Here is a 57,065-nt window from a genome sequence, read left to right as displayed (position 1 = left end):
CCAGGCGCGTTTGACGCCGGCAACTCGCTGCTGGTGCAGCATCCGGAAGTGAAACACTGGCTCATCGTCGGCATGAACGACAACACAGTGCTGGGCGGCGTGCGCGCCACCGAAGGCCAGGGCTTTAAGGCGGCGGACGTGATCGGCATCGGCATCAACGGCGTCGACGCCATCAGCGAACTGTCGAAAGACAAAGCGACCGGCTTCTACGGCTCGCTGCTGCCCAGCCCTGACGTCCACGGCTACAAGAGCAGCCAGATGCTCTATGAGTGGGTGAGCAAAGGGGCGGAGCCGCCGAAATTCACCGAAGTCACCGACGTCGTGCTGATTACCCGCGACAACTTCAAAACCGAACTGGCGAAGAAAGGGTTGATGTAAACCCGCGTACCGTGCCGTCGCCTGCGCGACGGCACCTTTACGGTAAACCAGAGGAGTTACCATGAATAGCGAGCCAACCTTTCTGTCGTTTCATGGCATCAGCAAGACCTTTCCCGGCGTTAAAGCGCTGCAGGATATCTCGTTTGACTGTCGCGGCGGCGAAGTACACGCCCTGATGGGCGAGAACGGCGCGGGCAAATCGACGCTGCTGAAAATTCTCAGCGGCAGCTATCAGCCCAGCGGCGGTGAAATCCGCATCAAAGGCGAGCCGGTCAGTTTTCAGCACACCAGCGAGGCGCTGGATGCTGGCGTCGCCATTATCTATCAGGAGCTGCATCTGGTGCCGGAGATGAGCGTGGCGGAGAACATCTACCTCGGTCAGATCCCGCACAAGCGCGGCCTGGTGAACCGCAAGCTGCTGCGCTACGAAGCGGGGCTGCAGCTGAAAAATCTCGGCATGGATATCGATCCCGATATGCCGCTGAAATATCTCTCTCTCGGCCAGTGGCAGATGGTGGAGATCGCCAAGGCGCTGGCGCGCAACGCGCGCATCATCGCGTTTGACGAACCAACCAGCTCGCTGTCGGCGCGCGAAATCGAGAACCTGTTCCGCGTTATCCGCCAGCTGCGCGCAGAGGGCCGGGTAGTGCTCTACGTGTCGCACCGCATGGAAGAGATCTTTGCGCTCAGCGACGCTATTACCGTCTTTAAAGATGGCCGCTACGTGCGCACCTTTACCGATATGGCCAATACCCATCATGACGATCTGGTGCAGGCGATGGTGGGACGCAACCTCGGCGATATCTACGGCTATACGCCGCGTCCGCACGGGCCGGTGCGGCTGGTGCTGGAGAAGGTCGAGGCGAAAGGGGTGCGCGAGCCCATCTCGCTTGAGGTGCGCGCCGGTGAAATCGTCGGCCTGTTTGGGCTGGTGGGTGCCGGACGCAGCGAGCTGATGAAGGGCATCTTCGGCGCGACCCGGCTGCGCGGCGGGCGCATTCTGCTGGATGGCGAGGTGCTGAAGCTGCGCGAGCCAATCGACGCTATTCGTGCCGGCGTGATGCTCTGCCCGGAAGACCGCAAAGCCGAGGGGATCATTCCTGTTCACTCGGTGCGCGACAACATCAATATCAGCGCGCGCCGTCATAATCTGACCGCCGGCTGCCTGATTAAAAATCAGTGGGAGACCCGCAACGCCGACAGCCATATCCGCTCGCTCAATATTAAAACGCCTCACGCCGAGCAGCTGATCATGAACCTCTCGGGCGGCAACCAGCAGAAGGCGATTCTCGGCCGCTGGCTGTCGGAAGAGATGAAGGTGATCCTGCTGGACGAGCCGACGCGCGGCATCGACGTCGGCGCGAAACATGAGATCTACAACCTGATCTATCAGCTGGCGAGCAAAGGCATTGCGGTGCTGTTCGCCTCCAGCGACCTGCCGGAAGTGATGGGCCTGGCCGACCGCATCGTGGTGATGCGCGAAGGCGCTATCGCCGGCGAACTGCTGCATGACGCCGCCACGGAGCAGCAGACGCTGAGCCTGGCGATGCCTAAAACCACCCAAGCGGCCGCCGTGGCCTGACAGAGGAAAAAATTATGTCTTCATCCACAACTTCAGGTACGCCGCCGGTGCAGCAGCGCAGCGGCATGCGCTTTGGGCGTATCTGGGATAACTTCGGCATGCTGGTGGTGTTTGCGCTGCTGTTTGTCGCCTGCGCCGTGTTCGTGCCTAACTTCGGCTCCTTTATTAATATGAAAGGGCTGGGCCTGGCGATGTCGATGTCGGGAATGGTGGCGTGCGGCATGCTGTTCTGCCTCGCTTCCGGCGATTTCGACCTGTCGGTCGCCTCGGTGATCGCCTGCGCGGGGGTGGTTACTGCGGTGGTGATCAATATGACCGAGAGCCTGTGGATCGGCGTCTTTGCCGGCCTGCTGATCGGCGTCGCCACCGGCTTTATTAACGGCTTTGTGATTGCGCGCCTGAAAATCAACGCCCTGATCACCACGCTGGCGACGATGCAAATCGTGCGCGGCCTGGCCTATATCTTCTCCGACGGCAAGGCGGTCGGCATCGAAGATGAGCGCTTCTTTACCCTCGGCTTCGCCAACTGGCTCGGCGTGCCCGCGCCGATCTGGCTCACTATCGCCACCATGCTGATTTTCGGCTTCCTGCTTAACAAAACCACCTTTGGCCGCAACACGCTGGCGATCGGCGGCAACGAAGAGGCGGCGCGGCTGGCGGGTGTGCCGGTGGTGCGCACCCGCATCATCATCTTTATTCTCTCCGGCCTGGTGTCGGCGGCGGCGGGCATTATTCTCGCCTCGCGCATGACCAGCGGCCAGCCGATGACGTCGCTGGGCTACGAGCTGGTGGTGATCTCCGCCTGCGTGCTGGGCGGCGTCTCGCTGAAGGGCGGCATCGGCAAAATCTCCTACGTGGTTGCAGGCGTCCTGATCCTCGGCACCGTAGAGAATGCGATGAATTTACTGAATATCTCGCCATTCTCACAGTACGTAGTGCGTGGTCTGATACTGTTAGCTGCGGTGATTTTCGACCGCTATAAACAAAAGCATAAAGCCTGACGGCACAAAGACGCGGCGCTCTGGCGCCGCGCGCGGCTTAATCCTGACTGAGTGAGGACGTTATGTACCACCGTGAATCCACAGCGGCGCAGCAAAATCCTCTGTTGCCCGGTTATCCCTTCAACGCCTGGCTGGTGGCCGGGCTGACGCCAATCACGGCCGACGGGCCGCTCGATTTCTTTATTGACCGCCCGCACGGCATGAAAGGCTTTATTCTCAACCTCACTATTAAAGGCAAAGGCCGCGTATTCGACGGTGAAAACGGCTTTGACTGCCTGCCGGGCGATATGCTGCTGTTCCAGCCGAAAACGCCGCACTACTACGGGCGCGCCTCCGACAGCCCGGAATGGCATCACCGCTGGGTCTACTTCCGTCCGCGCGCCTACTGGAACGACTGGCTGCAGTGGCAGGACGCGCGCGAAGGCGTCGGGCGGCTCCATCTCAACGAAACGCTGCGCGCCGAGTTCGACCGGCTGTTCGCCAGCATCGAGCAGACCCATAACTCCGGCCGCCGTTTCGCCGAGGAGCTGGCGATGAACCTGCTGGAGCGCCTGCTGCTGCGCGCGGTAGAGGAGGATCCGCGCAGCCATCAGCAGGTGCGCGATCCGCGCATTATCGAAGCCTGCCAGTACGTCACCAACCATCTCGCCAGTGAAGTCAAAATTGAAGAGGTGGCGCGCCACGTCTGCCTGTCGCCGTCGCGGCTGGCCCACCTGTTCCGCGAGCAGATGGGCGTTAACCTGCTGCGCTGGCGCGAGGACCAGCGCGTGATCCGCGCCAAGCTGCTGCTGCAAACCACGCAGGAGCCGATCGCCAGCGTCGGGCGCGAAGTGGGTTACGACGACCAGCTCTACTTCTCACGCGTGTTCCGCAAGCGGGTCGGCGTCAGCCCCAGCGATTTTCGTCGTCGCAATCAGGATGCGCAGGATAGCCTGCTTGCCGAAACGCCCTGGCCGATGGCGCAGCGTGCTATATCCTGATTTTTCGGGAGAATCCTGCTTGTTCTAACCGATGCTATGGTCTTAAATCAGTCGGGTATACGAATAAGAGGAGTAATAATGAGCGATAAACTTCGTGTTGGATTGATGGGATACGGCTTTGCGAGCAAGACGTTTCACGCGCCGCTGATTGCGGGCACGCCGGACGTCGAGCTGGCCGCTATCTCCAGTAGCGACGAAGCGAAAGTGCACGCCGACTGGCCGCAGGTAAAAGTGGTGGCCGATCCTCAGGCGCTGTTAGAGGACCCGTCGCTGCAGCTGATCGTGATCCCGACGCCCAACGATACCCACTTTCCGCTGGCCAAGGCGGCGCTAAACGCCGGTAAGCATGTGGTGGTGGATAAACCCTTTACCGTGACGTTGTCACAGGCGCGCGAGCTGGAGGCGCTGGCGAAGGCTAAAGGCCTGCTGCTCTCGGTGTTCCACAACCGCCGCTGGGACAGCGACTTCCTGACGCTTAAGCAGCTGCTGAATGAGGGCTCGCTGGGTGAGGTGCGCTATTTTGAATCGCACTTCGACCGTTTCCGCCCGGAAGTCCGTCAGCGCTGGCGCGAGATGAAAGGCGCCGGCAGCGGCATCTGGTACGATCTGGGGCCGCACCTGCTCGATCAGGCGCTGCAGCTGTTTGGCGCGCCGGTGGCCATTAACGTCGATATGGCGGAGATGCGCCCAGGGGCGCAGACCACCGACTACTTCCACGCCACGCTGACCTATCCGCAGCGCCGCGTGGTGCTGCACGCCAGCATGCTGGTGGCGGCGGAGTCACCGCGTTACGTGGTGCACGGCCTGCGCGGCAGCTACGTGAAATATGGTCTCGACCCGCAGGAGGATCGGCTGAAGGCGGGCGATTTTCCGCCGGGCGAAGAGTGGGGCTACGATATGCGCGACGGCGTCCTGACGCTGGCCGACGGCGAAGGGGTCAAGGAAGAGACGCTGATGACGCAGCCGGGCAACTATCCCGCCTACTATGCGGCAGTGCGCGACGCGATTAGCGGACGCGGCAGCAACCCGGTGACGGCGGAAGAGGCGATTCAGGTGATGGAGCTGATCGAGCTGGGGCTGCAGTCGGCAGAGAAGCGCCAGACGCTCTCGCTGAAGTAACCGGCAAAGGCTAACGGCGCTGTTCACGCCGTTGCCCGATCTCAGCCCGCTGGAAACGTAAAACGCGGATAACCGGGCCAAAGAGTAAAGCGCTGGCCCGGCGACGGGGCACCTCAGAGATGAGGTGCCTTGTCAGCACATTACTTACTCACAAAGGCCGCATCCGCGGCCTTTTTTACGCCTGCACTTTATTGCGGATAGCGGTTTTCTCGGCGTCGCTCAGGAAGGCGATGGTCAGGCCATTCTCCTGCGCCTGGCGGATCTGCGCGGCGCTCAGCCCGGCAGCGGGCGCGGCGTGCTGATACTCGTGCGCCAGCTCAATACCCTGAACCGCCGGATCGTCGGTGTTTAGCGTCGCCAGGATGCCGTGCTCCAGAAACTGCTTCAGCGGGTGGTGCGCCAGCGAGGAGACGGTGCTGGTCTGGATATTGGAGGTCAGGCAGGACTCGATGCCGATGCGGTGCTCGGCGAGAAAGTCCATCAGCGCGCGATCTTCAATCGCTTTCACGCCGTGGCCGATGCGCTCGGCGCCCAGCTCGCGGATCGCCTGCCAGATGCTCTCCGGCCCGGCCGCTTCGCCCGCATGCACCGTCACGCGGAAGCCGGCGTCGCGCGCCCGGGTAAAGTGGCTCAGAAACTCGCTGCCGGGAAAGCCCAGCTCGTCGCCCGCCAGATCGACAGCGGTGATGTGATCGCGGTGCGCCAGCAACCCTTCCAGCTCGCGCAGGCAGGCTTCGTCGCCGAAGGTGCGGCTCATAATGCCGATCAGGCGCACGTCGACGTTATATTTCTGGCAGCCCGCCTTAATCCCGTCGATAACCGCTTCCACCACGCCCGCCACCGGCAGGTTATGGTTCATCGCCATATAGCCCGGCGAAAAGCGCAGTTCGGCGTAGTGAATGCCGGCGCGCGCCGCATCTTCAACGTTCTCCAGCGCGATGCGGCGGCAGGCGTCGAGATCGCCCAGCACTTTGACGCCCCAGTCGAGCTTATTCAGGAAGCTCACCAGATCGGGCTGGTTCTCCACGACCTGAACGTGGGGACGCAGCGCTTCCAGCGTGGTGGCGGGCAGGGCGAGGTTAAACTGGCGGCCTAAATCCAGAATGGTTTGCGCGCGGATGTTGCCGTCAAGATGGCGATGGATATCGGTAACGGGAAGGCTGGAATCGAACATGCTGCACTCTCTGACAGGAATAAAAGTGCAGACCATTATAGAAACATCTTGCGCAACATAGCGAGTCCTTTGCGCAACCCACGCCGCAATTGCTGGGATAGTAAGCGAAAGGGCGGCGATTCACCGCCCGATGTCAGACGCCGAGCGCGTGCAGCGCCGCGATCAGGCGGCTGACGCCTTCCTCCAGCTTGCTGCGCGGACAGCCGGCGTTAAGGCGCAAATAGCCACGGCCCGCTTCGCCGTAGGTGGAGCCGGGCATCATCGCCACTTTCTGCTGATGGATAAGCTGTTGCTGCAGCGCCGCCTCGTCGATGCCGAGCGGGTTGAGATCGATCCACGCCAGGTAGGTCGCCTGCGGCGGCTGCAAGCTCAGCTGCGGGAAGGCGCCGTTAAGACGCTCCGCTATCCACTGCATATTCGCCTGCAAATAGCGGCGCAGCGCGTCGAGCCAGGGCGCGCCGTGGCGATAGGCGGCGATATGCGCCGCGACGGCGAGAACCGCAGGGGAAGAGAGGCCGTCCGCCGCCTTTATCTGCCGCAAAAACGCCTGGCGATCCCCGGCATCGGGAATAATCCCCCATGCGCCGGTTAACGCCGGCACGTTAAAGCTCTTTGATGCCGAGGTGAACAGCGCCCAGTCGCTGCGCGCCACCTCGCTCCAGGGCAAATGCACAACATCCGGCATAACCATATCCATATGGATCTCATCGCTGATAACGCGCACCTGATAGCGCGCGCAGAGCGCCGCCATCTGCGTCAACTCCTGGCGCGTCCAGACCTTGCCGGTGGGATTGTGCGGGCTGCAGAGCAGCATCACTTTGCAGCCGGGGCGAGCCAGCTGCTGCGCCAGCGCCTGCATATCACAGCGCCAGCCGTGGCTGTCGCGCTGCAGCGGCTGCGTCAGGACACGCCGTTGACTGGCAGTCAACAAGGCATAAAAGGCGTCATAGGCGGGCGTATGGATCAGCACTTCGTCGCCCGGATCGCTCCAGAGCCGCACCATCTGCGCCACCATATAGATCACCGAAGGCGCGTAAACCAGCGCGCGCGCATCCAGCGTGGCGTTAAATCGCGTCTGCATCCAGTTGCCGACCGCCGAGAGAAAGTCGTTATGCTGCCAGCGGCTGTAGCCAAACACACCGTGGTCGAGCCGCTGCTGCAGCGCCGCGCGGATAGCGGGCGCGACGGCGAAATCCATATCGGAAATCGTGAAGGGCAGCAGATCCGGCACGCCGAAGCGGTCGGCGACAAAATCCCACTGGGTGCAGTAGCTGCCGCGTCGGTCGATGGGCTGGTCAAAGTTAAAATGATCGCTCATATTCGTTACACCGTCACATTCATCAGCGACGCTAGCTCTTCCTTAACCGACTGCACCTGCGGCCCAATCACCACCTGCAGCGTGACCGGGCTGAGATGCACCACGCCGATGGCGCCGTTGGCCTTCAGCGCGGCGTCGCTTACTTTGCTCATATCGACGATACGCAGGCGCAGGCGGGTCAGACAGTTATCCAGCGAGGTAATATTCTCTACGCCGCCCAGCGCGTCGAGGATAGCGGGCGCGTTATAGCCCGACTTGCCTGCTCCGGCGCGGCTGACCTGCTGCTCGACGCCGCTCTCTTTTTCACGCCCGGGCGTAGCGATATTAAAGCGGGTGATGGCAAAGCGGAACAGCGCATAGTAGCCCGCAAACCACAGCGCGGCGGCGACCGGCACCCAGTACCATTTGGTGGCGAGGCCGTGCAGGATGCCAAACACTACAAAGTCGATAATGTTGCCGTCGGTATTGCCGATGGTCACCCCCAGCACCGCCATCAGCGTGAAGCCCAGCCCGGTGAGCAGCGCGTGCAGCAGATAGAGCGCCGGCGCGACAAACAGAAACAGAAACTCGATCGGCTCGGTGGTGCCGCCAACCACACAGGCCACCACCCCGGAAATCAGCAGCCCCTTGATTTTGTGGCGATTCTCCGGCCGCGCGCAGTGGTAGATGGCGAGCGCCGCGCCGGGCAGGCCGCCGAGGAAGGCGGGCATTTTGCCCTGCGAGAGAAAACGGGTGGCGCTTTCCGAGAAGCCTTTCACTTCCGGGCAGGCAAGCTGCGCCTGGAAAATGGTCAGCGCGCCGCTGACGCTTTTGCCGCACACCTCCAGGGTGCCGCCCGCGTCGGTAAAGCGAATAATCGCCACCAGAATATGCTGCAAACCAAACGGTAGCAGCAGGCGTTCGCCGGTGCCGAACAGCATCGGGCCAAGGTCGCCCGCGCCGTTAATCATCCAGCCAAGGGCCGCGATGCCGCGCGCGAAAAATGGCCAGATCAGCGGCACTACCAGGCCGAGCAGGCCGGTGACCAGCAGGGTGATAATGGGAACAAAGCGCGTACCGCCGAAAAAGGCGAGCGCGTCCGGCAGCCGGATAGTGTGGAAGCGCTCATGCAGCCAGAACACCACCACACCCGTGATTACTGCGCCGAGGATGCCGGTGTCGATCGCCTGGATGCCCAGCACCGACTGCACGTTGTTCGCCTTCAGCAGCGCCGCGTCGCCGCTGGGCAAGATGCCTTTAACGGTGAGCCAGAAGTTGGTGCTGAGGTTCATTACCGTGTAGCCGACAAAACCGGCGAAGGCCGCGACCCCTTTATTTTCGCGCGCCATGCCGAGCGGTATGGCGATGGCGAACATTACCGGCAGAAAGCGAAAGGCGAAGGCGCCGGTAGTCGCCATCCAGACAAACAGATGCTGCAGCAGGGGCTGGTCCAGCAGCGGGATCAGCGTCAGCACGTCGCGGCTGCTGAGCGAACTGCCGATGCCGAGCATAATGCCGCAAAAGGAAAGCAGGGCGACGGGCAGCATAAAGGTCTTGCCGAGGCTCTGAAAAAACTCCCAGAGCGTCAGACGCGGAAGTGAAGCGGACATATTTTCTCCTGAAAAGAAAGCGGGCAGCGGTTAGGTGAAATTCAGGATAAAACGTTTTACCACCAAGTTTTGGGCGGCCTGTCACAATCCAGGTGAGCGCCGAGAGGTTAAGTTTTTTCGGCAGGTTTAACGTTTTACCTATATGATGGAGCCACGTAATAGCTCTCCCCAGGCGCGCACTATGACGCAGCAAAAAATTACCATTAACGACGTCGCCCAGGCGGCTGGCGTCTCTGTTACCACCGTTTCGCTGGTGCTCTCCGGCAAAGGCCGCATCTCGCCCGCCACGGTGGCGCGGGTTAACGAGGCGATCGAACAGTCCGGCTATGTGCGTAACCGAACGGCGGCCGCGCTGCGCGGCGGCACCAGTGGGGTGATCGGATTGATCGTCAGGGATCTGAGTCAGCGCTTTTATGCTGAAATGACCGCCGGGCTTAGCGAGGCGCTGGAGGCGCAGGATAAGATGCTGGTGCTGACCCAGAGCGGCGCGCAGGGGCAGCATCTGACGCGCTGTTTCGAGTCGCTGGTGGCGCAGGGCGTCGACGGCGTGGTGCTGGGCGGCGATGCGGGCAACGGCGCAGCGCTGGCGGCGCGCGCCGCCGAGCTCGGCCTGCCGCTGATTTGCGCCTCACGCGCCAGCTATCTGGAGGGGAGTGACAGCCTGCGGCCAGACAACGCGCTGGGCGCGCGCATGGCAACGGAGTATCTGATCCGCCAGGGGCATCAGCATATCGCCTGGCTGGGCGGCAGCGGTGCCTCGCTGACGCGCGCCGAGCGTATCGGCGGCTACTGCGCCACCCTGCTGCAGTACGGCTTACCCTTTAAGCCGGAGTGGATTATTGAATGCGAAGAGAATCAGAAGGCGGCAGCCGACGCCACCGCGCAGCTGCTGCAGCGCCATCCGCGCCTGACGGCCATTATCGCCGCCAACCCCGCCACCGCGCTGGGCAGCTACTTCGCGCTGCTGCGCAGCGGGCGCACGCTGGGTCAGGGCGCGGTTGACAGCTACTACGCGCAGCAGATAGCGCTGGTGGGCTTTAGCGACGAGCCGCAGGCGAACCTGAGCGATCCGCCGCTTACCTTCGTCTGCAGCCCGGCGCGCGAGATGGGCCGCGCCGCGGCGGCGCGCATTCTGCTGCGGCTCAGCGCGCCGGAGACCGCCAGCCAGCATATGATTTTGACGCCGAGCCTTATCGGCGGTGACAGGAAATAAAAAAGCGACCCGCAGGTCGCTTTTGTTCTCGTTTCGCGCAGGCTTACTGCGGCATACCTTCGCTGGTGGGCAGGCCGAGCATATAGCGCGACATAAACTGCTCCAGCGTCATGGTGTTGCCGTTCATGTTCACCTGGCCGCCGGCGCTGTACTGCAGGCTGGTAACGATATTGTTGTCCTGCTGCTGGGTGAGACGGAACATCTGGCCCATCGCCGCCAGGCCTTTCACCTGCTGATCCGCCAGCTTCTGCGCGTCGTCGCCGGTGTAGCCTTCAGCCAGGCCAACGTTGCGCATCACTTCGGTCGCCATCGGCATATTGATCACCAGTTTAGCCGATAAGCTCTTCAGCACGCGGTCCACTATGCCGGCCAGGTTTTGCGGCTCGCCGGTCACGGTGGCGGGATCGTTGAAGTTGGCGGTGAGGTTAAAGGTGCTTTCGCCTTTGCTGTTTTTCCAGCTCAGCGGCGCAATGCTTACCATCGGCGCGCCTTTCAGCAGCGTCGGCAGATTGTTCATCAGAATGGTGTTTACGCCCGCCTGATAGCGAATCGGATCGCTGGCGAGGCCCGGCTGATTCAGCAGATCCTGCATCTGCGCCTGGTAGTTGTCGGAGAACGTTTTCACCGCCTGGGCGTCAAACTGCGCCAGCTTCATGCTGAGCTTCGCTTCGCCGAAATCGTTGTTCTGCAGGTGGACGTTATCGACGCGATAGTCGATATCGCCGCTGATTTTGCCCGCTTTGTTGTCAAACGATGAGGTGCCGTTGAGCTTTTGCAGCGTCAGGGCATCTTTGCCGTTAACGCTGGCGTTAAATTTTTCCAGCGCCACTTTTTGATCGCCGATGCGCACGCCTTCCGGCGTCAGATGCGTATTACCGCTGAGCTTCACGCCGTTGGCGGTAAACAGCACCGGCATGCCCAGCTCGTTTTTGCTGGTGATGGCGATGCTGTCGATATCGCTATCTATCGACACTTTATCGCCTTTGCTGTCCGCGCTGACGTTCAGCGTGCCGCCGTTGGTCGCCACGCGCTGGCCGGTCTGCGCATTCTGGTAATTAACCGGCAAAAAGTGCAGGGCGGTATCGGTCGCGCCGCTGTAGCCGACGCGGGTGTCCGCATTTATCGGCGACTTATTGTCGGTCAGGGCGAACAGATTTTTCAGCGCCTCGGTGTTTTCCAGCTCGGTGTGTACCGACGCCATGCTCGGGATCAGCGTAAAGCGGCGCAGCTGGGCGAACGGGAAGGGACCGTGATCGATAGTTTCGTTAAAGACGATGCTCTGCCCTGGCTTCAGGAAAGCGTTATCTTCGGTTTGCGAGTTTGCCTGCAGTACCAGCTTCGCTGAACTGCTGAACACGCCGCGCTGGTAATTCTGATAGCTGAGCTTCAGGCGGCTGTCCGGCGCGTATGCGTTAAGCTGGGTATTGGCGTTCTGCACCAGTTCATCCATATGGCTTTCCAGCTGCTTACCGGTAAACCATGCCGCGCCGGTCCAGATTACGCCCAGGGCGATAATCACACCTACGGCAACGTTGGTCTTTTTCATTGCTGAGTCGTCCTTATCCTTGTGTCCGCTTACGCCGCTGTCCGACGTCCGGCGAGGGAAGAAAAACGCCCGCAGGCGTTTTTCGCTAATAGATTGAAATAATAGCAGTTAGGGTCAGTTCCGTCAGCCAGATCAGCGCAATGCGTTAAAAACGCGCGCCAGGCGGCCGCTGCCGGTGGCTTTTAGCGCGCCGTCGCTGGCGGGCACAAAGCAGGACTCTCCCGGCTGCAGATGCAGCTGCTGCTGGCCCAGCGTCAGGGTCGCTTCGCCTTCAATGCAGAACAGGATCGCCGCGCTCTCCTGCGTGAGCGTCTGCGGTTCGCCGTCCAGCGCGTGAATGGCGAAGGCGAAATCCTCTACCGGAATGGGGAAATTCAGCGCGCGCTGCTGGCGCTGCGGCTGGGTAAGCAGCTGCGACGCCGGCTTTGGCTCAAACTTCACATTGGCGAGCAGCTCGGGAATATCGATATATTTCGGCGTCAGGCCGGCGCGCAGCACGTTGTCGGAATTGGCCATCACCTCCAGCGCCACGCCGTTGAGATAGGCGTGCGGCGTCTCGGCGTAAAGGAGCATCGCTTCGCCCGGCTGCAGCATAATCACGTTCAGCAGCAGCGGCGAAAAAAGTCCGCTGTCGTCCGGATAGTCCGCCGCAATCGCCTTAATGGTCTGCCACGGCTGGCCGTCGCGCGCGTTGAGCGCGGCTTTCAGCACGCCGAGCGCCAGCGACTTTGCGTCTCCCTGCAGCGACAGCAGGGTGGTGAACAGCGTCGCCAGATTCGCGCTGTCAGGATGCTGCAAAAAGTGGGCGATCTGCGGATGCGCGCCAGCGACCGGCTGCAGCAGCGAGGCGATCTCCGGCAGCTCGCGGAAGCCGTTCATCGCCTGAAAAGGGGTCAGCGCATAAACCAGCTCCGGCTTGTGGTTGGCGTCTTTATAGTTGCGCTCCGCCGCGTTAAGCGGAATGCCCGCCGCATTCTCGCGCGCGAAACCCTCTTCTGCCGCGCTTTTGCTGGGATGAACCTGAATCGACAGCGGGCGATCGGCGCACAGCACCTTAAACAGAAAGGGCAGTTCGCCAAAGCGTTTCGCCACCGCATAGCCCAGCATCTCCTCGGGCGCGGCGGCGATGACCTCGCGCAGGGAACAGGGCTCGCCCCCTACCTCAACCTGTGAAGGACTTTTAGGATGCGCCCCCATCCACAGCTCCGCCATCGGCGCGCCGGCAGGGTTGGCGATGCCGTAGAGATCCGTTAAGGCGGTTTTGCTGCCCCACGCGTAATTTTGCAGCGAATTGACCATCTTTTGCATGATTAACCCTTTAATCACGGGAAGTTATTGCGCCTATTAAAGCAGAAAATGGTTCGGATAATACATATGAAGTGCAAACAGCGCTTATGGCTCGCATAATGTTAAATTCTTGTATGTAAGATTTCTGCGCGTCCGGCGTGCTTCCCGCGTCGGGCGACCAATCACCACAACCTGTGCTAAAGGAGACGTAGACATGGCAGCCACGCGCATTGAAAAAGATTCAATGGGGCCCATTGATGTACCCGCAGACAAGTTATGGGGCGCGCAAACGCAGCGCTCGCTGGAACACTTCCGTATCTCGACAGAAAAAATGCCCACCGAGCTGGTCTATGCGCTGGCGCAGACCAAGCGCGCCGCCGCGACCGTTAACCGCGACCTCGGCCTGCTGCCTGCTGAACGTGCCGATGCGATTGTCAAAGCCGCCGACGAGGTGCTGGCCGATCGCCACAGCGGCGAATTCCCGCTGGCGATCTGGCAAACCGGCTCCGGCACCCAGACCAATATGAATATGAACGAGGTGCTGGCCAACCGCGCCAGCGAGATCCTCGGCGGCGAACGCGGCATGTCGCGCCTGGTGCATCCCAACGACGACGTCAACAGAAGCCAGAGCTCTAACGATGTGTTCCCGACCGCAATGCATGTCGCGGCGGTTATCGCGCTGCGTGAAAAGCTGATCCCGCAGATTGAAACGCTGAAAAAAACGCTGAGCGAGAAGTCCAGCGCCTTTAAAGATATCGTCAAGATTGGCCGTACCCATCTGCAGGATGCGACGCCGCTGACCCTGGGCCAGGAGATCTCCGGCTGGGTGGCGATGCTGGAGCATAATCTCCGCCATATTGAGCAGAGTATTCCTCACGTCGCTGAACTGGCGCTGGGCGGCACCGCCGTTGGCACCGGGCTGAATACCCATCCGGAATATGCGGAGCGCGTGGCGAAAGCGCTGGCCGAGCTGACCGGACAGCCGTTCGTTACCGCGCCGAATAAATTTGAGGCGCTGGCGACCACCGATGCGCTGGTGCACGCGCACGGCGCGCTGAAAGGGCTGGCTGCCTCGCTGATGAAAATTGCCAACGACGTGCGCTGGCTGGCCTCAGGCCCGCGCTGCGGCATCGGCGAGCTCTCTATCCCGGAAAACGAGCCGGGCAGCTCTATTATGCCGGGCAAGGTCAACCCGACCCAGTGTGAAGCGATGACCATGCTCTGCTGTCAGGTGATGGGCAATGACGTGGCGATCAATATCGGCGGCGCGTCGGGCAACTTCGAGCTGAACGTCTACCGGCCGATGGTGATCCACAACTTCCTGCAGTCGGTGCGCCTGCTGGCTGACGGCATCGACAGCTTTAACCATCACTGCGCCGTCGGCATCGAGCCGAACCGCGACCGTATTTCGCAGCTGCTTAATGAGTCGCTGATGCTGGTGACCGCGCTCAATACCCATATCGGCTACGACAAAGCGGCTGAAATCGCCAAGAAGGCGCATAAAGAGGGGCTGACGCTGAAAGGCTCGGCACTGAAGCTGGGCTATCTCACCGAAGAGGAGTTTGACGCCTGGGTGCGCCCGGAAGATATGGTTGGCAGCATGAAGTCGTAACCGCCGCCGTTATAAAAGGCCAGCGCTGCTGGCCTTTTTGCGTTATATCGGGCAGTCGACCCACAGGTGCAGCCGCGGGATCAGCAGGTTGAGCGGCTGCGCCGCCGGCTTGTAGCGATGCTGCACGTTATCGGCGTTGTAGTTCAGCAGTTCGCCCAGCACCGGCACCTGGGTGCGGTCGCGGCACAGCACAATAATCGGCGACGGGCAGGCGAGCTGGGTCTGCTTTTTCTCGTCGGCGCGCCAGACGCGCGCAATCGGCTGCACCTTTACCGGACGCTTTATCTTCAGCCGGGCGGTGGCGGGCAGGGCGCGCACGCTCTCCAGCTCATCCTGTACTTTTTCTGCCCACTGCTCGCGCGTCCAGGGCGCCTGCGCGCGGTTTGCGCTCAGGCTCTTCTCCAGCTGCGCGATAATCTCCTCACGCTTCACGTTTTTGATGACGTGCTTATTGGCCCAGCCGAAGCGCAGGCTGTCTGGCGCCTGCAGCAGGGTAATGGAGCGGTAGGCGTTCAGCGTAATCAGGCCGCGCAGATGCTGGTGAACGAACTCAAAGCGCGCCTCGCTCGGCAGCCCCGACTCCACGGTAATAATCTGCTCCAGTCGCGCTTTATAGTGATTCACCTGCGCGATCTGGTCGATAAGGGCGGTTTCGCGTTCGCCCTCAGCCTCAATACAGAGGGCGCCGGGCAGGCGAACGGCCGCTTTGGTGCTGAGCTTTTCTGACTGGTGCTGCATAAAGAGGCGGCAGAAGTGCGCCAGCGCCATTTCGCGCGCCGCTTCGCCCAGGTGCTGCTCGACGGCAATTTCGGTCACCGCGTCATGCTCATGGCCTTTTTCAACCGGGGGCAGTGAGAACACCCGCGCGATCAGCAGCGGCTGCGCCATAATCATTTCGCGTAACTCGGCCAGCGCCCGTTCAAGGCTGTTGGCGCAGTCATGCAGGTCGGAAATCAGATCGTAACGCATCATTATTCTCCATAGTTACAACATTCCTTACTCTGACAGAGAGAGGCTCTGTGTGCAATCCATTCTATTAGTTACAACATACATAAAAATTACAATACAAAATCGTGCGGCCTGCCGGCTGAACAGGCAAAGCGAAGCGCTGCGTGCGTTTCGGTTTTTTCCTTATTCTCTGGCATGTTATAAAAGGCGCTACCTGTACAAAAGGGTGACGGATGTGAATCAACGGAATAAACCCGGCGTGTCGGCGGTTGTGGTGCTGGGCCTGGTACAAATACTCTCCTGGGGCGGATCCTTCTATCTGATGGCGGTGATGGCGGCCCCCATCGTCGCGGAAACCGGTTGGTCGCAGCAGTGGGTCTACGGCGCGCTGTCGCTCGGCATCCTGGTGTCCGGCCTGCTGGCACCGCTTTGCGGACGCATTATCGCGCGCACCGGCGGCCGAATGCTGCTGGCGCTGAGCGGGGCGGTGATGGCGGCCGGGCTGGTGGTGATGGGATTAAGCCACTCGCTGCCGCTGTTTCTTGGCGCCTGGGTGATTATCGGCGTGGGTATGGCGATGGGGCTTTATGACGCGCTGTTCGCTACGCTGGGCACGTGCTACGGCGGGCAGGCGCGCAGCGCCATCACCAGCATTACCCTGATCTCCGGCTTTTGCACCACGCTGGTATGGCCAGGCACTGCGCTGCTGATTCATCTGCTGGGCTGGCGCGGCGCCTGTTTCGCTATCGCGGCGATGCTGCTGTTACTGGTGTTACCCGCCTCTGTTTACGCGCTGCCGAATAACGCAGTGGCCGTGAAGGCGAAAGCGACATCAGCTCCCGCGCCGCAGAGCGATATCGCGCCGTCGCTGTTCTGGCTGCTGTGCGCCATCTTTACGCTGGCCTCGGTGATTATGACGGCGATGTCGGTACAGCTGATCGCCTTGCTGCAGGCGAGCGGCTATACGCTGGCTGCCGCGCTAGGGCTCAGCGCCATTCTGGGGCCGTGTCAGGTGGGCTCACGCATCGTCGATATCCTGTTTAAACGCGGCCATCCCATCTGGACCGCTTTTTTCTCGGTCGGTCTGGTGGCGCTTGGCCTGCTGTTGCTGGCGCTGTTTCCTCAGCTTGCGCTGCTCAGCATGGTGTTTTACGGTGCGGGAAATGGTCTGCGCGCCATCGTACGGGGAACTTTACCGCTGGCGATGGTCAAACCAGAGGCGTATGCCGTCGTGGTTGGGCGGATGGCGCGCCCGGCGCTTATCGGTCAGGCGCTGACGCCGCTGGCAGGGGGATATCTGTTTGAAACCCTCGGCGCTTCCGCTACGCTGTGGCTGCTTTGCGCGCTGGCGCTGCTTAACGTCGCGCTGGTGCTGCTGCTGAAAAAGCGGCTGCCTTCGACGCCGCCAGCGGCAGTTTAAGGGCAGGGCGAAAGCAGTGGCGCCGCGGGCTGAACAGCTTGTGCTGTTGGCTGCCAGGTTTTAATGAATACGTGCCCTGGCGCAGTCGCCTTGCTTCTAAAAAGCAACAGTGTTTGTTATATTTATTGCTCACTGAATGTTCACTTACGCGGCAATAAAACAATAAGATCCACCGCAACTCAGGATAAATAAATGCTTGATTACCGCTTCCCGACAGCTTTGCAAATGGTTCTTAGCGTAGCGATGGCGGAGCAAATGGGTAAACGCTCGACCAGCGCCATTCTGGCATACGGCCTTGAGGCGAATCCCAGCTTCATCCGCAAGCTGATGGTTCCGCTCACTCGCGACGGCATTATCGTCTCGACGCTTGGCCGCACCGGTTCAATCCACCTTGGGCGTCCGGCCAGCGAAATCACGCTGCGCGATATCTACACCTCGGTGATTGAGGACAAAAAGCTCTGGGCGTCGCGTCCAGACGTTGCGCCTCGCTGCCTGGTCAGCGCCAATCTCTGCTGGTACTTTAAATCGATTGCCGATGAAGCCGAGCAGGCCTCGCTGGAAGTGCTGGAAAAACGCACCGTTGCCGACGCGCTCGAAGAGCTGAAGAAAGGCAACGAAACCGAGTGCGCCCCGGTGCTGGAGCCGGATGCGATCGAGGACCTGTGTAAAAAAAGCCGCTAAATGCGGCTTTTTTTATAGCTGAGTTTTGCGCCTTTTCTGAACGTTTTCTCGCCTCTCCTGCCGTCAAATCCTGCCATTTTCTCGCTATAGCAAAATTACCCCGCGAAATGAGGGTGTTTTTATCCGATTGATAACGCAGAAAAAGCGTATTTTTCCGTCTGATTATTTTGTATCTATGGAGAGAGAAATGGCCTTAATCAACTGTCCGGAATGCAAAGCGGACATCAGCGATTCCGCTTTTAAATGTCCCTCATGTGGACATCAGGTAAAAAAACCGAAGCGAACGCTGTTTGGGAAAATCGTGAAGATCGTGTTTATCCTTTTTAACCTGCTGATGATCTATTCCATCTTCGCCGGCATGGGCGCGAGCGGAGACGTCATCAACAACGCCGCTTCCGATGCAGAACGCGCTGGCGCGGCGCTGGGCGCAGGCATGGGCGCGATGATGCTGGGGATCCTCTGGGTTGTGGGCGATATCATTATCGGCACGCTGGTTTTTCTGACGCGTCCCAAAGCCTGACAGGGCCTTTTGCAACGTGTTATGAATATAAAAAGCCGCTAACCGCGGCTTTATTATGGTGAGTATGCTTCCAGTAGCCATTTCACGCCGGGCTATTTTTTCTGTAAAGGGTTCTGCTTCCAGCGCATCACCAGCCACTCAAACTCCTGATACGTGGTCTCAGAGTGAATATGCTCTCTGATCGCTTTAATAAGGGGCTCCGCAATATCCCAGGCCTGAATAACTTTTCTCTGTCAATTATTGCGCCTGGCCACAATTGCGTAGCGGTACGCAATTTTCATATTTAGCGTTAATTATATAAATAAAAAAGGGCGGTCACTGACCGCCCTTAATCTTTACACCGTCTGCATCGTTTCTTGCGGTGCCTTGCGCGTCACCAGCTTACGCAGCGTGACGTAGAACACCGGGGTCAGGAACAGACCGAACAGCGTGACGCCCAGCATCCCGGCGAACACGGTAATACCGGTAACGCCGCGCACTTCTGCGCCCGCGCCTTCGCCCAGAATCAGCGGCACGGTACCGGCGATAAAGGCGATAGAAGTCATCACGATGGGACGCAGACGCAGGCGACAGGCCTCCAGCGCCGCTTCCACAATGCCTTTGCCCTGCATCTCCAGCTCGCGGGCGAACTCCACAATAAGAATGGCGTTCTTACACGCCAGCCCCATCAGCACCACCAGGCCGACCTGCACAAAGACGTTGTTATCGCCGCCCGTCAGCCAGACGCCGACCAGCGCCGACAGCATGGTCACCGGTACGATCAGGATCACCGCCAGCGGCAGCGTCCAGCTCTCATAGAGCGCGGCCAGTACCAGGAACGCCAGCAGCACCGCCACCGGGAAGACGATAAAGGCAGTATTACCCTGCGTCGCCTGCTGATAGCTCAGGTCGGTCCACTCAATATTCATGCCGTTAGGCAAAAGCTGACCGGACATCGCTTCCAGCTGGGTCATCGCCTGCGCGGACGAGAGGATACGCGGATCGGCATCGCCAATCAGATCCGCCGCCGGATAGCCGTTATAGCGGATCACCGGGTCGGGTCCGTAGGTGGTGGTAATATGCACCATGCTGCCGACAGGCACCATCTCGCCGCGATCGTTGCGGGTGCGCAGGTTGGCGATATCCTCAACGCTGTCGCGGAACTCGCCATCCGCCTGCGCCATCACGCGCCAGGTGCGGCCGAAACGGTTGAAGTCGTTGACGTATGACGAACCGAGATAGGTTTGCAGCGTGCTGAAGAGATCGGTCAGCGATACGCCCTGCGCCTTGGCTTTATCGCGATCCACCTGCACGTCGAGCTGGGGCACATTCGCCTGGTAGGACGAAATAGGATAGTGCATCCCTGGCGTCTGCATCACCGCGCCGGAGAGGGTGTTAATCGCCGTCTGCAGTGCGCCGTAGCCCAGCCCCGCGCGGTCCTGCACGTAGAGCGAATAGCCGGAACCCTGGCCCAGACCGAGGATAGGGGGCGGCATAATGGAGAAGCCGAACCCCTGCTGCAGCTGAGAAATCTTCGCATTAATCTCCGCGTTAATCTCTGCCGCACTGTGCTTACGCTCGCTAAAAGGCTTCAGACCGAAGAACACCGTGCCGGTATTGGGCGTGTTAGTGAACTGCAGCGCATTCAGGCCGGGGAAGGCGACAGAATAGGCGACGCCTTCGGTATTCATGCCGATTTCGCTCATCTTGCGGATCATCTCGTCGGTACGCTCCAGCGAAGAGCCTTCCGGCATCTTCACGCCGCCGATCAGATAGAGTTTGTCCTGCGTCGGGATAAAGCCGCCCGGCACGGCGTGGAACATAAAGCCCGCGCCCGCCAGCAGCAGCACATAGACGCCGAACACCGCGCCGCGGCGGCGCAGCGTTTTGCCTACCAGGCCTTCGTAGCCGTGCGCGCTGCTGTTAAAGAAGCGGTTGAACGGACGGAACAACCAGCCGAGCAGGCGATCGATAATGCGCGTCGGAATATCTTTCGGCGCATGGTGATCTTTTAGCAGCTTCGCCGCCAGCGCAGGAGACAGGGTCAGCGAGTTGATGGCGGAGATCACCGTGGAAATGGCGATAGTCACCGCGAACTGCTTATAGAACTGGCCGGTCACGCCGGAGAGAAATGCCATCGGCACGAACACGGCGCACAGCACCAGCGCAATAGCGATAATCGGCCCGGAGACCTCGCGCATCGCCTGATGCGCCGCCGCCTGCGGTGAAAGGCCCAGCGCGATATTACGCTCGACGTTCTCCACCACCACGATGGCGTCATCCACCACGATGCCGATCGCCAGCACCAGCCCGAACAGGCTCAGGGTATTCAGCGAGAAGCCGAGCAGGTAGAGCACGCTGAACGTCCCGACGACCGAAACCGGCACCGCCAGCAGCGGAATGATCGAGGCGCGCCAGGTCTGCAGGAACAGGATCACCACCAGAACCACCAGGGCAACCGCCTCCAGCAGCGTATGCACCACCGCGCTGATAGAGTCGCGCACGAACACGGTAGGGTCGTAAGGGGCAGCCCACTTCACATCGTCCGGGAAGCGCGTTGCCAGCTCGTTCATCTTAGCGCGCACCGCGTTGGAGAGATCGATAGCGTTGGCCCCCGGCGCCTGGAAGATACCGATGCCGACCGCGTCCTTATTGTTGAGCTGCGAACGCAGGGCATAGCTGCCAGAGCCCATCTCGATACGCGCCACGTCGCGCAGGCGTACCAGCGAGCCGTCATCCGAGGTTTTCAGGATGATGTTGCCGAACTGCTGCTCGTTTTCAAGGCGGCCAGCGGTGTTGATAGAGAGCAGAAAATCGGACTGCTTCTTCAGCGGCTCGGCACCCAGCTGGCCGGCTGACACCTGCACGTTCTGCTCCTGCATCGCCGTCACCACGTCGGCGGCGGTCAGGCCGCGCGCAGCCACTTTGTTGGGATCGAGCCAGACGCGCATCGCATATTCGCCCGCGCCGAAGATCTGAATCTGGCCCACGCCAGGCAGGCGCGCCAGCTCATCTTTCACCTTCAGCGTGGCGTAGTTGCGCAGGTAGAGCGAGTCGTACTTGCCGTGCGGCGAGAACATATGCACAACCAGCGTCAGCGTTGGCGACATCTTCTGGGTGGTGATGCCGAGGCGGCGCACATCTTCCGGCAGGCGCGCTTCCGCCTGGGCGACGCGGTTTTGCACCTGCACCTGCGCCTGATCGGGATCGGTGCCCGGGCGGAAGGTGACGGTAGTCACCAGCACGCCGTCGGAACCGGCCACCGATTTCATATACATCATATTTTCAACGCCGTTGATCGCCTCTTCCAGCGGCGTAGCCACCGAATCGGCAATCACCTTCGGGTTGGCACCGGGATATTCGGCGCGCACCTGCACGCTGGGCGGTACCACGTCCGGGTATTCACTGATCGGCAGCAGCGGAATGGCGATCAGGCCGGTCACGAAAATTAAAATCGACAAAACGGCGGCGAATATCGGCCGGTCGATAAAAAAGCGGGAAAAGTCCATAGCGGCAGTAGCCTCAGTTAGTTGGCGTTAGCCGCGCGCATCGCGACCTGCTGGGCCGTTACCGGCATTCCGGGCATAAACACTTTTTGCAGCCCGTCGACAATCACCCGATCGCCCGACTGCAGCCCGCTTTTCACAATGCGCAGACCCTCGGCCATCGCGCCGGGCTGGATGTCGCGGCGCTGCGCTTTGCCCTCTTTGTCCACCACATAGACATATTTGCGATCCTGGTCGGTCAGCACCGCCTTGTCGTCAACCAGCAGCGCCTGGAACTCCGCGCTGCCGGGCAGGCGTACGCGGGAGAAAAGGCCGGGCGTAAACTGGCGCTGGCGGTTGTCGAGCTGGGCGCGCATGCGGATGGTGCCGGTGCTGGCGGCCAGCTGGTTGTCGGTGAAGTCGACGATGCCGCGATGCGGATAGCCGCTTTCGCCCGCCAGGCCGATTTCCACCGGCAGCGAGCCGCGCTGCTGGCCCTGACGCGCCATCGCCTGGTAGTGCAGGAAGGTGGCTTCATCGACGTCGAAGTAGACATACATGCGATCCTGCGACACCAGCGAGGTGAGTACGCTGGCGCTGTCGCCGGCGGTCACCAGGTTGCCGGTGGTGATCATGGCGCGGCTGGCGCGTCCGTCGATCGGCGCGGTCACGCGGGTAAAGTCAAGATTGAGCTGCGCCATATCCACGGCCGCTTCAGCAGAGAGCACGTCCGCCTGCGCCTGGCTGGCAGCGGAGCGACGCTGTTCCCACTGCTCGCGCGACACCGCCTGAGTGCCGATCAGCTTCTCGGTGCGCGCCGACTCGCTGCGCGCCAGCGCCGCCTGACTGCGTGCGCGCGCCAGTTCGGCCTTCGCCTGCTCCAGCGCGGCGCGGTAGGTGCGGTCGTCGATGGTGAACAGGACCTGACCCTTTTTCACTTCGTCGCCTTCGCGGTAGTTCACCGCGTCGATATAGCCAGAGACGCGCGGGCGCAGCTGCACGCTCTGCACCGCCTCGATGCGGCCATTAAAGCTGTCCCACTGGCTGACGGGTTTCACCACCACGTCGGCGACGCTGACCTGAGGAGGGGGCGGCGGGGCGTTTTGCGCCACGCCTCTGTCGCATCCGCTGAGTATGCTGCTGAGCAGCACCGCGCCCAGAAGGGTTGAACCCTGACGAACCCACTTCGTTTGTCTGTTCATTATTGTTATTCCGCATAGCGTTAAAAAAAGAGCCCACAAAGGCGGGCCAATATTTGCAACTTTTAAGATTGCAATTTATCGCGAGGAGTGTAGGCTCGGGTATCCTGCAACTGCAAGAATATCTGATACACTTTATGTGCGGTTTTGCTGGGGGCGATGCACAGGCGTAGCGGGGCGGAGAATGACCTTACGGCGAGTGCGGCATTTAATGTATCAATTCAACTTGCATTAAATGGCAAAGTCAGTCACCCTTAAAGTGTAATTGCAACTGATACTGATACTGTTCGCAACGGCGACGGGAGAAAATGGGATGATGAGCGACGCATTTATTCACGATCTAATCGACTGGATCGATAACAATATCGAAGCACGTCTGGATCTGGACACCGTATCGGAGCGCGCAGGCTATTCCAAATGGCACCTGCAGCGTATGTTTAAAGAGCACACCGGCTATCCGCTGGGTGAGTACATCCGCATCAAGAAGCTGAAGAAATCCGCGGATCGTCTGACGACCACCAACGAGCCGATCCTCAACGTGGCGATTTCGCTGGGCTTCGACTCGCAGCAGTCTTTCAACCGCAGCTTTAAACGCCAGTACGGCGTCGCGCCAGGCGCCTGGCGTCGACATGGGGCGCAGATGCAAGCCATGCAGTGATCCCCGCAGGGCCAGCTTCGCTGGCCCGCGCTGTATCTGCCCGCTAAAGCTGGTATTATCAGCGTCCTGTTGTCTGGGATGCCATCATGTCAAAAAAACTCTGGATCGCACTGTTCATCGTGCTTGCGGCCGCCTGGGCCGGTCTTAAACCCCACCTTAACGTTTCACCCACGCCTGAAACCGGTGATATCAGCTCGCTGACCGATGCGCGTACCGTGGCGCGTTACCTGCTGCAACATCAGCAGCTACCCTCATATTACATCAGCAAAAATGACGCGCGCCGTCGCGGCTGGGATCCGGCCAAAGGCAATCTGTGCGAGGTACTGCCGGGCAAAGCGATCGGCGGTGACCGCTTCGGCAATCGTGAAAAGCGCCTGCCGCAGCGCAGCGGACGCCTCTGGTATGAAGCGGACGTCAACTATCGCTGCGGCCATCGCGAGGCAGATCGGCTGGTCTACTCCTCTGACGGCCTGGTCTATATCACCACCGATCACTACCGCAGCTTTAAGCAGGTGCCCTGAAGATGCTGACCATTACGCTCGACTTTCGTCGCCTGGCGGATCGCGATGCGCTCTACCAGACGCTGGCGCAGCAGAGTCATTGCCCGTTCGCCTTCGGCAATAATCTGGACGCGCTGTGGGACTGGCTGACCGGCGGCATGGCGCTGCCGGCGCGTATTCATCTGCGCCACGCGGCGGAGGCGGAAAAGCGCGACGAGTTTGCCGCCGTGCTGGCGCTGCTGGAAGAGGCGGCGCAGGTGCTGGAGGGCGACCTGCGCCTGAAGCGGGATTAGCTGCGCAGCGTCGCGAGGATGGCGGTCAGCGCGGCGCGCGCGGCGGGCGTGACGTCGCGTCCACCGGCGTGACCGTTGTTCTCCAGGATCACCGAATTGAGCCCGACCAGCCAGTCGTAAATATAGTAGGCGGTGTGGTTGGCGGGCGCGGCGGAGAGGCGCGTCAGCCGCTGTCCGGCAGAGAAGCTGACGCTCGGCGCGGGCGGACGCGCAAAAATCGGCTGGCCGCGATTGACGCGGCTCGGCGGCCGTTCCGCTTCATCACGCTGTAAAAAGCCCAGCCAGGCGACAAAATCCCCCAGCACCGTCATGGCGCGGGAAACCTGACGATCGGCGCGCGACTCATGGGTAACGGTGGGGTTTTCCGGCTCGTGCAGCGCCTGCTCCAGCGACGTCAGCATATCGAGGCGGAAGCTGGCAACGATCAGCTCTTCTACCAGCCACTCCAGCGTGCCGCGATCCACATTCAGCAGCGTCAGCAGGCTGCGGTTCTCCGGCAGCTCGCGCAGATGATCGAGCCACAGCGCCATCACCTGGCGCGCAAAGCTCTGTCCCACGGCGCTGACCTGATGCGGCGCGCCCGCCGGCTCGGCCAGCGGCGTATCGCTAAAGAGATCGAATTCAAATCCGACGCCGAAATGCTGCGCGGGCGCCTCGGCGCGGATCGCCGCGGCCGTGGTCGGCGCGTCATGCTGGCTGAGCCAGAGCTGGCGCAGCGTTTCGCGCGGCGGCTGCAGCCGCTCCAGCAGTTCGCCGTGCAGGCCGGTGCGGTGCTGCAGACATTTCAGCAGCGTATCGGCGATGGTCTGCCTGCGCGCCGCCTGTTCGGCGCTCGCTTCGGCATCGGTCCAGGGCAGCAGTCGACGCTCCAGCACGCTGTGCTGCAGGGCGCGCAGCTCGGCCAGCAGCCGATCGCGGCGCGCATCAGGCTGCATCTCATCCTGCAGCCACTCCGCCATGCGATCGACGCCGGCGCGATCGAGCGCCAGCATTGATCCCCAGCGCTGACCGGGCTGGCCGATCTGGCGCTGTACCGCCTCATCGACGTTAATCTGCTGATGGCGCGCGTCATAAGGGGTGATGGCCCAAATCAGGCGCGGCTTTTCGCCGTTTTCGCGCGGCGGCTGATGCAGCTGCCATTCGCGCAGCGCGCGGCTGGCGACATCGACATCCTGGCGCTGGCTGGCGGCGGTGCAGACCAGCATTAAATCGATCCCCTGGCGCGTGGCGTAAAAGCCAGGCAGCAGGGCGCGTTTCTGCTCCAGCAGTCGGGCAAGCAGCGGATCCTGCTGCTCCAGACGCTGACGCTCCTCCAGCGCCGCCGCATCGGCGGGCGCGCCGGGCGCGGGCAGATCCAGCATATCGGCGTCGTCAAACAGGGCGGTGCGCGGCGTGGAGCTTAAGGGGATGGTCAGCTCCAGGGTCAGCAGCGCCAGCCAGCCGAGCGCCACCTGCTGCGGCTTGCCGATGCGGTTGCCGTTCAGCGGGCAGACTTCCACCTTCATCTGCCGATCCTGCTCGCTGGCGGGCGCGATCAGCTGTTCGCTCGGCAGCAGCGCCTCATCCGTCAGCAGGCTAAGCGGCGCAAGCACGCGGCTGGCACTGCGCAGCTGATGGCGCAGATGCAGCAGCGCGTGCAGCGCCTCGCTCAGCTCCGGCTGCGTCGGCCACAGCAGCGCAAAGAGCTGCACCCGGTCGTCCACGCTGAGCGCCGGGGCCAGTTCGACCGCCTGCGGCCAGAAATGGCGGTCGAGCCGCGGATCGTGACAGCGGTGACGACGGCTCCAGGCCCAGAGCGTGACCAGCGCGTCGCTGTCGAGCCCGCCCACCGGGGCGCTGAGCCGCTGGCGCTGCAGGCGCTGCAGCTGCTGGTCGAGCTGGGCGCTTTCCGGCTGTGCCGCCGCATGACGGCAGCTCAGCACCAGGCGTAAAATTTCCGCCTCGCCCAGCAGCTGCAGCTCCACCGGCCATTCACCGGAAAGGGGGTCGCGCTGATGGCAGTAGCGGGTCGCCGCAGCGAAGTCGAGATTGCCGGGATTGATCTGCTGGAAGACGTTCAGGCTTTTTTCGCCGAGGCGCGTCAGCAGCTGCCCCTGCGCGTCGGCGACCATTTCGCTCAGCAGCCAGGCTTTACCCGCCTGCGACTGGCCGAACAGCGCCAGCGTCACCGGACGGACGACCTGCTGGGCCAGCGCATCGCTCTGCACGCGGGCGCGGCGCAGCTGGCGCGTGAAGGTTTCCGCCTCCAGCGCCAGGCGCGGCGACGCGTCGCGGTGTTCGGCGATCCAGCCCAGGCTGGCGTTAAGCGCCTCCTGCAGCAGGCCAAGGCGTTTTGCCAGCGTCTGCGGCTGGCGCGGTTTTACAGTTCTCATCGTTTACAAAGGCTTCCGCTGTCAATCCAGTACTGGGCGTTGGCGTTGCCCGTCGGCGAGAGGGTGTTGAGCTTCAGGCTCAGCTGCTCGAGCGGCACGCGGGTGCCATCGTCGAGGCGGGCGTCGCTCAGCACCAGGCGCTCCGGCCCCGGCAGCGTCGGGCCGGGCGCAACCGCCAGCTTCACGCGCAGCACGCTCTCTCCGGCCACCTTGCGCGCCAGCTGAGCGTCGTTCAGGGTCAGGCTATAGAGCGGCGACGCGGGCCAGCGATCGTTGTCGAGCTGGCGGAAGCCGAGGCAGACGTTGCCGCGAATGCGGAAGCTGCTTTTGCGGTCCAGCGCGAAGCTCCGGTCGTCGAGATCGATATCGCCGTAGCAGAGATTATCGTCGGTCAGCGCCTGATTTTCATCCAGCACGCCAAGATAGCGGATCGTCGAGTAGGGCTCGAAATCGCCCGCGCGGAACCAGAAGCTGTTAAGGCGCAGATCCAGCGCCAGCAGGCAGAGCATCGCGCCCACCGCCGCGGTGGATTTCGGGTTGTCGATGCGGCCATGTTTGTTGAACGGATACCAGTCGCTGGTGTGATAGCCCTCCAGCGACAGAATGCGGCTGCCCGGCAGCGGCTGCAGATGGCGCACCAGCGCCTGAATGCCGGGGAAGCGCGACGGGCGGCCGGTGAGCAGCAGCACATCGCACTGATAGAGCGACACCACCTCGCACATTGAGCGCAGCGCCGGAATAATCGCCATGCGGTGCTGCATAAACTCGGCGTGCAGCTGCGCAAGGCTGACGATCAGCGGCACTTCCAGCAGATCGAAACCGCTGTCGGCACCCAGGGCGCGCTGGATCTCGCCGTTGATAAAGGCGAGCACCGCGTCGGCCGGACGGCTCTCCACCAGTTCGCCGAACAGGGCGTTAATCTCCGCGTGGCTCTCCAGCGGGTCCCAGCTTTCGTAGCGCTCCAGCACCGCCTGCGCCAGCGGAATAAACAGCTGCAGCGTCGCCTGCTGGCGCAGCGTGGCCTGCCCGTCGAGGCGGCCGTCGTGGCCGAACAGCTTGTTCAGCAGCGGCTCGGCCAGCGTCAGGCCCGCCTTTTGCAGGCTCTGCTGCAGCGCAGGCAGGATCCAGAGCTGGATAACGTCCAGCAGAATATCGTCGCCCGCGACTTTAAAGCCTTCGCGGAACAGCAGGCGCGGGGTAATTTTGACGTTATTGCCCTGGCCGTCGTCGAGACGGTAGTGGGTAATCGCCAGATCGGTGGTGCCGCCGCCGATATCGATCGAGGCGATGCGCAGGCTTTTGCCCGGCACTTCGTCCGCTTCGCGCGGACGATCCGGGCGCGCGGTGCTGCTAAAGAAGTCCTGCGCGCGTCCGGCGAAGTTGACCTGCGTTTCGTTGAACAGCCAGACCATCTGGCCACAGGTAGCCTCGTCCCACTCCATCTGCACGTCCGGCACCGGCTTGCGGCACGTGGGCGGCGTGGCGGCGTCAAACGGCTCGTCGGCCGCGTGCCAGCCCTCGGCTTTCCACACCAGCGCGATCGCCTGCTGCATGCGGCGGCGGAAAATCTCGCGCTCCGGCTTCGGCATCGCCGACGGCAGGGTCAGGATAACGTGGCGCAGCTGGCGCGGCGCGTGGCTCTGCGGCATGCGCTGGCGCTGCGCGGCGCTGTTCATCTGCATCAGCGCCTGCGCCAGCAGTTCGCACAGCATAAAGGTCATCAGCGAGCTGCGGCTGTAGTGGGCGGAAAAGACCGGCAGGCGATCGTCCTCGGCGAGCGCGTGCAGCGGCTCACCTTCGTCATTCAGCAGAAAGGTGAAGGGCGCGGCGTTGGCCTGCGGCTCGTTTGCACCCTGCGGCTGGTTAAAGCGCCAGCCTGGCTGGTAGCGCGCCTCGTCCCAGAGATAGCGGCGCGGGCTGGAGATGCCGGTGCTGCCCTCAAGGCCGGCGCGCTGCAGCGCCAGGCGGCTCGCCTCGCGGCCCACGCGCGTCAGCGACGGCCACATAAAGGCGTTTTCGCGGCCGCTCTGCAGCGAAAAGCTCGCCTTGCCGAAGTTCGTTTCCGCAAACTCCAGCCGGCTGTCAAACAGTTCGTTATAGACCTGATGCGGCTGCGAAAGGTCGCGCAGCTGGAGTTCGTAGGTCTGCTTCAGGCCGTTGCTCTCTTCCGGGTGATCTTCTACCAGGATGCCGCAGGTGTGCGAGTTGCCGACGTCGAGAATAATATCGACGTTCACCGCCGGCGTTTGCTGGGTGGCGGCCTGAAGATGGATATCGTTCAGGTTAAGCTGCTCGCCGAGCAGCTCCAGCAGGTTCAGGTAGTGCGCCTGATACTCAAACTCGCGCAGCGCCTGCGCGATCGCCTGTTCGCGGCGGTCGCCGACGCGGTCGCTGAACGCTTCACGCAGCCAGCCGTCCACCCAGATATGATCGAGAAACTCGCCCAGCTCGTAGTTGTGCCAGGCGAGTGAGAAGGTGACGCCGTTTTGCGCGTCGGCGGCGGTCAGGCCGAGCTGCTCGCCGCCATCCTCCTGCGCCACGCAGCGGGTATCGAACGCCAGGGTCACGCGGTGGGTATTGCCCGCCGCATCGGGCTGCGCCAGCGCGGTGAGGCGCAGGCGCGCCCAGTTCTCCGGGCCGCCGATAAAGCGACGGCCGCTGGCGCAGCGCAGCATCGGCAGGGGCAGCCAGCAGTCCGCCAGCAGCGTCAGCGAGTCGGCCAGCGCCACGTCCGATTCCGGGCGCACCACTTCCGGCGCGCCGCCATCCTGCGGATAGAGCAGAAACTTGCCGCTGTTGCCGTCGACGTTGAGGCGCAGCAGCGGACCGTTTGCGGTCTGGCGCACAAACTGGCGGCGCGCCTGGCCTGCTGCGATGCGCAGGCCGAAATCCAGAAACTGCACGCCGCTCTCTTCAATCAGCGTGATTTTTTGTTTGTCATCGATCAGGGGAGCCAACATGGTTACTTACTCTCACGCTTAATCGTCATCGGGAAGGATTTGTCATCGCTGAACAGCGCTTCGCACACGGCGGCGCCGTCTCCCGGCTTACACATCAGCTGCGGCATGCGGTAGCGCGAGCCGTCGCTGCATTTAGCGGTATAGCGGCTGCGCACCGAGAGCTGACCGCTGCCGAGCATGGCGGCGGAGACTTCATCGGCGCTGCAGCGCAGGTTATTGCCCTGGGTGACCGTGGCGCTGCCTTTGCCGCCGCGGATCTCATAGTGCAGCACCGGCGATGCGCCCCCCGGCAGGGAATTTTGCATCACCACGCGCCAGCGGCCGTCAACGACGTTGATCGCGCCGGTACGCACATCCTCCACGCTCATTTTCAGCGCGTCGCCCGCGGCGGGAACGGCGGGCGTCACTACGCTGGCAAGGGTAGCGGAAGGCGCTGCCGTTTCGGCGGGCGCGGCAACGCTGGCTGGCGTTTGCGGCAGGGTAGCGGCGAGCTTTTGTGCGGCGACCAGTGCGGCAGGCGGCGCGATAGCGGTGGCCGCCGGTGCGGCCAGCTGCGGCGCAGCGACCTGCACCGGCTGATGCAGCCAGAACGCGGCGGCCCCGGCAACGGCCAGCGCGACCGGCGTCAGATACCAGAGGCGGAAGGCGCGGCGCTTTGTGACCGGCGCGACAGCGGGCGCTGCGGCTGGCGCGACAGGAGGCGTCGCGGCGACCGGCACCGCGTCGGCGACGGGTTCCGGCACGGGCACAGGCTCAGCGACCATCAGTGGCATCTCTGCCATCGCCGGCTGCGGTGCAGTAACGGTGACTTCCGGCAGCAGCGGCGGCAGCGACGCCTCCAGCGTATCGCGCAGGCAGGCGAGCGCGTCGTCGCGCGTGCGCGACTGAGCGTCGACAAAGCCCCAGAAGGTGATCACCGGCTTGCCGTCCACCAGGTAGACATACTGCTGATCGGGAAACTGCAGCGCTTTGCTCAGCAGCGCGCCGAACAGGCGCATCGCCGGATTCTCCGCGTCGCGCGCGCGCGCGCTGAGATCCTGCATCTCCTGCTGCGTTGCCGTCAGCTGTTCCAGCGCCTGCCGGCGCTCGCGATCGCTGGCACCCAGCCAGGATTTAACCTTGCCGCTGAAGGGCGCGTACCAGTCGAGACGGTCACCACGCGCATTAGGCTGAGGAATAGCCAGGCAGTTGGCCAGCACGGTCTGACGGCGTAGCCGCAGCGTTTCGCGAATTTGCAGCGCGGATGCGTAAACCGGCTGGCCGTTTTCACCCAGCGCCAGCACCGCGTCAAGATTGCCGCTGCGCAGAAAAGTTTTTGCCACCTGTTGGGCCCTTATCGGTCAAAGTGTAAGGCAGAAAATCGTGTGATATCGGCGATTGGAGTGATTTTACGCCGGGCTACGGCAAATCAAACGGCGGAAAAAACGATAATTAAGGGCGTTTTTCGCGCGCTGCGATAAAAAATGCACAGCGCGCCCAGCCGGTTATGGTGCGCGGCGCGTCAGCACGGCGTGCGCCACAACGCCGCCGACCAGCCCCCAGAACGCCGCGCCAATGCCAGACAGCGAGAGGCCGGAGGCGGTGATCAGAAAGGTAATGGCGGCGGTGTCGCGGGTATCGGGCTGCGCCAGCGCGCGCGTCAGGCTGCCGCTAAAGGTCGACAGCAGCGCCAGCCCGGCAAGGGTGGCGATAAGCGGTGACGGCAGCGCCACAAACAGGGCGGCGATAAGCGCGCCCGAGAGCCCGGCCAGCAGATAAAACAGGCCGGCCAGCGCGGCGGCCATCCAGCAGCGGCGCGGGTCAGGGTCAACCTCATCGCCCATGCAGATAGCGGCGGTAATGGCGGCGATACAGACGGAAAACCCGCCGAACGGCGACAGCAGCAGGGCGACCAGCCCGGTCCAGCTCATCAGCGCCGAGACCGGTGGCTGATAGCCGTGCGCCTGCAGCGTGGCGATGCCCGGCGCGTTTTGCGACGCCATGGTAACGAGAAAAAAGGGCAGGCCGACGCCGAGCAGCGCGGTCAGGCTAAAATGCGGCACGATGCCCTGCGGCAGCGCGAAGCTCGCTATCTGCGCCGGAAAATGAATTTCGTGCCGGGCAAGCGCCACCGCGATGCCCACCGCCAGCGTCGCCAGAATGGCGTAGCGCGCCAGCCAGCGCCGCGCCAGCAGCCCGCTCAGCAGCATCGCGCCGCACAGCGCACTATCGTTCTGCAGGCCGGTAAAGGCTTCCAGCCCGAAGCGCAGCAGGATCCCGGCGAGCATGGCGGAGGCCAGCGCGGGCGGGATCACCTTCATCAGGCGCGCAAACAGGCCGGTCACGCCGCTCAGCACAATCAGCGCGTTGGCGAAGATAAACACGCCGACCGCCTCATTGATAGAAAGGCCCTGCAGGCTGGTCGCCAGCAGCGCCGCCCCGGGGGTGGACCAGGCGCAGAGGATCGGCATGCGCGTCCAGAGCGACAGCCCCAGCGAACAGAGGCCCATCGCGATGCCCAGCATCGACAGCCAGCCGCCGATCTGCGTCGGCGAAGCGCCGGCAGCCTGCGCGGCCTGAAAAATAATGGCCGCGGAGCTACTGTAGCCGACCAGCACGGCAACGAAACCCGACACCAGCATGGGAAAAGAAAAGGCGGATCGCGCCGTAATGCTCTGCATAAAACCTCCGCTGTGCGTTATAGCGCACATCGTAGCAGTGTGCGCTATAGCGCTCAAGTGTTACACTGCTGCCAGGATTTCAGGAGAAACTTATGGAAAATCTGCATCAGCATCTCAGCGGGGCGCTGAAACAGCTGCGCCAGGCGAACGGCTGGAGCCTGACGCTGGCCGCAGAGCGCACCGGCGTCAGCAAAGCGATGCTCGGCCAGATCGAGCGCGGTGAGTCCAGTCCGACGGTGGCGACGCTGTGGAAAATCGCTACCGGTTTCAACGTTCCATTCTCTTTTTTTATTCAGGGCAACGGGCTGCAGAGCGGCGACAGCGCGCGCTTTAGCCAGCCCAACGCGCAGATGACCGTGCGGCCGCTGCTGCCTTACGATGCGCAGCTGCGTTTCGACCTGCTGGCGGTCGAGCTGGCGGCGGGCGCGCAGAGCGACTCCTCGCCGCACGAGCAAGGCTGCGTCGAGCAGGTGGTGGTGATTGAGGGAGAGCTGCTGCTGGGGCTGCACGGCGTCTGGCGGCGTTTACAGGCGGGCGAGGCGCTGCAGTTCGCCGCCGATGTGGCCCACAGCTACCGCAATCCGCTTGCCGTGCCGCTGCGCTTTCACAGCCTGATCCACTATCTGCAGCGTCCCGACCTTACAAATTGATACGAAGGTAAACTACACAGTTTGCCTTCCTATATCTATACTTCAGGCAACGTAAGGAGAAGGGCGATGAGCGAACTGAACGAATCAGCCACCCTGCTGCGTATGCTGGTTGGTCGACTGGGTCGGCGGCTGCGCGAATCTGCGCCGCCCGGCGATCTCACCTGGTCGCAGGTTTCCGTGCTGGGTTATCTGGTGCGCGACGGGGCGATGACCGTGACCGAACTGGCGGCAGCAGAGGGCGTACGCACCCAGTCGATGGGTGCTACCGTTGCCAGCCTGCTGGCGGCGGAGATGGTGCAGGGAGAGGCCGATCCCCTCGACGGCCGTAAAACCCGCTATACCGCCACGCCTGCCGCCCGTGCGCTGCTTACCGCCAACCGGGCGATGCGCGACGACTGGCTGGTGCGCGCCATTGATACCGAGCTCAGCGCCGAGGAGCAGCAGCTTTTGCTGCGTGCCATCCCCTTACTGCAACGACTCGCCGACCACGCATCCTGAGAGGATTTTTTATGGCACTGACTACCCTTGATCACCAAACCGCTCTCATCATTATCGACCTGCAGCACGGCATTGTGCGCCTGCCGGTGGTGCATGAGCCGCAGCCGGTAATCGACCGCTGCGCGCAGCTCGCCGACGGCTTTCGCGCCCGCCAGCTGCCGGTGGTGCTGGTGAATGTGGCCGGCGGCGCGCCGGGCCGAAACGAGCAGGGCAGCCACAGCGGCGAGCTGCCGGCCGACTGGGCGACGCTGGTACCGGAAATGAAGCCGCAGCCGGGCGATATTACCGTGACCAAGAAGACCTGGGGCGCGTTTCACAATACGGCGCTGCACGAGGAGCTGCAAAAGCGCGGCGTCACCCAGGTGGTGGTGTGCGGCATCGCCACCAGCATCGGCGTCGAATCCACCGCGCGTCAGGCCTATGAGTTAGGTTACAACGTCACTTTAGCCACCGACGCCATGACCGATCTTAATCTCGACACCCACAACAACAGCGTTAAGCTGATCTTCCCGCGCCTCGGCGAAACCGGCTCGGCTGCTGAGGTGCTGGCGCTGGTCGACGCGCGCTGATATGACGATGGCGCAGGCGGGCCTGGGGCGCTGGGCCGGGCTGATCCTCAGCTCGGCGGCGCTGGTGGCGCTGCTGGAATGGCTGCATATTCCGGCCGCGCTGCTGCTTGGCCCGATGTTTGCGGGCATCGGCTTCGCCGCCTCCGGCCGCACGCTAAAAATCGCGCGGCCGCTGTTTAACGGCGCGCAGGCGACGGTGGGCGCCATGATCGCCGCAGCGATCCCCGCCACGATTTTTCATGAAATCGCCGACGACTGGCCGCTGTTTGTGCTCTGCGTCGGTTCGGTGATTATTGCCAGCCTGGCGCTGGGCGGCCTGCTGGCGCGCTTCCGCGTGCTGCCGGGATCGACCGCCATCTGGGGATCGTCGCCCGGTGCGGCGACGGCCATGACCTTGATGGCGGAGAGTTTCGGCGCCGACGTGCGCCTCGTCGCCTTTATGCAGTATCTGCGCGTGATGATGGTGGCGCTGGTCGCGACCCTGGTGACGCGGCTCTGGACCCACGAGGGTGGCGCGCCTGCCGCCTCGCCCGCGCTCCACCTCTTCGCACCTTTCGCGCTGACCGCCTTTCTGTTTACGCTGCTGACCATCGCCGCCGGGCTGCTGGCGGCGCGTCTGTTACGCATTCCCGCCGGCCCGATGCTGATGACGCTGATTGTTGCCTCGCTGCTCCAGGATTTTGGCGGCCTCGCGATCACCCTGCCTAAATGGCTGCTGGCGCTGGCCTACGCCTTTGTCGGCTGGGGCATCGGCCTGCGCTTCAGCGCCGATATTTTGCGCTATGCGGCGCACGCCTTTCCGCGCGTGCTGCTGTCGGTGCTGACGCTGATCGCTATCTGCGGCCTGTTCGCTTTTCTGCTGGTGGAGTTTGCCGGTATCGATCCGCTGACCGCCTATCTGGCGACCAGTCCGGGCGGGGCGGACTCGGTGGCAATTATCGCGGCGTCGAGCAACGTCGATATGCCGTTTGTGATGGCGATGCAGACCGGGCGCTTTATCGTGGTGATGTTCACCGGTCCGATTTTATCGCGCTGGATCGCCCGCTGGATGGCGCGGCGCGCGCCATAAGAAAGCCCCGGCGGCTGGCCGGGGCGAGAGGGCTTACTGGAAGGCGTAGCTCAGCGTCAGGCCGACGCTGTAGTTCCGTCCCGGTGCCGGTTCAAAGTAGCGTCCGTTGCCTTCATTGACTATGACCGAGCCGACGTAGCGGCGGTCGAAAAGGTTATCGACGCGGCCGAAAAGATCCAGCGTCCAGTTCTGCACCAGCCATTTGTAGCCGCTGTTGAGCGCCGCCACGGTATAGGCGGGCGCCTTGACGTCGTTCTCGTCGTCGGCGGCGATATCGCTCATATAGCGCATCTCCGCGCCCGCATAAAAGCCCTGTTCCGGCGCGTACGCCACGCTGGCGTAGAGCATATTACGCGCAATGCCGGGAATGCGGTTGCCGTCGCAGCTCGTATCGCCGCAGGCGTTGCTGCGATAGCGCGCGTCGAGCAGCGTCCAGGCTGCCTTCGCGCGCCAGTCGGCGGCGAACTGCTGATCCACTCCCAGCTCCAGGCCGCGACGACGGGTTTGCCCGGCGTTTTTGTAGGTGGTGCGGCCGCCGAGGCTGGTATCGGTGACGATCTCGTTTTGGGTGTCGGTCTGGAACAGCGCGGCGGTGATCAGGCCGTTGCCGATGCGTTTTTTGGTGCCCAGTTCGACCGTGTCGCTGGTCGCTGGCTTCAGCTGGGTATTCAGACCCGTCTCGCCGTCGGCGCGATAGGAGAGTTCGTTGATGGTCGGCGTTTCAAAGCCGCGCCCTGCAGAGAGATAGGCGTTCCAGCTGCTGTCGATAGCGTACTTCAGCGACGCGGCGGGCAGCCATTTGTGGTAGCGCGCGTCGCCGCTGTCGTCGCCGTTGCCGGCGGTAATATAGTGGTCGTTGGAGTCGAAGCTGACCGTGCTGTAGCGCAGCCCGGCGTCCAGCGACCATTTATCGGTCAGCTGCCAGGCGGTCTGCAGGTAGGGATCCAGGTTCCACATCAGGTTGCGTTCGTTGCGGCGGATATTACCTTTAACGCCCAGGTCGTTGCCGCTGAAGTTTTCGAAACCCTTGCGGCGCTCGGTCATGGTTTCATAGTCGAGCCCGCCGGTTAGCGTCACCGGCACGCTGAACAGGCTGTCGCGGTGGGTCCAGCGCGTGTCGATGCCCTGATAGTGGCGCGTCAGGTCGATCACGCCGCCGGGATGTTTCGCGCTGAGCTGGACGTTTTTCGGGATCGACTGATACTGGGTGGTTTCGCGCATCCCGGCGTACATCATCACGCTGAGATCGTCGTTTTCGCCCATCTGACGCTGATAGTGCAGGCCGCCCTGGGTCTGATCCACAGTTTTGCGCGTGTTGTAGAGAGTAACGTTGCTGACCACCTGGCGCGGGTTGGCGCGCCACTGATCCGGCGTCAGCCCGCCGGGATCCTGCGCGTCAATATGCACGCTGTTGAACAGCAGCGTCAGGGTGCTGACGTCGTCGATGCGCACCCCCAGCTTCGCGTTGCCGAGATTCTTCTGCGCCTCGCTGTGGTCGCGGTAGCCGTGAGTGGTGAAGCGCGAGGCGGAAACGGTGTAGTTGACGTCACCCGCCTGGCTGCCGTCGCCGGTCGCGCCGCTCGCCTTGACGCTGTTGCGCCAGCTGCCGTAGCTGCCGTACCAGCTGCCTGCTTCCAGCGTGGGCGGCTGCTGGCCCGTCTGGGTGTCGACGTTAATCACGCCGCCCGAGGCGTTGCCGTAGAGGGCGGAAAAGGGTCCGCGCAGCACCTCGATATGGTCGATCGAGCCGATATCGATATTGGAGGTTTGTCCCTGACCGTCGGGCATGGTGGCAGGAATGCCGTCGACGTACAGGCGCAGTCCGCGCACGCCGTAAGTGGAGCGCGAACCAAATCCGCGCACCGAGAGCTGCAGATCCTGGGCGTAATTCTGTCGGTTCTGAATCTGCAGGCCGGGCACGCTGCCGAGATTTTCCGACAGATTGACGCGCGGGGCCGCCTGACGCATATCCTCGCCGGTCACCACGCTGACCGCAGCGGGCGTATCGAGTTCAGAGAGGCCGGTTTGCGCCGGCGCGGCGCTGACGACCATGGTCGCGCTGCCCGTATCGTTCGCCGCCAGCAGCGGCAGCGGCAGCATGGCAGGCAGCAGCAGGCTGGCCTGACGCAGTGATGCAATTTTCATAAATGAAAGACCGTCATAAAGAGATGAAATGAACCAGATGGCACATTGTGCGCGTATGTTACGGGTTTTTACGATTATTTGAAAAGCGTAAATAATAAGGTCGATCTATGCGAAATTCAGCGTCGAAAAATGTTTTTCCCGGCTGGATTTTTAGTGACTTTCCCTTCAGTGTTAAATGCTTAGTTCACGGATAACCAGAGGAATGCGTATGAGTCAACAACCGGCCGTCGCCGTATTGGGTTTAGGTGCCATGGGGCACGCTTTTGCCGCCAACCTGCTGAAAAAGGGCTTCACCGTCTATGGCTGGAACCGCACGCGGGCGCGCGGCGAAGATCTGGTCGCCTCCGGCCTGACGCTGTGTGACAGCCCGGCAGAGGCGGTGCAGGCCGCTGACGTGGTCATCGCCATGCTCTCCGACGGCGACACCACGGAAAAGACGCTTCATCAGGTGAAAGAGGCGCTGAAGCAGGGCGCGACCCTGGCGCAGATGGGCACTATCGGCGTTGAGAAAACCGACGCCCTGATCGCCTGGTTTGCATCAGCGCGCCCGGACGTGCTGTTTATCGACGCGCCGGTTTCCGGCACCAAAGCGCCAGCGGAAAATGCGCAGATCCTGGTGATGGCCAGCGGCGACCAGACGCGCGCTCAGGCGGCGGAAAAGGTCTTCGCCGCGATTGGCAAAGGCACCCAGTGGCTGGGCGAGGCGGGCAAATCGTCGCGCATGAAGCTGGTCGTTAACAGCTGGCTGATCGGCCTGATGCAGAGCCTGGCGGAGAGCACGCGCCTGGCGGAGGAGTTTGGCTTTACCACCGACGATCTCTGGAAGGTGCTGGAGGGCGGTCCGCTGGCGGCGCCCTACGCCAAAGGGAAGCTCGCGATGATCGCCAGTGAAGATTTTACCCCGCAGATGAGCCTGGTATGGGCGCTGAAAGATGCGAAGCTGGCGTTAGAGGCGAAGGGCGATGCGAAGCTGCCCGCGCTGGAGCAGATCGCTGAACTCTGGCAGCAGGCGGTAGACGCCGGCTACGGCGAGAAAGATCTGGCGTCGATCCATCACTATCTGAAGGGGTAACCCTGCCAGCGCGGCTTGCCATCGCCCTGAACAGCTGGCGCAGGGCAAGTCGCTGCTGAGTATGGCGCGCGTTCGCGTCTAAAAAAACCTGAGCATCTTTAGCGAGTGCCAGGTTTCGTTGTCTGCCGGGCGTTACTTTATCAAATAAAACTAACAGGGTTTATACCTCATTAATTAGTCGTTTTTAATTTTTAATCTTTGGGATTGGATGTTAAATTCCTGATCGATTATTTTAGAAAAAGCCTTTGTATCAAAAAGATAACCTTATTTCACAGGCACCTGTGCTTTCTTTGACTATTGCATTTTATATTGATATAAAAAATAAGCAGCGCTGCTTACCTTTTTAGGACGAATAACTCTCAGGAGGTTCGAATATGGAAATTTTGAATAAAGCGCAGTTAGTAAAAGTTGCAGGCGCCAATGGAGGCGGTAACTATGAATCCTTTAATAACCCCAGTAATTATACTGGACATACTAGCTATGGAGGCCAGGGTGGCGGCTTTGCAGGAACCCATTCAGGCGGCTTAGATTTGGGTTCTGTTATTCGTGATAATCCCTGTGCAGTTGGAATTATTGGGGGCGCTCTTTCTGGTGCACCCTCAGTGCCCAATGCAATAAAAAATGGGCTAATAGGGGCCGTCACAGGTCAGTGCTTTTCGAATGGCAATGGCAACGGTGGCGGTTCGGGGCATGATTATGGCGCGCAATGCACGTGGTAAAGAAAAAAAAATTAAGTCTGCTTGCGCCCTCCCAGGGATTCTTACAGCAGGTGTGATCCTGACTTCAGTTGATATTTTTCCTTAAGAGGGATGGTTGGCATGGTTGCCGCCGGAAATAGCAAAATTCTTTGTGGTTTTGTATTGTTTCTACGGAGGAATATCAATTTTTAAGGATCTGACTCTTTATTTCATGAGTGGATCAAGTAAAGAGAAGTAATATCTATCTACAGGCTCGCTTCGGCGAGCCTTTTTTCTGTTCTTCAACGGGAAAAGCACGGTATTTCTCGGCGGGTTGCGTCAACATAAAGCCTCCTGATTAAGTCCGTTCAGTCTGCCGCGGCGCACGCGCTTGCGGCGCGTGCAAAAGTGACAACTGATGGCGCAAAGGCGACAGCGTTATGCGCCTCACGGCTATCCTCATGCGGAATCGGCATCGGCGTTTTTCAACGCCCGGTTTACTCTGAGTTTTTGCGCCAGGAGAAAACCCGATGAAATATCCCGCTTTTTATATTGTGCTTGCGCTGGTCAGCGCCCCCTCCGCGCAGGCCGTCACGCTGCGCATCGCCGATCAGAAAGGCAATATGCGCGCCGAGATGACGGCGGCGCATCAGCTCGACAATCTGAGCTACCGCATCGAGTGGGCGGAGTTTCCCGCCGCCGCGCCGCTGGCGGAGGCGCTCAATGCGGGCGCGGTGGATGCGGGCATTATCGGCGACGCACCGCTGCTCTTTTCGCTGGCCGCCGGTTCGCAGGTAAAAGCGGTGGCGGTCAGTAAATCGGTGCCCGCGGGACTGGCGGTGCTGGTGCGGCCCGATTCGCCCATCAAAACCGCCGCCGATTTGAAAGGTAAAAGCATCGCTACCGGACGCGGCTCAATCGGCCATTTTCAGGCGCTAAAAACCCTTGAGCAGGTGGGTCTGAGCGATAAAGATGTCAGCTGGCGCTTTTTACAGCCTGCAGATGCGCGTATTGCCCTCTCCAGCGGCGCGGTAGACGCCTGGGCGACCTGGGATCCCTATACCGCGCTAGCGGAAGTGACCCGGAGCGGCCGCGTGCTGGTCAACGGCGTCGGGCTCTCGACCGGCAACAGCTTTCTGGCCGCCACCGACGCCGCCATCAACGATCGCGAAAAACGCGCCGCGCTGCAGGATTACGTCAACCGGCTGGCGGCGGCGGATCGCTGGGCCAACAGTCACGTTGGCGACTACGCGCAGACGCTGGCGAAGATTATCGGTTTCCCGGCCGCCGCGGCAGAAAAGTCCTTTTCGCGCCGCCAGTCGCACTGGCAGAGTATCGACGACAATACGGTGCGTCAGCAGCAGGAGACCGCCGACTTTTATCAGAAATATGGCCTGATCCAGAAAACCCTGGATGTGCAGCCCACCTTTTATCGCGGACTAAAGGTGGCGCAGGGCAGTTAATGCCGCGTGCGGTTGCGCGCAAAAACAGAACGGCGCAGAAAACTGAACAAGGAATGTTCGCTGCGCCTGGCGTTTACTCACCTGAGCGCCCCATACACAGATGACCGCAGCGGAAAGGCTAGAAGCAGAGATGAACAGGCTGAAAACCCTGATGGGCAAATGGTTCGCCGAGCCGGATAAGTTTATGCGCGGCTTAACCAATGAAGATTTGCATTACACCAGTCAGGACAAGCTGATCCTCGACGTTAACGGCAACGCCCGGCTGAATATGGATAACCCGGAGGTAGGCAGAGCGATGCGCGCCCGTATGGAAGAGCTGGCGTAAAAAGGTTAAGGGGGCGCCATGGGGCCGCTGGTCATCATGGTTGTGCTATACGCAAACCCCGCATCTGGCGCTTATCCCCTATATCAGCGGCTACCGCGACAAAGAGACGCTGCGCTTCTGCGAGCAGCACCGCTACTATGAACTCTACCTTGTGCAGAACATCACCCCGATCCCGAACCGCTCAACCTGCAGCATTTTCGTCATCCGATCCCGATGGCGGAAGTCGAGGCAGTTTCGCTGTTTGACGTCGCCACCTATAAGATTTTTGACCCGTTCTTGGTTAAGCCGCAGTCAGAGTGACCATTCGTGCCCTCTGATTTGGCGTTTATCCCGCAGCCGCGTAACATAGCGCGATGTTGAGTTCTTTAAGCGCTTATTTCTCTGATGTTAACTTTTGATGGGCATAACGATCTGCTGCTCAGGCTGTGGCTGCACCACCGCGACGCGCCGGTCGACGCCTTCTTTAACGGCATTGAACACGGCCATCTCGATTTTCCGCGCATGCAGCAGGGCGGCCTTTTCGGCGGCCTGTTCGCTATCTTCGTACCGCCGCAGGCTTATATCGCCCAGACGGCGCCGCACCTGGCCGACGCGCCCTGGCAGCCGCTGGAGATTATGTGGCAGCAGCTGGCTATTCTTACGCAGATCGCTGAGCAGTCACAGGGCCGGGCGCGCCTGTGCCGCAGCGCCGCCGAGATAGCCCTCTGCCGTGACGCAGGCGTGCTGGCGCTGGTGGCCCATATCGAAGGCGCAGATGCGCTGGATGAAGAGGGCGAACAGCTGCAGGCGTTTTACGATGCGGGCGTGCGCAGCATCGGCCCGTTCTGGAACCTGCCTAACCGCTTCGGCGTCGGCGTGACCGGCGCCTTTCCCGGCTCGCCGGACAGCGGGCCGGGACTGACCGACGCTGGCAAAGCGCTGATCAAACAGGCCAACGCGCTTAATATGCTGATCGACGTATCGCATATGAACGAAAAAGCGTTCTGGGATACCGCCGCGCTCTCTCGCTCGCCGCTGGTGGCGACCCACTCTAATGCCCATGCGCTTTGCGCCCAGCCGCGCAACCTTACCGATGCGCAGCTCGCCGCCATACGCGACAGCGGCGGCATGGTCGGCATTAACTTTGGCAATGCGTTTCTGCGCGCCGACGGCAAGCGCGACAGCGACACCCCGCTAGGCGATATCGTCAGGCACTATGAAAGACTCGTAATGATCATGGGCAGCGATCGTGTGGGATTTGGCTCCGATTTTGACGGCATCTCCGTGCCAGAGGCGCTAAAAGATGTGGCGGGACTGCCGCGCCTGTTCGCGGCATTGCGCGATGCGGGCTATGATCAGGATCGGCTGGAGAAGCTCGCCTCGGATAACTGGCTGCGCGTGCTGGGGCAGATCTGGCAGGTCTGATTCATTTTCTTAACATTTGCCGGTTGATCTCGCTGCGCCGTTAGCGCACCATCAGCCGGCTCAAAATTGCGTGCATAATCACTGGATTGTTTACGTAATGATACCTGACAGGTATCGCTTTGTTCATTCACCTTAGAGGAAGACTATTATGTGGAAAAAACCTGAATTTGTTGATTTACGTCTCGGTCTGGAAGTCACGCTGTACATCTCCAACCGTTAATCTCCATGCCCGCCTGCTGTGCGGGCATTTTGTTTCAACGCCGGGTTTCTCCTATGTTCATCAAAGTCCTTGGATCCGCCGCTGGCGGCGGTTTTCCTCAGTGGAACTGCAACTGCGCCAACTGTCAGGGCGTGCGCGACGGTACAATTCAGGCCAGCGCGCGTACACAGTCCTCGATTATTCTCAGCGACGACGGCGAAAACTGGGTGTTATGCAACGCCTCGCCGGACATCAGCCAGCAGATCGCCCATACGCCAGAACTGATAAAAAAGGGCGTGCTGCGCGGCACCGCCATCGGCGCCATTATTCTTACCGACAGCCAGATCGATCACACCACCGGCCTGCTCAGCCTGCGCGAAGGCTGCCCGCATCAGGTGTGGTGCACACCGGAAGTGCACGCCGATCTTACCAGCGGCTTTCCCATTTTCACCATGCTGAAGCACTGGAACGGCGGGCTGCAGCATCGCCCCATTGCGCCGCTGGAGCCGTTCAGCGTCGACGTCTGCCCGAACCTGCGCTTTACCGCGATTCCGATCCTCAGCAACGCGCCGCCTTACTCGCCATACCGCGATCGTCCGCTGCCGGGACATAACGTGGCGCTGTTTATTGAAAACCTCGCCAGCAAACAGACGCTGCTCTATGCGCCGGGCCTCGGCGAGCCGGACGCGGTGATTATGCCCTGGCTGCAGAAGGCGGACTGCCTGCTGATTGACGGCACCGTCTGGAAAGATGACGAGCTGCAGGCCACCGGCGTCGGCACCAATACCGGCAAAGCGATGGGGCATCTGGCGCTCTCTGAAGAGCAGGGGCTGATGGCGCTGCTCGCCTCGCTGCCGGCAAAACGCAAGATTTTGATCCACATTAACAACACCAATCCGATCCTCAACGAGCAGTCGCCGCAGCGTCAGTTTCTGACGCAGCAGGGCATTGAAGTGAGCTGGGACGGCATGGCGATTCATCTCCAGGAGTGAGTGATGCAAATCACCGAGACGCTGACGCCGCAGGCGTTCGAACAGGCGTTGCGCGATAAGGGCGCCTATTACCATATTCATCATCCGTACCATATCGCGATGCATAACGGCAACGCGACGCGTGAGCAGATCCAGGGCTGGGTGGCGAACCGCTTCTACTACCAGACCAGCATCCCGCTGAAAGACGCGGCGATCATGGCGAACTGCCCGGATCCCGCTACGCGCCGCAAGTGGGTGCAGCGCATCCTCGACCATGACGGCAGCGACGGCCGCGACGGCGGCATCGAAGCCTGGCTTCAGCTCGGGGAAGCGGTGGGCCTGACGCGCGACGCGCTGCTGTCGGAGCAGCATGTGCTGCCGGGCGTGCGCTTCGCGGTTGACGCCTATGTTAACTTCGCGCGCCGCGCCAACTGGCAGGAAGCAGCCTGCAGCTCGCTGACGGAGCTGTTCGCGCCGCAGATCCACCAGTCGCGCCTCGACAGCTGGCCGCAGCACTATCCCTGGATCAAGGAAGAGGGCTACTTCTATTTCCGCAGCCGCCTGAGCCAGGCGAACCGCGACGTTGAGCACGGCCTGGCGCTGGCGCTAGAGTTTTGCGATACGGTTGAGAAGCAGAACCGGATGCTGGAGATCCTGCAGTTCAAGCTCGACATTCTCTGGACCATGCTGGACGCCATGACCATGGCCTATGAACTGAAGCGTCCGCCTTACCATACGGTCACCGACAAGGCGGCCTGGCACACGACGAGACTGGTATAACGCTATGAATGACAACTTAATTCCCGCGTTCCGCCGCGGCTATCGCATGCAGTGGGAAGCCGCGCAGGATAGTCACGTGGTGCTCTATCCAGAAGGCATGGCGAAGCTGAACGAAACCGCCGCCGCGATCCTTGAACAGGTGAACGGCAAAGAGAGCGTTAGCGCCATTATCGCCGCCCTCGACGCGCGCTTCCCGGAAGCGGGCGGCGTCGGCGAAGACGTTAAAGAGTTTCTGCGCGCGGCCTGTGAACAAAAGTGGATAATGTTTCGTGACCCAGAATAAACCCGCCGTCAATCCGCCGCTCTGGCTGCTGGCGGAGCTGACCTATCGCTGCCCGCTGCAGTGTCCTTACTGCTCCAACCCGCTCGATTTTGCGCAGCAGGAGAAAGAGCTGACCACCGAGCAGTGGATTGAGGTGTTTCGCCAGGCGCGCGCCATGGGCAGCGTGCAGCTCGGTTTTTCCGGCGGCGAGCCCCTGACGCGTAAAGATCTGCCGGAGCTTATCCGCGCCGCGCGCGATCTTGGCTTCTACACCAACCTGATCACCTCGGGTATCGGCCTGACCGAGAAAAAGCTCGACGCCTTCGCCGAGGCGGGCCTGGATCATATCCAGATCAGCTTCCAGGCGAGTGACGAAACGCTGAACGCCGCGCTGGCGGGCTCGAAAAAAGCCTTTCAGCAGAAGCTGGAGATGGCGCGCGCGGTGAAGAAGCACGGCTATCCGATGGTGCTCAACTTTGTGTTACACCGTCACAATATCGATCAGATCGACAAGATTATCGACCTCTGCATCGAGCTGGAAGCGGACGACGTCGAGCTGGCCACCTGCCAGTTCTACGGCTGGGCGCAGCTTAACCGGCAGGGGCTGCTGCCGACGCGCGAGCAGATCGCGCAGGCGGAAGCGGTTGTCAGCCGCTATCGCGAAAAAATGGGCGCCAGCGGTAATCTCACCAACCTGCTGTTTGTGACGCCGGATTACTATGAAGAGCGCCCCAAACCCTGTATGGGCGGCTGGGGATCGATTTTCCTCAGCGTTACGCCGGAAGGCACCGCGCTGCCGTGCCACAGCGCGCGTCAGCTGCCGGTGCAGTTCCCGTCGGTGCTGGAGCAGTCGCTGGAAGATATCTGGTATCACTCTTTCGGCTTTAACCGCTATCGCGGCTTCGACTGGATGCCGGAACCCTGCCGCTCGTGCGATGAGAAAGAGAAGGACTTCGGCGGCTGCCGCTGCCAGGCCTTTATGCTGACCGGTAACGCAGACAATACGGATCCGGTGTGCAGCAAGTCGCCGCACCACGATGTGATCCTCGAGGCGCGACGCGAAGCGGCCTGCAGCGACGTGAAAATCGGCCAGCTGCAGTTCCGCAACCGCACTAATTCGCAGCTTATCTACAAAACCCGGACCTTTTAATCATGGTGGAGACGCGTCAGCTGCGGCTGCAGAACGGCCTGCACGTCACGCTGATCCATCAGCCGGACGCGCAGCAGGCCGCCGCGCTGGCGCAGGTGGCGGCGGGCAGCCATGACGAACCTGACGCCTGGCCGGGGCTGGCGCATCTGCTGGAGCACCTGCTGTTCAGCGACAGCGCCAGCTATCAGGGCAGCAGCAGGCTGATGCCCTGGGTGCAGGCAGCAGGCGGGCGGCTGAACGCCACCACGCTGCCGCGCAGCAGCGCCTGGTTTTTTGAGGTCGACGCCGGACTGCTGGCCGAGGGCGTGGCGCGCCTGGCGGATATGCTGGCCGCGCCGCAGTTTACGCCCGAGGCGATCGGGCAGGAAGCGGCGGTAATTGACGCCGAATACCGGCTTATCCAGCAGCATACGCCCTCGCGCCGCGAGGCGGCGCTCTTTACCCGCGTCGTCGCGCCCGCCACGTTTCAGCGTTTTCATATCGGCAGTCAGCAGGCGTTTGCGGATAGCGGGGCGCTGAAACAGGCGCTGCATCAGTTCCACCAGCGTTTCTTTCACCCCGGCCAGATGCAGCTGTGGCTGCAAGGGCCGCAGTCGCTGGAGGCGCTGCATCAGCTGGCGCTGCGTTTCGCCGCGCGGTTGCCCCAGGCGGGGGAGCTGAGCGGGCCAGCTGACGCGCTGCGTTTCGGCGCCGATGGGGATATCGCCCTGCAGACGCCAGGGCCGGGCCAGCTCTGGATCACCACCATTCTGCGCGGCGAGCCCGATCGCATTCGTGACAACGTCACTTTATTACGGGAGTTTTTGCAGGATGAGGCGCCGGGCGGTGCGATGGCGGGCCTGCGCAAGCGGGGCTGGGCAGAGCAGCTTGAGGCCCGATGGCTCAGTCTGGACAAGCAGCAGGGCTGGCTGGCGCTGCAGATTGACACCGCGCAGCCCGATGCGGTGTGCGCCTGGTACGATCATGCACTGCAGGCACTGGCAGACACCTCATCCCGGCAGCAGCGCCACTATCTTCGCCTGGCGCAGCAGCGGTTCGCGGCGCTGACGCCGCTCGATCAGCTGCGCGAACGGGCGTTTGGTTTTTCTCCTCCTGCGCACGCGGAAGGTTTTCCGGCGCTGCTGCAGCTGCTGCGCGCCGCGCCGCGGGCGCGGCTGTGGAGTGATGCAGGGGTGCAGGGAGAGCTGACAGAGAGCCAGGGCTTCCGGCTTCATCTGCAGCCCTGGCGTGCGATGGCCTGTTACGAGGCGCAGCCCGTTATCCGGTTCCATCCGCAAAGCGCGCACGCCGCCGCACTGACGCCGCCTGCCGGGCGTGCGCCGCTGCTGCATCTTGCCGCTGGCGATGCGCCCGCCACCTTGCTACTGCGCCCTGATTTTTTTACGTCGCTTCGCCCGGCAACCGCTACCGCGCTGGATCGCCGTCTGCGCCCGCTTTTTGCGCTGCTGCGCCACCAGGGCGGCGTGGCCAGCTGGCGGGAAAGTCAGGGCAGCTGGCAGCTGGAGCTACAGATCCCTCGCGGCGGGGAAAGCTGGCTGGCGTCGCTGCCCGATGCCTTACGCCTGGAGAGGAGCGGTGACGCCGCCGATCCGGCTGACGACGTGGCGATCCGCGAGCTGTTGCGCCAGCTGCCGCAGGCCGTCAGCGCGGCAGTGGAGACCGGCAGCTGGCGCGCCGCGCTCTATGGCGGGTCAGCAGAGCAGTATGACGCAATAGCGCGGTGGCTGGCGCCGGTGGTGACCGCGAGCGGCAAGGCGAATGCGCCAGACGCGCAGGGTAAACGGCTGATCGTCGATCATCCCGGCCACGACAGCGCGCTGCTGCTGTTTCTGCCCTGTCCATCCGGGGTCTCGCTGGCAGCGCTGCGCGCCCTGGCGCTGATAATGGAGCCGCGCTTTTTCCAGCGCATGCGCGTCGAGCAGCAGATCGGCTATGTCGTCAGCTGCCGCTATCATCGCTGCGTCGATCGCGACGGCATTCTGTTTGCGCTTCAGTCGCCGGATATCGCGCCTGACGCGCTGCTGGCGCAGTGCCACCATTTCCTGCAGCAGCTTCAGACCGCGCAGGCGGGTGAAGAGCTGGAGAGATGCCGGGCGCGCCTGACCGCGCAGCTGGCACCGCCGCAGTCGGCGGCGCTGGCCTTGCAGCAGGCGCTGCGCAGCGCCTGCCTGTCAGACGATCTCAGCGAGGCGGCGGTGGCCGCGCTGACGCCAGCCGCGCTGCAACAGGCGCAGGCGGCGCTGCTGGACGCCTGGCCGCGCGCCGTCATACTGCAAACCCGTTAACTGCCATTGCAATAGTCACACGAGGATATTGCTGAATTTATTTGAAAATTAAGGCCAAAACTCTTCACTATAATTGCAGGGAAGTTTCGGCGACACTCATCTGGATTCAGTTGGATTAAAAGGAACCTAACGTGAAAAATATCAAACGTCTTGCACTGCCGCTGCTGGCTGCCACCGCTCTCTATGTCCCGTTCTCTCAGGCGGCTGCTCAGCAGTACGAGCTTGATCCGGCTCATACCTCCGTGACCGTGACCTGGACCCATTTCGGCTTCTCCCATCCGACCGCGGATATTCCGGACACTAAAGGGACGCTGGTGTTTGACAGCGAAAATCCTGCTGCGTCGCGCGTTAACGTTACGCTGCCTGTCAGCCAGATCGACAGCCACGTTCCGGCGCTGACCAAAGAGTTTAAAGGCGCAGAGTACTTCGACACCGCCAAATACCCGAACGCAACTTTCCACAGCACCAAAGTGGTAGCGAAGGGCGACAACAAGTTTGATGTTGAAGGTAACCTGACGCTGAAAGGCATCACTAAGCCTGTCACGCTGCACGCCACGCTGAACAAGCAGGGTGAACACCCGATGGTGAAGAAGCAGGCGATCGGCTTTGATGCCATCGGTACTATTAAGCGCTCTGACTTCAAACTGGATAAATATGTTCCAGCCGTTGGCGACGACGTGACGCTGACTATTTCTACCGAAGCCTACGCGAAATAATGCCCAGACTCTCTCCCGCCTGCGGGAGAGAGTTTTGTCTTATCCCTAAATCCTGCTTATCAATTCCTCTCTGTTTTTTTCTTCCGCCGACCTGAATTGCAGTTAAATTCGGCCGGACTGGTGCCTGCCAGACCATCGCCGGAAAATTAATCTTTGTCCTGAATCAGGTTATTAACCGATAAAAATGAGGCGAAAATCACAATTCCGCACTGTGACCACCTATGTTTCCGTCGGCAAAAATCACCCGCTAAATCTCCCCGTTTATTTTTCTTCAAGCAGATGAAATTACAAAGAAAAGCGCGCCACAGATGGTTTTCTTTACTGTGATGAGCGTCGCAAAAACCCCGCTTTAAATTGCTGTGTCAATCCTGTCCTCGCTGTTATCTCTGCGCATTCTGTGATGTCCGTTGCAAATTATCCACCTTTCTCCCGGAACAATGAGCCTCAGGCTGATGAAGCGGCGAGAGGTTTATTATGCGGATCGGAATGGTGATCAGCGGCGGTGACGTCGCGGGAATAAATAACTTTATCTTTCAGGTGGCGCGGCTGGCGCAGGCAGAGATGGTGTTATTTAACGGCGGCATCCCTGGCCTGCTTGAAAATCGCCATCAGGAGATAAGCTGGCGCGACCTAATTGACTATTCCGTGGCATCCATTCCGCTGATGCAGTCGGGCCGCACCGAAAAGAGATTAATTCGCAGCGAATATGAGCGTATTGCGCGTCAGCTAAAAAGCCTGCGGGTAGAGATATTAATTATGGCGGGTGGCGACGGCTCGCTGCAATTTCTCCATACCCTGAGCGAATTTGGCGTGAACTGTTTTGGCGTCGGCATGACCATCGATAACGACGTGTTCGGCAGCGATTACACCATCGGTTTCTCCACCGCCTGCGAGCAGGTGCTGAAAGAGGTGGCAAAGCTGCGCAATACCGGCCGCGCGCTCACCGGACGCGTGTTTATGGCAGAGCTGCTGGGCGGCTTTTGCGGCGAACTGACGTTACAGTCGGCGATCAAAAGCAACGCGGATTTTGCGCTGATCCCGGAGTGTCAGATCCCCGTCACGCTGCTGGCGGCGCGGATCCGCGCGCGGCTGGAGGTGCAGAACAGCGTGGTGATCCTCTGCTCAGAAGGCTACACGCGCGAATATTCACCCGGCTTCCAGGGGGCCATCGACACCCTGATCAAACAGCTGGAGCCCCTGATCGGCGTACGCGTTCGCAAAACCATTATTGGTTATGGCCTGCGCAACGGCGATCCCACCTGCGAAGAGATCTATCAGGGGGCTATCATCGCGACCGAAGTGGTGCGTTGTATTCAGTCGGGAATGCGAAATAAAGCGGTCATTATCAACGGCAGCAATAAACCTATTCCGATTGATTTAATTAGCATGAAAAAACGTCTTGTCGATACCGAAGGACATTATTACAAACTCGCTAAACAACTCAATATAATCTGAGGAGATTGCCATGCTTAAAATTTTATGTGTCTGCGGCTGCGGGCTGGGCTCCAGCTTTGCCATCGAGATGAGCGCAAAAGCCGTATTAAAGAAGCTGGAAATTGACGCTGATATCGATCACACCACCATATCAGAAGCCAGCGCCTTTAAGTCCGATATTATTTTAACGCAGAAAGCCTTTGCTGATGTATTAAACGCCGACGCCAGCCCGGAAGAGATGAAGCGCGTTATTGTGCTGAACAGGCTGACCGATAAAGGCGAAATCGAAGAGAAAATAGTCGCCTTCCTCAAAGAGCGCAATCTGAAGGTCGCCAGTCATGAATAGCGTAATCAGTTTCCTGGTCAAAGATCTGCTAGGGCAGGCGTCAATATTGATCGCCTTTATTGCCCTGACTGGTCTGCTGCTGCAACGTAAATCCGCCGGTAAAGTTATTGAAGGCACGTTTAAAACCCTGCTCGGCTTTTTAATCATGATGGCCGGCATCAATATTATTGTCGGCACCTTAACCTTTCTGAATACCATATTTACCCACGGCTTTGGTATGCAGGGCTATATTACCGACGTGGCGGCCATTGCCGGACTGGCCAGTCGCGAGCTGGGATCGGAGGTGGCATTAACGCTGCTGGCGATCTTTATCGTCAATATTATTATTGCCCGCCTTACACCGTTTAAATATATCTTCCTCACCGGGCAGGCGCTGCTGTGGATGGCCACCATCGGGGCCGTTATCGGCTACAAGGCGGGGCTGACCGGTCTGCCGCTGATCCTGACCGGCGGCATCTTTGGCGGGATTATGGCGGTGGTGATGCCGGCGCTGGCGCAGCCGGTGGTGCGCCGCATTACCGACTCCGACGATATTGCGCTGGGTCACTTCTGCACCATCGGCTATCTGGTGCAGGCGGCGGTGGCGAAGGTGGTCGGTAAAGGCTCACGCTCAACGGAAGATCTCAAGCTGCCGGATAACTTTAAATTCCTCCAGGACACCTATCTGGCGATGGGCATTGTGATGGTGCCGATGTACCTCATCCCGGCGCTGGCGGCAGGGCCCGCCTTTATCGCCCAGTACAGCAACGGCATGAACTACCTGATGTACGCCTTTATGCAGGCGATGCAGTTTGTGGCCGGGGTGTTTGTGCTTTACAGCGGCGTGCGGCTGCTGCTCAACGAGCTGGTACCGGCATTTCGCGGTATAGCGATGCGCATCGTGCCCGACGCCCGGCCCGCGCTCGATTGCCCGGTTCTGTTTCCCTATGCCCCCAACGCCGTTATCGTCGGCTTCCTCGCCACCACCCTCGGCTCGGTGATTGGCATGATCGTCTTTCCGATGTTTGGCCTGGCGATGATCCTGCCGGGCCTGCTCACTAACTTCTTTGCCGGCGGCGCGGCAGGGGTGTTTGGCAATGCCCTGGGCGGCCGTCGCGGCGCGATGATTGGCGGCGTGGTACACGGCCTGTTTATCACCTTTTTACCCGCCATTCTGGTGCCGATGCTGGAAAGCTACGGCTTCACCGGTGTGACCTTCAGCGACGCTGACGTTATCAGCACCGGCCTGGTGTTAGGCCACGCCTTCCAGGGCAACTGGCTGTTTGTCGCGCTGTTTGTGCTCTTTATTACCCTGATCGCCTGGTTTGTTAACGGAAAATCCACTAAGCCCCGTGAGGAAAAAATCCATGAATCTGTATAACTTTACCGATCTGCTACAGGTGGCAAAACAGCGTGATTTTAAAGCGCTCGGCTCGTTTAACCTGCACTGTCTGGAGATGCTGCCCGCCTTTTTTAAGGCCGCAGAGCAAACCAACAGCCCGTTAATGATCCAGATCTCAACCGGCACCGCAAAATATTTAGGCCACCGGCTGCTGGTTGACGCCATTTGTTCGCTCTCCGCCAGTAAAAACGTGCCGACCTGCCTGCACCTCGATCACTGCTCCGACCTGGCGGCGATTCAGACCGCCATTGATGCCGGATTCAGCTCGGTGATGTATGACGGGTCGCACCTGCCGATTGAGGAGAACATCGCCAACACGCGCCGCGTTATCGATATGGCGCGCCCGCATAAGGTGTCGGTAGAGGCGGAGCTGGGGGCGATAGGCGGCTCGGAGGATGGCAAGGAGGTGGCAATGGAGGAGACGGCGTTTACCACCGTAGAGGATGCGCAGCGCTTTGTGCATGAGACCGGCGTCGACATGCTGGCGATCTCCATTGGCACCGTGCACGGCCTCTATACCGGCAAAGCGCATATTCAGCATCAGCGGCTGGCGGAGATTACCCGGGCGACCGGTACGCCGCTGGTGTTGCACGGCGGCACCGGCGTCAGCGATGAGGATATGCGGCTGGCGGTGCGTAGCGGCATCGAAAAGGTCAACGTCGGCACCGAGATGAACGTGCAGTGGGTCGCGCGCTGCAAGCAGACCTTTGAAAAAGGCAGGGTCAACGACAGCGTTCGCAATTTCCTTGTGCCGGCAAATGACGCCGTGACCGATGTGCTGGTCGAAAAAATTCAGCTGTTCCGTTAATTCCTTTTCCACTCACGACGTTATTGCCCGGCGCGACAGGGGGCAGGAGAGGCTATGTTTGGATTTATGAAGAAGGCGACGCCAGATAACAGGCTGGATGAGGCAGAAAGCGAGCGTCTGGCGGCCAGCCTCAGCGCGGAAATCGCGGCGCTGGAGCAGCGGCTGGCGAGTAATGAGCGCGACGGCGAGGCGCAAAAACAGCTCATGGTGGCCTATAACCGGGCGCTGAGCTTGTTTGCCAGAAGCCGCCTTCACCGGGATGAAATGGATGCGCTGTTCGTCAAAATGGATGCGCTGCGCAATATTATGCGCAAGTCGATCTGAGGAGACCTGATGAGTATTAAACAGGTATTACAGGAGGCTAACGCCATTCAGATTGGCGTCAGGGTCAGCGACTGGCGGCAGGCGATTGCGCTGGCGGCGCAGCCGCTGGTGCGCGGCGGCTATATCGACGCCTCTTATCCCGAGGCGGTGATCGCCAATACTCTGACGCACGGTGCCTATTATGTCTTTGAGGAGGGGATCGCCATTCCCCATGCGCGGCCAGAGAGTGGCGTGGTCAAAGACTGCTTTAGTTTGCTGCTGCTGGAGGAGCCCGTCTCCTTCGAGGGCAGCGATAAAGCGGACATTGTGATTATGTTCGGCGCACGCGACAGCAACGCCCATATTGAAGAGGGCATTCGCGCCATCGTGGCGCTGCTGGACAATGACGAAACGCTGGCGCGTCTGCGCCGGGCCAACAGCGTGGCGGAGGTCATCGATATCCTATGACGCTGACAACGCAACACAGGCAGGTGGTGCTGATCAACGGCATTCCCGCCTCTGGCAAAAGCACGCTGACTCAGGCGCTCGCGGCGCGGCTCGCACTGCCGGTGCTGACGCTCGACAGCCTGAAAGAGCCCTTTATGGCGAGCTTCGCGCCGGTGGATCGGCAGCGCAACCGGCAGCTGGGCTGTGCGGCCTATCAGGCGATCTGGAACATCGTCGGCCAGGCGCCGGCAGGCTGCGTCTACCTGATTGACGCCTGGTTTGGCTTTCAGCCGAAGGCGGTGCTGGAGCAGGGGCTGGCGGCGGCGGGGGTGACCCGGGTGCTGGAGCTGTGGATGACGATCTCACCTGACGAGGCGGTGGCACGCTATCAGGCGCGACTCGCCCGGCGGATGCCGGGGCACCCCGGCGCGGAGTATCTGCCGGAGCTGCGACGGCTGGCGGAGCAGGCGGAACCCATGGGGGTTGGCCCGGTGCTGCGTATCGACGGCAGCGATAGCAGTATCAACGCCGCCGAACGCTGGCTCAGCGCGCAATTATTGCCGCCGCGCCTGCGTCCGTTGGAGGCGGATAAGCCGCTGTATCAGCAGCGTTAATCTTATACCGGCCGCAGGGCCGGTCTTTTTATCTCCGCCAGCCGCTTGACGTATGAGCAATTAATGACCGTACTTAATTATTCATACCGTCATTAAAGGAGTCTACTATGTCACAGCCACCCTTTCTGAATCCCGGCGAAAAGGTCGTGCTCTATGACGGCGTCTGCAAAATTTGTAATAGCTGGGTCAATCTCCTGCTGCGCCTGAAACTTCCTCAACGCATCCGCTTTGCGGCCGTTCAGAGCGAAGAGGGTAAGGCGCTGCTGCGCTTTGCCGGCCTGCCGGATGAAAATATTCGTACCATTGTGCTGATTGACGGTAACCGTCACTGGATCCGCGCCCAGGCGATTTTGCGCGTAATGCGGCTGCTCCCTTTTCCATGGGGATGGCTGTCGCTGCCGGCCTTGCTGATCCCCCCTTTTATTAGCGACTTTTTCTATAACCGCATCGCGTTAAATCGCTACCGGCTGTTTGGCCGCTACGAGGAGCAGCATCCGGTCACGCCCGATTTTCCGGGACGGTTTTTACATGCCTGAGTTCAGGCTGGCGACAGAAAGTCTTCACGCTGCGGGGTAAAGATATCCAGCAGCGTGCCCGCCTCAAGGCAGAGGCAGCCGTGCACCACGTTGGGCGCCTTATAGAGTGTATCCCCCGCGGCTACCTCCTGGGTGACGCCGTCAATAGTAAAGGCGAAACGTCCGCTGAGCACGCAGGTCAGCTGCTCGTGAGGATGATGATGCAGCGGGCCGACCGCGCCCTGTTCAAAGGTCACTTCTACCGCCATCATGGTGCCGCCGTGCGCCAGTATGCGTCGCGTCACCCCATTGCCTGCCTCTTCCTGCTGCGTCTGCGATCGATATATAAACACAAGACCTCCTCGCTTATAGCCGTTATGGCACGCCATCGGCTGCCGTTTTTGTGACTCGCCTCACGCCGTGGCGCGTGATTACCTCATGCACTTTAGCCGCTTTTGATTAAAATGAAACGGTGTTTCATAAATATTTAAGGGCAGATCATGAAAATTGCATTAATGATGGAAAACAGCCAGGCCGCCAAAAACGCTATTGTGCGCAAGGAGCTGGAAGAGGTGGCGCAGCTGACTGGCCATCAGGTGTTTAACGTTGGCATGAGCGACGAACAGGATCACCATCTGACCTATATTCACCTGGGGATCATGGCCAGCGTGCTGCTGAACAGCAAAGCGGTGGATTTTGTCGTGGCCGGCTGCGGCACCGGCCAGGGGGCACTGATCTCGCTTAACCTGCATCCGGGAGTGGTCTGCGGCTACTGCATCGATCCGGCGGATGCCTACCTGTTTGCGCAGATCAACAACGGTAATGCGCTGTCGCTGCCGTTTGCCAAAGGCTTCGGCTGGGGCGCAGAGCTGAACCTGCGCTTTATCTTTGAAAAAGCCTTTAGCGGCGAGCGAGGCATGGGCTACCCGCCAGAGCGTAAAGAGCCACAGGTACGCAACGCCGGTATCCTTAACCAGGTGAAATCCGCCATGCTGAAAGAGAGCTATCTCGATACGCTGCGCGCGCTCGATCCTGAGCTGGTGCGCACCGCCCTCAGCGGGCCGCGTCTGCAGCACTGCCTGTTTGAGCAGGGGCAGGTACCGGAAATCGCCGAGTTTGTTCGTCAGATCACGCAGTAACCTGCATCCCGCGCGCGGCGATCGCCGCGCCTTTGTTTCTCTCTCGCCCGCACCGCTTTCTTCGATTGTGCCGCTCACGCTTGCAGATGCGGCAGGGCTGACCATTATTGTTTCATTAACCCGTTCATCATTAACCGGCTTTTTGGCCGCTATGGCGAAAGGCAAGGAGGAAACAATGCGCGTTCATCATCTCAACTGCGGCTGTATGTGTCCCTTCGGCGGCGCGCTCTATGACGGATTCAGCCGCTCGCCGCTGGCGCACCTCAGCTGCCACTGCCTGCTGCTGGAAACGGACGCCCACGGCCTGGTGCTGGTGGATACCGGCATCGGCCTGCAGGATATGGCGCATCCCGGCCACCGCCTGTCTGGCTTCTTCCGGCTGTTCAACAATATTCAGTTCGACCGCAGGCTGAGCGCCTGGCAGCAGATTGTCGATCTCGGCTTTAAGCCGGAAGATGTGCGTCATATTATCCTGACGCACCTCGACTTTGACCACGCGGGTGGCATCAGCGACTTTCCGCAGGCGCGGGTGCATCTGCTGCAGCGGGAGCTGGATACCGCGCCGCAGCGCCAGAGCTGGCTGCAGCGGCAGCGTTTCCGTCCCCAGCAGTGGGGCAACCAGAGCGGCTGGCGCGGCTACGCCGCCGGCGGCGAACGCTGGTTCGGCTTCGATGCGGTAAGGGCGCTTGACGATCTCAACGACGAGGTGCTGCTGGTGCCGCTGCCGGGCCACACGCTCGGCCATGCGGGGGTCGCGGTGCGGCAGGGCGACGGCTGGCTGCTGCACGGCGGCGACGCCTGGTTTTACCGCGAGGAGATGCGGCAGGCGGAGCGGCACTGCACGCCGGGCCTGCGCTTCTATCAGTGGATGATGTGCAGCGATCGCGACGCCTGGCGCACCAACCAGCAGCGGCTGCGCGCGCTCTCTCTGCAAACTGACGCCCGGGTGATGCTGTTTTGCAGCCATGACCGGCGCGAGCTGGGCCTGCTCGACAGCCAGTAAAAGATTTTTCTCCGCCTCTTTTCCTTTAACGCATTTTGCGTGATAGTAACGGCGCTTTACATAAATAATTATCATTATCATCTGTATGGGTTAATTCAATGAAAAGATGGATGTTAGCGCTGGGGTTGTTCTGCATAGCGGGGACGGCTGCGGCCAAAACCATTACCGACGTGGCGGGCCGTCAGGTTGAGGTCGCCACCGAGTCGAAACGTATTATCCTGGGCGAGGGGCGGCAGATCTATCTGCTGGCGGCGTTCGACACCGACGCGCCCTTTCAGCGCGTGGTGGGGTGGCGTGACGACTTTCACAAAGCTGACTGGGACGGCTATCAGGCATATGAAAAGCGCTATCCGCAAATCAAGACGC

53 protein-coding genes and 2 pseudogenes (1 of these 55 running past the window's edge) are annotated in these 57,065 nt (G+C 61.1%); 40 read left to right on the top strand and 15 right to left on the bottom strand.

Annotated elements, in window-relative coordinates; genetic code table 11:
* The 5 genes from MHZ97_RS11635 to MHZ97_RS11615 form a co-directional block, all read left to right on the top strand.
* Positions 1–378: the 3' end of an arabinose ABC transporter substrate-binding protein gene (locus MHZ97_RS11635; protein WP_103795666.1), read on the top strand. The gene continues 606 nt to the left of window position 1, outside the view; only the last 378 of its 984 coding nucleotides appear in the window; its start codon lies beyond the left edge, outside the window; its stop codon occupies positions 376–378.
* Between the two features lie 61 nt (positions 379–439).
* Positions 440–1,960, top strand: coding sequence for an L-arabinose ABC transporter ATP-binding protein AraG (gene araG / locus MHZ97_RS11630; RefSeq protein ID WP_103795667.1), 1,521 nt, complete (start codon positions 440–442; stop codon positions 1,958–1,960).
* Positions 1,961–1,974: 14 nt separating this feature from the next.
* Positions 1,975–2,961, top strand: a complete 987-nt coding sequence (gene araH, locus MHZ97_RS11625) for an L-arabinose ABC transporter permease AraH (RefSeq protein ID WP_103795668.1) — start codon at positions 1,975–1,977, stop codon at positions 2,959–2,961.
* Between the two features lie 62 nt (positions 2,962–3,023).
* A complete protein-coding gene (gene araC / locus MHZ97_RS11620) occupies positions 3,024–3,941 on the top strand; it encodes an arabinose operon transcriptional regulator AraC (RefSeq protein WP_103795669.1) in 918 nt (305 codons plus the stop codon).
* 78 nt (positions 3,942–4,019) lie between these two features.
* Positions 4,020–5,060, top strand: coding sequence for an oxidoreductase (locus tag MHZ97_RS11615; protein WP_239314625.1), 1,041 nt, complete (start codon positions 4,020–4,022; stop codon positions 5,058–5,060).
* 175 nt (positions 5,061–5,235) lie between these two features.
* Here the strand turns inward: MHZ97_RS11615 and add are convergent, their stop codons facing one another.
* The 3 genes from add to malX form a co-directional block, all read right to left on the bottom strand.
* Positions 5,236–6,234 carry an adenosine deaminase gene (add, locus tag MHZ97_RS11610; protein ID WP_103795671.1) on the bottom strand — a complete coding sequence of 333 codons (999 nt, stop codon included), beginning with the start codon at positions 6,232–6,234 and terminating at the stop codon, positions 5,236–5,238.
* 133 nt (positions 6,235–6,367) lie between these two features.
* Positions 6,368–7,552: a MalY/PatB family protein gene (locus MHZ97_RS11605; protein ID WP_239314626.1), complete on the bottom strand. Its 1,185-nt coding sequence runs from the start codon at positions 7,550–7,552 to the stop codon at positions 6,368–6,370.
* Between the two features lie 5 nt (positions 7,553–7,557).
* Positions 7,558–9,141 carry a maltose/glucose-specific PTS transporter subunit IIBC gene (malX, locus tag MHZ97_RS11600; protein WP_239314627.1) on the bottom strand — a complete coding sequence of 528 codons (1,584 nt, stop codon included), beginning with the start codon at positions 9,139–9,141 and terminating at the stop codon, positions 7,558–7,560.
* A 181-nt stretch (positions 9,142–9,322) separates the two neighbouring features.
* Between malX and malI the strand changes: the two genes are divergently transcribed.
* Positions 9,323–10,354 carry a Mal regulon transcriptional regulator MalI gene (gene malI / locus MHZ97_RS11595; RefSeq protein ID WP_239314628.1) on the top strand — a complete coding sequence of 344 codons (1,032 nt, stop codon included), beginning with the start codon at positions 9,323–9,325 and terminating at the stop codon, positions 10,352–10,354.
* 43 nt (positions 10,355–10,397) lie between these two features.
* Here the strand turns inward: malI and MHZ97_RS11590 are convergent, their stop codons facing one another.
* Complete coding sequence (locus tag MHZ97_RS11590) at positions 10,398–11,900, bottom strand: YdgA family protein (protein ID WP_239314629.1); 1,503 nt, start codon at positions 11,898–11,900, stop codon at positions 10,398–10,400.
* Between the two features lie 132 nt (positions 11,901–12,032).
* Complete coding sequence (gene manA, locus MHZ97_RS11585) at positions 12,033–13,208, bottom strand: mannose-6-phosphate isomerase (RefSeq protein ID WP_239314630.1); 1,176 nt, start codon at positions 13,206–13,208, stop codon at positions 12,033–12,035.
* Positions 13,209–13,401: 193 nt separating this feature from the next.
* Here manA and fumC point away from each other — a divergent pair, with 193 nt between their 5' ends.
* Positions 13,402–14,799: a class II fumarate hydratase gene (gene fumC, locus MHZ97_RS11580; RefSeq protein WP_239314631.1), complete on the top strand. Its 1,398-nt coding sequence runs from the start codon at positions 13,402–13,404 to the stop codon at positions 14,797–14,799.
* Between the two features lie 42 nt (positions 14,800–14,841).
* On the opposite strand, the gene tus is transcribed toward fumC, so the two are convergent.
* Positions 14,842–15,771, bottom strand: a complete 930-nt coding sequence (gene tus / locus MHZ97_RS11575; protein WP_103795678.1) for a DNA replication terminus site-binding protein — start codon at positions 15,769–15,771, stop codon at positions 14,842–14,844.
* Positions 15,772–15,982: 211 nt separating this feature from the next.
* On the opposite strand from tus, the gene MHZ97_RS11570 reads away from it, so the two are divergent.
* From MHZ97_RS11570 to MHZ97_RS11560, 3 genes are all read left to right on the top strand, one after another.
* Complete coding sequence (locus tag MHZ97_RS11570) at positions 15,983–17,167, top strand: MFS transporter (protein WP_239314632.1); 1,185 nt, start codon at positions 15,983–15,985, stop codon at positions 17,165–17,167.
* Between the two features lie 192 nt (positions 17,168–17,359).
* Positions 17,360–17,848 carry an Rrf2 family transcriptional regulator gene (locus tag MHZ97_RS11565; RefSeq protein ID WP_224481430.1) on the top strand — a complete coding sequence of 163 codons (489 nt, stop codon included), beginning with the start codon at positions 17,360–17,362 and terminating at the stop codon, positions 17,846–17,848.
* A gap of 187 nt (positions 17,849–18,035) precedes the next feature.
* Entirely contained in the window at positions 18,036–18,368 is a 333-nt protein-coding gene (locus tag MHZ97_RS11560) for a zinc ribbon domain-containing protein (RefSeq protein WP_224481429.1), read from the top strand.
* Between the two features lie 92 nt (positions 18,369–18,460).
* On the opposite strand, the pseudogene MHZ97_RS11555 reads toward MHZ97_RS11560, so the two are convergent.
* The 3 genes and pseudogenes from MHZ97_RS11555 to MHZ97_RS11545 form a co-directional block, all read right to left on the bottom strand.
* Positions 18,461–18,592, bottom strand: a pseudogene (locus MHZ97_RS11555) (DUF4760 domain-containing protein); the annotation flags it as partial.
* 111 nt (positions 18,593–18,703) lie between these two features.
* Entirely contained in the window at positions 18,704–21,856 is a 3,153-nt protein-coding gene (oqxB, locus tag MHZ97_RS11550; protein ID WP_103795679.1) for a multidrug efflux RND transporter permease subunit OqxB, read from the bottom strand.
* 17 nt (positions 21,857–21,873) lie between these two features.
* A complete protein-coding gene (locus MHZ97_RS11545; RefSeq protein WP_239314633.1) occupies positions 21,874–23,034 on the bottom strand; it encodes an efflux RND transporter periplasmic adaptor subunit in 1,161 nt (386 codons plus the stop codon).
* Between the two features lie 310 nt (positions 23,035–23,344).
* Here MHZ97_RS11545 and MHZ97_RS11540 point away from each other — a divergent pair, with 310 nt between their 5' ends.
* The 3 genes from MHZ97_RS11540 to MHZ97_RS11530 all read left to right on the top strand — a co-directional run bounded on the left by MHZ97_RS11540 (position 23,345) and on the right by MHZ97_RS11530 (position 24,482).
* Entirely contained in the window at positions 23,345–23,689 is a 345-nt protein-coding gene (locus MHZ97_RS11540) for a helix-turn-helix domain-containing protein (protein ID WP_033747323.1), read from the top strand.
* 86 nt (positions 23,690–23,775) lie between these two features.
* The gene (locus MHZ97_RS11535; protein ID WP_103795681.1) at positions 23,776–24,210 is read left to right on the top strand and encodes a ribonuclease domain-containing protein; all 435 of its coding nucleotides are present in this window, start codon (positions 23,776–23,778) and stop codon (positions 24,208–24,210) included.
* A gap of 2 nt (positions 24,211–24,212) precedes the next feature.
* On the top strand, positions 24,213–24,482 hold the full coding sequence (locus tag MHZ97_RS11530) for a barstar family protein (protein ID WP_239314634.1): 270 nt from the start codon (positions 24,213–24,215) through the stop codon (positions 24,480–24,482).
* Here the strand turns inward: MHZ97_RS11530 and MHZ97_RS11525 are convergent.
* The 4 genes from MHZ97_RS11525 to MHZ97_RS11510 all read right to left on the bottom strand — a co-directional run bounded on the left by MHZ97_RS11525 (position 24,479) and on the right by MHZ97_RS11510 (position 32,474).
* Complete coding sequence (locus MHZ97_RS11525; protein WP_239314635.1) at positions 24,479–26,854, bottom strand: virulence factor SrfC family protein; 2,376 nt, start codon at positions 26,852–26,854, stop codon at positions 24,479–24,481. The two genes, MHZ97_RS11530 and MHZ97_RS11525, sit on opposite strands and share 4 nt — an antisense overlap.
* Entirely contained in the window at positions 26,851–29,814 is a 2,964-nt protein-coding gene (locus tag MHZ97_RS11520; RefSeq protein ID WP_103795683.1) for a virulence factor SrfB, read from the bottom strand. The genes MHZ97_RS11525 and MHZ97_RS11520 overlap by 4 nt, the downstream gene beginning before the upstream one ends.
* A gap of 2 nt (positions 29,815–29,816) precedes the next feature.
* The gene (locus MHZ97_RS11515) at positions 29,817–31,136 is read right to left on the bottom strand and encodes an SrfA family protein (RefSeq protein WP_239314636.1); all 1,320 of its coding nucleotides are present in this window, start codon (positions 31,134–31,136) and stop codon (positions 29,817–29,819) included.
* 162 nt (positions 31,137–31,298) lie between these two features.
* Positions 31,299–32,474 (bottom strand): benzoate/H(+) symporter BenE family transporter, encoded by a 1,176-nt coding sequence (locus tag MHZ97_RS11510; protein ID WP_239314637.1) that lies wholly within the window; start codon positions 32,472–32,474, stop codon positions 31,299–31,301.
* A gap of 92 nt (positions 32,475–32,566) precedes the next feature.
* Between MHZ97_RS11510 and MHZ97_RS11505 the strand changes: the two genes are divergently transcribed.
* From MHZ97_RS11505 to MHZ97_RS11490, 4 genes are all read left to right on the top strand, one after another.
* Positions 32,567–33,124, top strand: a complete 558-nt coding sequence (locus tag MHZ97_RS11505; RefSeq protein WP_103795686.1) for a helix-turn-helix domain-containing protein — start codon at positions 32,567–32,569, stop codon at positions 33,122–33,124.
* 66 nt (positions 33,125–33,190) lie between these two features.
* Entirely contained in the window at positions 33,191–33,622 is a 432-nt protein-coding gene (locus tag MHZ97_RS11500; protein WP_103795687.1) for a MarR family winged helix-turn-helix transcriptional regulator, read from the top strand.
* Positions 33,623–33,633: 11 nt separating this feature from the next.
* Entirely contained in the window at positions 33,634–34,191 is a 558-nt protein-coding gene (locus MHZ97_RS11495) for an isochorismatase family protein (RefSeq protein WP_239314638.1), read from the top strand.
* A gap of 1 nt (position 34,192) precedes the next feature.
* Entirely contained in the window at positions 34,193–35,260 is a 1,068-nt protein-coding gene (locus MHZ97_RS11490; protein ID WP_239314639.1) for an AbrB family transcriptional regulator, read from the top strand.
* Between the two features lie 33 nt (positions 35,261–35,293).
* On the opposite strand, the gene pqqU is transcribed toward MHZ97_RS11490, so the two are convergent.
* Positions 35,294–37,405: a TonB-dependent receptor PqqU gene (gene pqqU, locus MHZ97_RS11485; RefSeq protein ID WP_239314640.1), complete on the bottom strand. Its 2,112-nt coding sequence runs from the start codon at positions 37,403–37,405 to the stop codon at positions 35,294–35,296.
* Between the two features lie 208 nt (positions 37,406–37,613).
* Here pqqU and MHZ97_RS11480 point away from each other — a divergent pair, with 208 nt between their 5' ends.
* From MHZ97_RS11480 to MHZ97_RS11385, 20 genes are all read left to right on the top strand, one after another.
* Positions 37,614–38,477 carry an NAD(P)-dependent oxidoreductase gene (locus MHZ97_RS11480; RefSeq protein WP_103795745.1) on the top strand — a complete coding sequence of 288 codons (864 nt, stop codon included), beginning with the start codon at positions 37,614–37,616 and terminating at the stop codon, positions 38,475–38,477.
* 374 nt (positions 38,478–38,851) lie between these two features.
* Positions 38,852–39,196: a hypothetical protein gene (locus tag MHZ97_RS11475; protein WP_239314641.1), complete on the top strand. Its 345-nt coding sequence runs from the start codon at positions 38,852–38,854 to the stop codon at positions 39,194–39,196.
* A gap of 488 nt (positions 39,197–39,684) precedes the next feature.
* Positions 39,685–40,617 carry an ABC transporter substrate-binding protein gene (locus MHZ97_RS11470; protein ID WP_239314642.1) on the top strand — a complete coding sequence of 311 codons (933 nt, stop codon included), beginning with the start codon at positions 39,685–39,687 and terminating at the stop codon, positions 40,615–40,617.
* Between the two features lie 130 nt (positions 40,618–40,747).
* Entirely contained in the window at positions 40,748–40,942 is a 195-nt protein-coding gene (locus MHZ97_RS11465) for a hypothetical protein (RefSeq protein ID WP_239314643.1), read from the top strand.
* 384 nt (positions 40,943–41,326) lie between these two features.
* Positions 41,327–42,346, top strand: coding sequence for a dipeptidase (locus MHZ97_RS11460; RefSeq protein WP_239314644.1), 1,020 nt, complete (start codon positions 41,327–41,329; stop codon positions 42,344–42,346).
* 148 nt (positions 42,347–42,494) lie between these two features.
* Positions 42,495–42,566 carry a pyrroloquinoline quinone precursor peptide PqqA gene (gene pqqA, locus MHZ97_RS11455; protein WP_010617686.1) on the top strand — a complete coding sequence of 24 codons (72 nt, stop codon included), beginning with the start codon at positions 42,495–42,497 and terminating at the stop codon, positions 42,564–42,566.
* A 53-nt stretch (positions 42,567–42,619) separates the two neighbouring features.
* Complete coding sequence (gene pqqB, locus MHZ97_RS11450) at positions 42,620–43,537, top strand: pyrroloquinoline quinone biosynthesis protein PqqB (protein WP_103795751.1); 918 nt, start codon at positions 42,620–42,622, stop codon at positions 43,535–43,537.
* 3 nt (positions 43,538–43,540) lie between these two features.
* Positions 43,541–44,296 (top strand): pyrroloquinoline-quinone synthase PqqC, encoded by a 756-nt coding sequence (gene pqqC / locus MHZ97_RS11445; protein WP_103795752.1) that lies wholly within the window; start codon positions 43,541–43,543, stop codon positions 44,294–44,296.
* Positions 44,297–44,300: 4 nt separating this feature from the next.
* Positions 44,301–44,579 carry a pyrroloquinoline quinone biosynthesis peptide chaperone PqqD gene (pqqD, locus tag MHZ97_RS11440; protein ID WP_103795753.1) on the top strand — a complete coding sequence of 93 codons (279 nt, stop codon included), beginning with the start codon at positions 44,301–44,303 and terminating at the stop codon, positions 44,577–44,579.
* Positions 44,566–45,708, top strand: a complete 1,143-nt coding sequence (gene pqqE, locus MHZ97_RS11435; RefSeq protein ID WP_239314645.1) for a pyrroloquinoline quinone biosynthesis protein PqqE — start codon at positions 44,566–44,568, stop codon at positions 45,706–45,708. The genes pqqD and pqqE overlap by 14 nt, the downstream gene beginning before the upstream one ends.
* Before the next feature lie 2 nt (positions 45,709–45,710).
* A complete protein-coding gene (gene pqqF / locus MHZ97_RS11430) occupies positions 45,711–47,993 on the top strand; it encodes a pyrroloquinoline quinone biosynthesis protein PqqF (protein ID WP_239314646.1) in 2,283 nt (760 codons plus the stop codon).
* A 131-nt stretch (positions 47,994–48,124) separates the two neighbouring features.
* Complete coding sequence (locus MHZ97_RS11425; protein WP_239314647.1) at positions 48,125–48,709, top strand: YceI family protein; 585 nt, start codon at positions 48,125–48,127, stop codon at positions 48,707–48,709.
* Between the two features lie 474 nt (positions 48,710–49,183).
* Complete coding sequence (locus MHZ97_RS11420; protein ID WP_103795757.1) at positions 49,184–50,164, top strand: 6-phosphofructokinase; 981 nt, start codon at positions 49,184–49,186, stop codon at positions 50,162–50,164.
* Between the two features lie 10 nt (positions 50,165–50,174).
* Positions 50,175–50,489 (top strand): PTS sugar transporter subunit IIB, encoded by a 315-nt coding sequence (locus MHZ97_RS11415; protein WP_103795758.1) that lies wholly within the window; start codon positions 50,175–50,177, stop codon positions 50,487–50,489.
* Complete coding sequence (locus tag MHZ97_RS11410; RefSeq protein ID WP_239314648.1) at positions 50,482–51,849, top strand: PTS sugar transporter subunit IIC; 1,368 nt, start codon at positions 50,482–50,484, stop codon at positions 51,847–51,849. The genes MHZ97_RS11415 and MHZ97_RS11410 overlap by 8 nt, the downstream gene beginning before the upstream one ends.
* Entirely contained in the window at positions 51,836–52,678 is an 843-nt protein-coding gene (locus tag MHZ97_RS11405; protein WP_103795760.1) for a class II fructose-bisphosphate aldolase, read from the top strand. The genes MHZ97_RS11410 and MHZ97_RS11405 overlap by 14 nt, the downstream gene beginning before the upstream one ends.
* Positions 52,679–52,732: 54 nt before the next feature.
* On the top strand, positions 52,733–53,002 hold the full coding sequence (locus tag MHZ97_RS11400; protein ID WP_103795761.1) for a hypothetical protein: 270 nt from the start codon (positions 52,733–52,735) through the stop codon (positions 53,000–53,002).
* Between the two features lie 9 nt (positions 53,003–53,011).
* Complete coding sequence (locus MHZ97_RS11395) at positions 53,012–53,449, top strand: PTS sugar transporter subunit IIA (RefSeq protein WP_103795762.1); 438 nt, start codon at positions 53,012–53,014, stop codon at positions 53,447–53,449.
* The gene (locus MHZ97_RS11390) at positions 53,446–54,042 is read left to right on the top strand and encodes an ATP-binding protein (RefSeq protein ID WP_239314649.1); all 597 of its coding nucleotides are present in this window, start codon (positions 53,446–53,448) and stop codon (positions 54,040–54,042) included. Before MHZ97_RS11395 ends, MHZ97_RS11390 begins: the two co-directional genes overlap by 4 nt.
* 107 nt (positions 54,043–54,149) lie before the next feature.
* Positions 54,150–54,578: a thiol-disulfide oxidoreductase DCC family protein gene (locus MHZ97_RS11385; RefSeq protein ID WP_103795764.1), complete on the top strand. Its 429-nt coding sequence runs from the start codon at positions 54,150–54,152 to the stop codon at positions 54,576–54,578.
* A gap of 2 nt (positions 54,579–54,580) precedes the next feature.
* Here MHZ97_RS11385 and MHZ97_RS11380 read toward each other — a convergent pair whose 3' ends face one another.
* Positions 54,581–54,910 carry a cupin domain-containing protein gene (locus tag MHZ97_RS11380; protein WP_239314650.1) on the bottom strand — a complete coding sequence of 110 codons (330 nt, stop codon included), beginning with the start codon at positions 54,908–54,910 and terminating at the stop codon, positions 54,581–54,583.
* A gap of 147 nt (positions 54,911–55,057) precedes the next feature.
* On the opposite strand from MHZ97_RS11380, the gene MHZ97_RS11375 reads away from it, so the two are divergent.
* The 3 genes and pseudogenes from MHZ97_RS11375 to MHZ97_RS11365 all read left to right on the top strand — a co-directional run.
* On the top strand, positions 55,058–55,696 hold the full coding sequence (locus MHZ97_RS11375; RefSeq protein ID WP_239314651.1) for an RpiB/LacA/LacB family sugar-phosphate isomerase: 639 nt from the start codon (positions 55,058–55,060) through the stop codon (positions 55,694–55,696).
* A 175-nt stretch (positions 55,697–55,871) separates the two neighbouring features.
* A complete protein-coding gene (locus MHZ97_RS11370) occupies positions 55,872–56,699 on the top strand; it encodes an MBL fold metallo-hydrolase (RefSeq protein ID WP_239314652.1) in 828 nt (275 codons plus the stop codon).
* Positions 56,700–56,797: 98 nt separating this feature from the next.
* Positions 56,798–57,065, top strand: a pseudogene (locus tag MHZ97_RS11365) (ABC transporter substrate-binding protein); the annotation flags it as partial.

The sequence above is a fragment of the Pantoea sp. ACRSC genome, assembly GCF_022346785.1.
Classification (GTDB): Bacteria; Pseudomonadota; Gammaproteobacteria; order Enterobacterales; family Enterobacteriaceae; genus Pantoea; species Pantoea alvi.
The sequence above is the reverse complement of the archived record's forward strand: the minus strand, read 5'-3'. Positions and strand labels throughout refer to the sequence as shown.

Coding starts and splice junctions, on each gene's coding strand:
- MHZ97_RS11420 (WP_103795757.1), top strand. CDS start 49,184: ATGCGGATCGGAATGGTGATCAGCGGCGGTGACGTCGCGGGAATAAAT.
- MHZ97_RS11390 (WP_239314649.1), top strand. CDS start 53,446: ATGACGCTGACAACGCAACACAGGCAGGTGGTGCTGATCAACGGCATT.
- MHZ97_RS11405 (WP_103795760.1), top strand. CDS start 51,836: ATGAATCTGTATAACTTTACCGATCTGCTACAGGTGGCAAAACAGCGT.
- MHZ97_RS11540 (WP_033747323.1), top strand. CDS start 23,345: ATGATGAGCGACGCATTTATTCACGATCTAATCGACTGGATCGATAAC.
- add (WP_103795671.1), bottom strand. CDS start 6,234: ATGTTCGATTCCAGCCTTCCCGTTACCGATATCCATCGCCATCTTGAC.
- oqxB (WP_103795679.1), bottom strand. CDS start 21,856: ATGGACTTTTCCCGCTTTTTTATCGACCGGCCGATATTCGCCGCCGTT.
- MHZ97_RS11480 (WP_103795745.1), top strand. CDS start 37,614: ATGAGTCAACAACCGGCCGTCGCCGTATTGGGTTTAGGTGCCATGGGG.
- MHZ97_RS11605 (WP_239314626.1), bottom strand. CDS start 7,552: ATGAGCGATCATTTTAACTTTGACCAGCCCATCGACCGACGCGGCAGC.
- MHZ97_RS11415 (WP_103795758.1), top strand. CDS start 50,175: ATGCTTAAAATTTTATGTGTCTGCGGCTGCGGGCTGGGCTCCAGCTTT.
- MHZ97_RS11615 (WP_239314625.1), top strand. CDS start 4,020: ATGAGCGATAAACTTCGTGTTGGATTGATGGGATACGGCTTTGCGAGC.
- pqqD (WP_103795753.1), top strand. CDS start 44,301: ATGAATGACAACTTAATTCCCGCGTTCCGCCGCGGCTATCGCATGCAG.
- MHZ97_RS11370 (WP_239314652.1), top strand. CDS start 55,872: ATGCGCGTTCATCATCTCAACTGCGGCTGTATGTGTCCCTTCGGCGGC.
- MHZ97_RS11460 (WP_239314644.1), top strand. CDS start 41,327: ATGTTAACTTTTGATGGGCATAACGATCTGCTGCTCAGGCTGTGGCTG.
- MHZ97_RS11410 (WP_239314648.1), top strand. CDS start 50,482: ATGAATAGCGTAATCAGTTTCCTGGTCAAAGATCTGCTAGGGCAGGCG.
- MHZ97_RS11545 (WP_239314633.1), bottom strand. CDS start 23,034: ATGAACAGACAAACGAAGTGGGTTCGTCAGGGTTCAACCCTTCTGGGC.
- MHZ97_RS11590 (WP_239314629.1), bottom strand. CDS start 11,900: ATGAAAAAGACCAACGTTGCCGTAGGTGTGATTATCGCCCTGGGCGTA.
- tus (WP_103795678.1), bottom strand. CDS start 15,771: ATGATGCGTTACGATCTGATTTCCGACCTGCATGACTGCGCCAACAGC.
- fumC (WP_239314631.1), top strand. CDS start 13,402: ATGGCAGCCACGCGCATTGAAAAAGATTCAATGGGGCCCATTGATGTA.
- MHZ97_RS11385 (WP_103795764.1), top strand. CDS start 54,150: ATGTCACAGCCACCCTTTCTGAATCCCGGCGAAAAGGTCGTGCTCTAT.
- MHZ97_RS11490 (WP_239314639.1), top strand. CDS start 34,193: ATGACGATGGCGCAGGCGGGCCTGGGGCGCTGGGCCGGGCTGATCCTC.
- MHZ97_RS11395 (WP_103795762.1), top strand. CDS start 53,012: ATGAGTATTAAACAGGTATTACAGGAGGCTAACGCCATTCAGATTGGC.
- MHZ97_RS11465 (WP_239314643.1), top strand. CDS start 40,748: ATGAACAGGCTGAAAACCCTGATGGGCAAATGGTTCGCCGAGCCGGAT.
- pqqB (WP_103795751.1), top strand. CDS start 42,620: ATGTTCATCAAAGTCCTTGGATCCGCCGCTGGCGGCGGTTTTCCTCAG.
- MHZ97_RS11565 (WP_224481430.1), top strand. CDS start 17,360: ATGCTTGATTACCGCTTCCCGACAGCTTTGCAAATGGTTCTTAGCGTA.
- manA (WP_239314630.1), bottom strand. CDS start 13,208: ATGCAAAAGATGGTCAATTCGCTGCAAAATTACGCGTGGGGCAGCAAA.
- MHZ97_RS11535 (WP_103795681.1), top strand. CDS start 23,776: ATGTCAAAAAAACTCTGGATCGCACTGTTCATCGTGCTTGCGGCCGCC.
- malX (WP_239314627.1), bottom strand. CDS start 9,141: ATGTCCGCTTCACTTCCGCGTCTGACGCTCTGGGAGTTTTTTCAGAGC.
- MHZ97_RS11400 (WP_103795761.1), top strand. CDS start 52,733: ATGTTTGGATTTATGAAGAAGGCGACGCCAGATAACAGGCTGGATGAG.
- MHZ97_RS11525 (WP_239314635.1), bottom strand. CDS start 26,854: ATGAGAACTGTAAAACCGCGCCAGCCGCAGACGCTGGCAAAACGCCTT.
- MHZ97_RS11560 (WP_224481429.1), top strand. CDS start 18,036: ATGGCCTTAATCAACTGTCCGGAATGCAAAGCGGACATCAGCGATTCC.
- MHZ97_RS11500 (WP_103795687.1), top strand. CDS start 33,191: ATGAGCGAACTGAACGAATCAGCCACCCTGCTGCGTATGCTGGTTGGT.
- araC (WP_103795669.1), top strand. CDS start 3,024: ATGTACCACCGTGAATCCACAGCGGCGCAGCAAAATCCTCTGTTGCCC.
- malI (WP_239314628.1), top strand. CDS start 9,323: ATGACGCAGCAAAAAATTACCATTAACGACGTCGCCCAGGCGGCTGGC.
- araG (WP_103795667.1), top strand. CDS start 440: ATGAATAGCGAGCCAACCTTTCTGTCGTTTCATGGCATCAGCAAGACC.
- MHZ97_RS11510 (WP_239314637.1), bottom strand. CDS start 32,474: ATGCAGAGCATTACGGCGCGATCCGCCTTTTCTTTTCCCATGCTGGTG.
- MHZ97_RS11470 (WP_239314642.1), top strand. CDS start 39,685: ATGAAATATCCCGCTTTTTATATTGTGCTTGCGCTGGTCAGCGCCCCC.
- MHZ97_RS11530 (WP_239314634.1), top strand. CDS start 24,213: ATGCTGACCATTACGCTCGACTTTCGTCGCCTGGCGGATCGCGATGCG.
- araH (WP_103795668.1), top strand. CDS start 1,975: ATGTCTTCATCCACAACTTCAGGTACGCCGCCGGTGCAGCAGCGCAGC.
- pqqC (WP_103795752.1), top strand. CDS start 43,541: ATGCAAATCACCGAGACGCTGACGCCGCAGGCGTTCGAACAGGCGTTG.
- MHZ97_RS11475 (WP_239314641.1), top strand. CDS start 38,852: ATGGAAATTTTGAATAAAGCGCAGTTAGTAAAAGTTGCAGGCGCCAAT.
- pqqU (WP_239314640.1), bottom strand. CDS start 37,405: ATGAAAATTGCATCACTGCGTCAGGCCAGCCTGCTGCTGCCTGCCATG.
- MHZ97_RS11520 (WP_103795683.1), bottom strand. CDS start 29,814: ATGTTGGCTCCCCTGATCGATGACAAACAAAAAATCACGCTGATTGAA.
- MHZ97_RS11375 (WP_239314651.1), top strand. CDS start 55,058: ATGAAAATTGCATTAATGATGGAAAACAGCCAGGCCGCCAAAAACGCT.
- MHZ97_RS11495 (WP_239314638.1), top strand. CDS start 33,634: ATGGCACTGACTACCCTTGATCACCAAACCGCTCTCATCATTATCGAC.
- pqqF (WP_239314646.1), top strand. CDS start 45,711: ATGGTGGAGACGCGTCAGCTGCGGCTGCAGAACGGCCTGCACGTCACG.
- MHZ97_RS11505 (WP_103795686.1), top strand. CDS start 32,567: ATGGAAAATCTGCATCAGCATCTCAGCGGGGCGCTGAAACAGCTGCGC.